The 40,522-nt window shown below is 38.4% G+C and carries 42 protein-coding genes and 1 other RNA gene; 8 read left to right on the forward strand and 35 right to left on the reverse strand.

Features of this window, described 5'->3' with window-relative positions; genetic code table 11:
• Positions 1 to 47: 47 nt before the first annotated feature.
• From coaE to TY15_RS15805, 19 genes are all read right to left on the reverse strand, one after another.
• On the reverse strand, positions 48 to 647 hold the full coding sequence (gene coaE, locus TY15_RS15725; RefSeq protein WP_040207691.1) for a dephospho-CoA kinase: 600 nt from the start codon (positions 645 to 647) through the stop codon (positions 48 to 50).
• 62 nt (positions 648 to 709) lie between these two features.
• Positions 710 to 1,345 carry a sporulation membrane protein YtaF gene (ytaF, locus tag TY15_RS15730; RefSeq protein ID WP_040207690.1) on the reverse strand — a complete coding sequence of 212 codons (636 nt, stop codon included), beginning with the start codon at positions 1,343 to 1,345 and terminating at the stop codon, positions 710 to 712.
• A 108-nt stretch (positions 1,346 to 1,453) separates the two neighbouring features.
• A complete protein-coding gene (gene mutM / locus TY15_RS15735) occupies positions 1,454 to 2,281 on the reverse strand; it encodes a DNA-formamidopyrimidine glycosylase (RefSeq protein WP_040207689.1) in 828 nt (275 codons plus the stop codon).
• Positions 2,282 to 2,296: 15 nt separating this feature from the next.
• Entirely contained in the window at positions 2,297 to 4,933 is a 2,637-nt protein-coding gene (gene polA / locus TY15_RS15740; RefSeq protein WP_040207687.1) for a DNA polymerase I, read from the reverse strand.
• Positions 4,915 to 6,366: a two-component system histidine kinase PnpS gene (pnpS, locus tag TY15_RS15745; protein ID WP_052353811.1), complete on the reverse strand. Its 1,452-nt coding sequence runs from the start codon at positions 6,364 to 6,366 to the stop codon at positions 4,915 to 4,917. Before pnpS ends, polA begins: the two co-directional genes overlap by 19 nt.
• Positions 6,363 to 7,079 carry a response regulator transcription factor gene (locus tag TY15_RS15750; RefSeq protein WP_040207686.1) on the reverse strand — a complete coding sequence of 239 codons (717 nt, stop codon included), beginning with the start codon at positions 7,077 to 7,079 and terminating at the stop codon, positions 6,363 to 6,365. The genes pnpS and TY15_RS15750 overlap by 4 nt, the downstream gene beginning before the upstream one ends.
• 186 nt (positions 7,080 to 7,265) lie before the next feature.
• Complete coding sequence (locus TY15_RS23260; RefSeq protein ID WP_455326435.1) at positions 7,266 to 7,823, reverse strand: ISL3 family transposase; 558 nt, start codon at positions 7,821 to 7,823, stop codon at positions 7,266 to 7,268.
• On the reverse strand, positions 7,793 to 8,020 hold the full coding sequence (locus tag TY15_RS25365) for a transposase (RefSeq protein ID WP_455326436.1): 228 nt from the start codon (positions 8,018 to 8,020) through the stop codon (positions 7,793 to 7,795). The genes TY15_RS23260 and TY15_RS25365 overlap by 31 nt, the downstream gene beginning before the upstream one ends.
• 272 nt (positions 8,021 to 8,292) lie before the next feature.
• Entirely contained in the window at positions 8,293 to 8,592 is a 300-nt protein-coding gene (locus tag TY15_RS24050; protein ID WP_052353813.1) for a transposase family protein, read from the reverse strand.
• A 125-nt stretch (positions 8,593 to 8,717) separates the two neighbouring features.
• Entirely contained in the window at positions 8,718 to 9,635 is a 918-nt protein-coding gene (locus tag TY15_RS15760; RefSeq protein ID WP_244440945.1) for an ABC transporter permease, read from the reverse strand.
• A 47-nt stretch (positions 9,636 to 9,682) separates the two neighbouring features.
• Positions 9,683 to 10,429, reverse strand: a complete 747-nt coding sequence (locus TY15_RS15765) for an ABC transporter permease (RefSeq protein ID WP_040207683.1) — start codon at positions 10,427 to 10,429, stop codon at positions 9,683 to 9,685.
• 10 nt (positions 10,430 to 10,439) lie between these two features.
• A complete protein-coding gene (locus TY15_RS15770; RefSeq protein ID WP_040207681.1) occupies positions 10,440 to 11,378 on the reverse strand; it encodes an ABC transporter ATP-binding protein in 939 nt (312 codons plus the stop codon).
• Positions 11,379 to 11,383: 5 nt separating this feature from the next.
• On the reverse strand, positions 11,384 to 11,695 hold the full coding sequence (locus TY15_RS15775) for a hypothetical protein (RefSeq protein WP_081799435.1): 312 nt from the start codon (positions 11,693 to 11,695) through the stop codon (positions 11,384 to 11,386).
• Positions 11,688 to 12,266 (reverse strand): MarR family winged helix-turn-helix transcriptional regulator, encoded by a 579-nt coding sequence (locus TY15_RS15780; RefSeq protein WP_040207679.1) that lies wholly within the window; start codon positions 12,264 to 12,266, stop codon positions 11,688 to 11,690. Before TY15_RS15780 ends, TY15_RS15775 begins: the two co-directional genes overlap by 8 nt.
• A gap of 486 nt (positions 12,267 to 12,752) precedes the next feature.
• Positions 12,753 to 13,229 (reverse strand): MaoC/PaaZ C-terminal domain-containing protein, encoded by a 477-nt coding sequence (locus TY15_RS15785; protein WP_040207678.1) that lies wholly within the window; start codon positions 13,227 to 13,229, stop codon positions 12,753 to 12,755.
• A gap of 86 nt (positions 13,230 to 13,315) precedes the next feature.
• Positions 13,316 to 14,254: a malate dehydrogenase gene (mdh, locus tag TY15_RS15790; RefSeq protein ID WP_040207677.1), complete on the reverse strand. Its 939-nt coding sequence runs from the start codon at positions 14,252 to 14,254 to the stop codon at positions 13,316 to 13,318.
• A gap of 91 nt (positions 14,255 to 14,345) precedes the next feature.
• Positions 14,346 to 15,614, reverse strand: a complete 1,269-nt coding sequence (gene icd, locus TY15_RS15795) for an NADP-dependent isocitrate dehydrogenase (protein WP_040207676.1) — start codon at positions 15,612 to 15,614, stop codon at positions 14,346 to 14,348.
• A gap of 142 nt (positions 15,615 to 15,756) precedes the next feature.
• Positions 15,757 to 16,875 carry a citrate synthase gene (gene citZ / locus TY15_RS15800; RefSeq protein WP_040207675.1) on the reverse strand — a complete coding sequence of 373 codons (1,119 nt, stop codon included), beginning with the start codon at positions 16,873 to 16,875 and terminating at the stop codon, positions 15,757 to 15,759.
• Between the two features lie 329 nt (positions 16,876 to 17,204).
• Positions 17,205 to 17,666: a DUF441 domain-containing protein gene (locus TY15_RS15805; RefSeq protein WP_040207673.1), complete on the reverse strand. Its 462-nt coding sequence runs from the start codon at positions 17,664 to 17,666 to the stop codon at positions 17,205 to 17,207.
• A 208-nt stretch (positions 17,667 to 17,874) separates the two neighbouring features.
• On the opposite strand from TY15_RS15805, the gene ytvI reads away from it, so the two are divergent.
• Positions 17,875 to 18,990 (forward strand): sporulation integral membrane protein YtvI, encoded by a 1,116-nt coding sequence (ytvI, locus tag TY15_RS15810; protein WP_040207672.1) that lies wholly within the window; start codon positions 17,875 to 17,877, stop codon positions 18,988 to 18,990.
• A gap of 117 nt (positions 18,991 to 19,107) precedes the next feature.
• Here the strand turns inward: ytvI and pyk are convergent, their stop codons facing one another.
• The 7 genes from pyk to dnaE form a co-directional block, all read right to left on the reverse strand.
• Complete coding sequence (pyk, locus tag TY15_RS15815) at positions 19,108 to 20,871, reverse strand: pyruvate kinase (RefSeq protein ID WP_040207671.1); 1,764 nt, start codon at positions 20,869 to 20,871, stop codon at positions 19,108 to 19,110.
• A gap of 41 nt (positions 20,872 to 20,912) precedes the next feature.
• The gene (gene pfkA / locus TY15_RS15820; protein ID WP_040207670.1) at positions 20,913 to 21,872 is read right to left on the reverse strand and encodes a 6-phosphofructokinase; all 960 of its coding nucleotides are present in this window, start codon (positions 21,870 to 21,872) and stop codon (positions 20,913 to 20,915) included.
• Positions 21,873 to 22,176: 304 nt separating this feature from the next.
• The gene (accA, locus tag TY15_RS15825; RefSeq protein ID WP_040207669.1) at positions 22,177 to 23,154 is read right to left on the reverse strand and encodes an acetyl-CoA carboxylase carboxyl transferase subunit alpha; all 978 of its coding nucleotides are present in this window, start codon (positions 23,152 to 23,154) and stop codon (positions 22,177 to 22,179) included.
• The gene (accD, locus tag TY15_RS15830; RefSeq protein WP_040207667.1) at positions 23,148 to 24,041 is read right to left on the reverse strand and encodes an acetyl-CoA carboxylase, carboxyltransferase subunit beta; all 894 of its coding nucleotides are present in this window, start codon (positions 24,039 to 24,041) and stop codon (positions 23,148 to 23,150) included. The genes accA and accD overlap by 7 nt, the downstream gene beginning before the upstream one ends.
• Before the next feature lie 181 nt (positions 24,042 to 24,222).
• Positions 24,223 to 24,849 (reverse strand): FadR/GntR family transcriptional regulator, encoded by a 627-nt coding sequence (locus TY15_RS15835; RefSeq protein WP_074432827.1) that lies wholly within the window; start codon positions 24,847 to 24,849, stop codon positions 24,223 to 24,225.
• Positions 24,850 to 24,857: 8 nt separating this feature from the next.
• Positions 24,858 to 26,096, reverse strand: a complete 1,239-nt coding sequence (ystJ, locus tag TY15_RS15840) for an NADP-dependent malic enzyme (protein ID WP_040207666.1) — start codon at positions 26,094 to 26,096, stop codon at positions 24,858 to 24,860.
• Between the two features lie 123 nt (positions 26,097 to 26,219).
• The gene (gene dnaE / locus TY15_RS15845; RefSeq protein ID WP_040207665.1) at positions 26,220 to 29,582 is read right to left on the reverse strand and encodes a DNA polymerase III subunit alpha; all 3,363 of its coding nucleotides are present in this window, start codon (positions 29,580 to 29,582) and stop codon (positions 26,220 to 26,222) included.
• A gap of 199 nt (positions 29,583 to 29,781) precedes the next feature.
• Between dnaE and ytrH the strand changes: the two genes are divergently transcribed.
• Together ytrH and ytrI are read left to right on the forward strand one after the other, a co-directional pair.
• The gene (ytrH, locus tag TY15_RS15850) at positions 29,782 to 30,120 is read left to right on the forward strand and encodes a sporulation membrane protein YtrH (protein ID WP_040208067.1); all 339 of its coding nucleotides are present in this window, start codon (positions 29,782 to 29,784) and stop codon (positions 30,118 to 30,120) included.
• Positions 30,117 to 30,617 (forward strand): sporulation membrane protein YtrI, encoded by a 501-nt coding sequence (gene ytrI / locus TY15_RS15855; protein ID WP_040207663.1) that lies wholly within the window; start codon positions 30,117 to 30,119, stop codon positions 30,615 to 30,617. The genes ytrH and ytrI overlap by 4 nt, the downstream gene beginning before the upstream one ends.
• A 34-nt stretch (positions 30,618 to 30,651) precedes the next feature.
• Here the strand turns inward: ytrI and TY15_RS15860 are convergent, their stop codons facing one another.
• Entirely contained in the window at positions 30,652 to 31,596 is a 945-nt protein-coding gene (locus tag TY15_RS15860) for a DHH family phosphoesterase (RefSeq protein ID WP_040207662.1), read from the reverse strand.
• A gap of 90 nt (positions 31,597 to 31,686) precedes the next feature.
• On the opposite strand from TY15_RS15860, the gene TY15_RS15865 reads away from it, so the two are divergent.
• Entirely contained in the window at positions 31,687 to 31,998 is a 312-nt protein-coding gene (locus TY15_RS15865) for a YtpI family protein (protein ID WP_040207661.1), read from the forward strand.
• Positions 31,999 to 32,111: 113 nt separating this feature from the next.
• On the opposite strand, the gene TY15_RS15870 is transcribed toward TY15_RS15865, so the two are convergent.
• From TY15_RS15870 to TY15_RS15880, 3 genes are all read right to left on the reverse strand, one after another.
• Positions 32,112 to 33,431, reverse strand: coding sequence for a CBS domain-containing protein (locus TY15_RS15870; RefSeq protein WP_040207660.1), 1,320 nt, complete (start codon positions 33,429 to 33,431; stop codon positions 32,112 to 32,114).
• Positions 33,432 to 33,588: 157 nt separating this feature from the next.
• Positions 33,589 to 33,825 (reverse strand): hypothetical protein, encoded by a 237-nt coding sequence (locus TY15_RS15875; protein ID WP_040207658.1) that lies wholly within the window; start codon positions 33,823 to 33,825, stop codon positions 33,589 to 33,591.
• An 86-nt stretch (positions 33,826 to 33,911) separates the two neighbouring features.
• Positions 33,912 to 34,592: a metal-dependent hydrolase gene (locus TY15_RS15880; protein WP_040207656.1), complete on the reverse strand. Its 681-nt coding sequence runs from the start codon at positions 34,590 to 34,592 to the stop codon at positions 33,912 to 33,914.
• 182 nt (positions 34,593 to 34,774) lie between these two features.
• On the opposite strand from TY15_RS15880, the gene TY15_RS15885 reads away from it, so the two are divergent.
• Both TY15_RS15885 and ssrS read left to right on the forward strand, forming a co-directional pair.
• Positions 34,775 to 35,872 carry a M24 family metallopeptidase gene (locus tag TY15_RS15885; RefSeq protein WP_040207655.1) on the forward strand — a complete coding sequence of 366 codons (1,098 nt, stop codon included), beginning with the start codon at positions 34,775 to 34,777 and terminating at the stop codon, positions 35,870 to 35,872.
• Between the two features lie 55 nt (positions 35,873 to 35,927).
• Positions 35,928 to 36,123, forward strand: a non-coding RNA gene (gene ssrS, locus TY15_RS23735) — 6S RNA.
• Between the two features lie 39 nt (positions 36,124 to 36,162).
• On the opposite strand, the gene ald is transcribed toward ssrS, so the two are convergent.
• The 3 genes from ald to TY15_RS24365 form a co-directional block, all read right to left on the reverse strand.
• A complete protein-coding gene (ald, locus tag TY15_RS15890) occupies positions 36,163 to 37,281 on the reverse strand; it encodes an alanine dehydrogenase (RefSeq protein WP_040207654.1) in 1,119 nt (372 codons plus the stop codon).
• 177 nt (positions 37,282 to 37,458) lie between these two features.
• Positions 37,459 to 37,722 (reverse strand): hypothetical protein, encoded by a 264-nt coding sequence (locus TY15_RS15895; RefSeq protein ID WP_392391429.1) that lies wholly within the window; start codon positions 37,720 to 37,722, stop codon positions 37,459 to 37,461.
• Positions 37,723 to 37,895: 173 nt separating this feature from the next.
• Positions 37,896 to 38,054, reverse strand: a complete 159-nt coding sequence (locus TY15_RS24365) for a hypothetical protein (RefSeq protein WP_157042267.1) — start codon at positions 38,052 to 38,054, stop codon at positions 37,896 to 37,898.
• 104 nt (positions 38,055 to 38,158) lie between these two features.
• Between TY15_RS24365 and TY15_RS15900 the strand changes: the two genes are divergently transcribed.
• Together TY15_RS15900 and TY15_RS15905 are read left to right on the forward strand one after the other, a co-directional pair.
• Positions 38,159 to 38,611, forward strand: a complete 453-nt coding sequence (locus tag TY15_RS15900) for a universal stress protein (RefSeq protein WP_040207653.1) — start codon at positions 38,159 to 38,161, stop codon at positions 38,609 to 38,611.
• 165 nt (positions 38,612 to 38,776) lie between these two features.
• Positions 38,777 to 39,094 (forward strand): hypothetical protein, encoded by a 318-nt coding sequence (locus tag TY15_RS15905; protein WP_040207652.1) that lies wholly within the window; start codon positions 38,777 to 38,779, stop codon positions 39,092 to 39,094.
• 23 nt (positions 39,095 to 39,117) lie between these two features.
• Here the strand turns inward: TY15_RS15905 and TY15_RS15910 are convergent, their stop codons facing one another.
• Both TY15_RS15910 and TY15_RS15915 read right to left on the reverse strand, forming a co-directional pair.
• Positions 39,118 to 39,630 carry a MogA/MoaB family molybdenum cofactor biosynthesis protein gene (locus tag TY15_RS15910; RefSeq protein WP_040207651.1) on the reverse strand — a complete coding sequence of 171 codons (513 nt, stop codon included), beginning with the start codon at positions 39,628 to 39,630 and terminating at the stop codon, positions 39,118 to 39,120.
• Positions 39,631 to 39,632: 2 nt separating this feature from the next.
• Entirely contained in the window at positions 39,633 to 40,469 is an 837-nt protein-coding gene (locus TY15_RS15915; protein ID WP_040207650.1) for an EcsC family protein, read from the reverse strand.
• Between the last annotated feature and the right edge of the window lie 53 nt (positions 40,470 to 40,522).

Here is a 40,522-nt window from a genome sequence, read left to right on the forward strand (position 1 = left end):
AAAGAAGAAGGCAGGACTCATCTCCTGCCTTCACATATGAACTATTTTTATCGTATCTTCCAGCTCGTTAACACACCTAGAAGCTGTTGTTCAGTCTCTTCAATTACTCCATTATTATCAATTACGGCATCTGCTAGCTTCCGCTTTTCTGATAGAGCCATTTGCGATCGAATTCTTGCTTCTGCCTCTTCAACAGATAAGCTATTTCTCGTGATTAATCTCTGCAATTGTGTATCATGGTCAACATAAACGAGAATGGTTTTATCAACCATATAAGTTAATTTCCCTTCAAATAACAATGGAATGTCAAGTACGACTACCTTTTCTTGGTTCATTTTCGCCTTTTCTACCTGATCCATCATGCGCTTCCTTACTTCAGGATGGACAATTTCATTTAGGAGCAGCCGTTTATCAGTCTGGTGAAAAATAAGTGAACCGAGTTTTTGACGATCGATTTCCCCATCCGCCAATAATATCTCCTTGCCAAATTCAGCAATAATACGAGAGTAAGCCACTTCACCTTTCATTACCGCTAGGCGCGCTTCTATATCTGCATCGATTACAGTGATGTTCATTTTTTTAAACATGTTTGAAACTGTGCTTTTTCCACTGGCAATTCCGCCTGTTAACCCAATAACTAATGTCATTTGCTTTCCTCTCTTTATTAACACTTTAACAGTTCATTTAACTACCACTTCAACTGAGTAAGTTATAATTTATAGATTCCAATGATAATTAATAAAATCCCTGGTAAAAACGTAAACTTTTGAATCCATTCAAATTTATGAAAAAAGGTTCCACTTTTTATACCAAATAGAACGAATAGTGAGCTCATGATCGCCACTGTCAAGGCTAGATAGATGGGGGAATAACCTAGCATTGCTGCGCCAATACCTGCTCCGAAGGCATCAAATGACAGGGCAAAGCCTAGCATAAAAGCTTCGATTCCAGTGATGGTTCCAGATTGGTCAAAATCAGCAGACATTGGTTTTTTTAATATATTTACTGCTAATCCTAATGACCGGATTTCAAAATTCACAATTGTTTTTTCATGTTTTACGAGTTCTTTTTCTTTCTCAGGCCGAAAAAATTGAAACAGTACCCAGGAACCAAGGACAATAAGAATGATACCTCCAAGACTTGCCGTAAAATTATGCGAGAGAACCTTCTCCAAGCCATGTCCAATCGACACAGCAATTATTAAAGAGACGGCTGAGCATGTTGCGATAATGAGAACTGACTTAATCGGCATAACCATTTTCCTTAATCCATAGGTGAACCCGACACTAAAACTGTCAAGGCTAAGTGCAAATGCTAATATGAGAAGTGAGAACAATTGAACCATAAATCTAGGGCTCCTTCCTCCAAAATCACTACGATAGTATATGGCAGGAGCCCATCCAATGTTAAAAGAAAAGCGAAAGCGCCTTGATTAGGGGCGACAAGGATTTATTTATTTTTTTTGGCAGTTCGGGCAAAAATGCGTTCCTCTTCCACCAACCGTTGTTTTCTCAAGAGGAGTTCCGCATCTTTTACAAGCTTCCCCTTTCCGTCCATAAGCATATAACTCGAGCTGGAACATACCAATTTCTCCTTGCGAGTTAATATATGAGCGGATTGTGCTGCCACCTTTTTTTACCGCCTCGCTTAAAGTAGCTACAATTTCACGGTGCAGAACAATGATTTCATCCTCACTCAAGGTACTAGCGAGCCTCTCTGGATGTATACCAGCACGGAAAAGCGCTTCATCGACATAGATATTACCAAGACCAACAAAAAGCTTCTGGTCTAATAGAGCTGTTTTTATTTTTCTATTTGTTCTCGCTAACCTCTCAGCTAAATATTCTTTTGTAAACTCCTCCGAGAATGGTTCTGGACCGAGTTCAATTAATGGTGGTTTAAGGAATTCTTCCCCTTTTTTATAAAGATGCATGGTTCCAAACTTTCGAACATCACGATACCTTAACTCTGTACCATCGGTAAAATGAAAAATGACATGTGTATGTTTATCAAAAGGCTCTTCCATCGGATATAATCCATACTTGCCTTCCATTCGTAAATGAGACACAAGGGCAAACTGATCGGTATAAAGAATTAAAAATTTCCCTCTTCTTCCGACATCTACAATCGTCTCACCTTTTAGGGCATCGATAAATTGTTCAACATCAACCGGAGCCTTAATAATTTTTGGCCAGAAGACCTTTGTATCTTGAATTTTCTTATTTAGCACTAAGTTTTTTAACGTTTTTCTAACCGTCTCTACCTCAGGAAGCTCAGGCAAACTAGATCCCCCTTACTATTTAGCATCAAACCAGGTTGGACCATAGGCATAGTCCACTTTCAACGGTACCTTTAATTCAAGCGCATTCTCCATCACGTTTGGGACTAACTTCTTCAGGATTTCAATCTCATCTTCAGGAGCTTCGAAGATCAATTCATCATGCACTTGAAGCAATAGGCGTGTTTTAAGACCTTTATCCTTTAGGGCCTCGTCCATATCAATCATAGCTTTCTTGATAATATCAGCGGCGCTGCCTTGGATTGGCGTGTTCATCGCTGTTCTTTCCGCAAAGCTTCTTATATTAAAATTACGAGCGGTGATTTCAGGTAGATAACGTCTTCTTTGCATTAGTGTTGTCACAAACCCTTTTTGTCGGGCTGAATGAATGATGTCATCCATATATTCCTTTACACCTGGATAGGTATCAAGGTAACGTTCAATAAACTGACCCGCTTCTTTTCGAGTGATACCCAACGATTGGGAAAGACCATAATCACTTATTCCGTAGACAATCCCGAAGTTAACAGCCTTGGCCTGGCGTCTCATATTGGAAGTTACCTCGTCTTTGTCAACATGAAATACCTCCATCGCTGTTTTCGTATGAATGTCCATATCATCTTTAAATGCCTGAATAAGTTTTTCATCTCCGGCAATATCAGCCAGAACACGGAGTTCAATTTGCGAATAGTCCGCCGCAAAAATGACCCAGCCCTCTTCTGATGGAACAAATGCTTGACGAATCTTGCGGCCTTCCTCCAGGCGAATGGGAATGTTTTGTAGGTTGGGATCAATCGAGCTTAATCTGCCGGTCGCCGTTAATGTTTGTTGATATCTCGTATGAACCTTGTCGGTTTTCGGATTAATCACTTTTAGCAGACCCTCAATATACGTGGATTGCAGCTTTCCTAATTGGCGATAAAGGAGAATATGCTCAATGATTTCATGGTCCTCCGCTAATTTTTCTAAAACATCAGCTGAAGTTGAATGACCTGTTTTCGTTTTCTTAAAAGAATGCAGACCCAACTTTTTAAACAAAATGACCCCTAGTTGCTTTGGAGAATTAATATTAAACTTCTCACCTGCAAGCTGACATATTTTCTCTTCGATTTGAACGAGTCGCTCATTCAGTTCCTTCCCCATCAACTGTAATCGTTCCTGTTCCACTTTTATTCCGCACGATTCCATATCTGCTAATATTAAAGATAACGGCATTTCAAGCTCTTTAAATAACTCATATTGTTCATTTTGAGCCAATTCATCCTCTAGCTTCTCTTTTAAGTCGAACATGGCAAGTCCCTTGCGAACGAGGTGCTGAGCAAGCTTAGCCACTTCAGGAACGCTTCGCTTCGCACCTTTTCCATAAAATGATTCATCCGATTGAATATTATGGATGTCGTATCGTTTGGCAATGGCCGCTAAATCCTCAATATTTTCAGAAGGATTGATAAGATAAGAAGCCATAAGAATATCAAAATTAACTCCTTTTAAATGAATATCATATCTTCGTAATGACACCTCAGTGCGCTTAGCATCATAAACAATTTTCTTCTTTCCTTCATCCTCGGCCCATCTTTTAAAAGCAGGAGATTTTAATACCTGATCTGTCGGCAAATAATAATTTCCATTCTTATTAACAAGCGAAAACCCAATGATCTCTGCATAGTGATAATTATCATCTAGCATTTCAACATAAAAATAATTGATCTCTGCAAAGAGTTCATCTGTTATTTCTTCTGGTATGACATACTTTATCTCCTCTAACTCCATCACTTCGATTTCAGTTGTATCTTCCCCCAACCTATCCAATAAGGAGTGGAAACCCAATTCTTTAAATAAACTAACCAGCTTCTCTCTAGTAAAGCCCTCATAATGAAGCGTATCTAACGCGACTTCAACAGGGGCTTTCCGTTCAATCGTAGCAAGCTCTTTGCTCATGATTGCTTGGTCTTTAAATTCAGCTAATTTTTCTTTTAGTTTATTCCCACTAACCTGATCAATTGAATCTAACAAATTTTCTAAAGTTGAAAACTCCTTTAGTAATTTGATTGCCGTTTTTTCCCCGACACCTGGAACTCCTGGGATATTATCAGAAGCATCACCCATTAACCCCTTCATATCGATAATTTGTTCTGGTGTCAGGCCATATTTTTCAGCCACATGTTTTGGGGTATACTCCTCGATATCGGTAATCCCTTTTCGAGTAATCCCGACAGTTGTGAAAGGAGAAGAAAGTTGTGTTAAATCCTTATCACCGGAGATGACTTTAACTTCGTAGCCGTCTGTTTCAGCTGTTAACGAAAGGGTACCGATAATATCATCGGCTTCATAGTTCTCAAGTTCATATCTAGGGATTCCGTATGCATCTAGTAGTTCGCGGATGAATGGAAATTGCTCGGATAATTCTGGTGGCGTTTTTTGTCTCCCACCTTTATATTCCCCAAATGTCTTATGACGAAAGGTTGTTTTCCCCGCATCAAATGCAACAAGCATATGTGTAGGTTTTTCATCTTCTAAAATTTTCATTAACATCATCGTAAAACCATATACCGCATTTGTATGTATACCTTTATCATTGTTCAGTAATGGTAAGGCAAAAAATGCCCTGTATGCAATACTGTTCCCGTCAATCAACACTAGCTTTTTCTTATCCATTTTTCTTCACCATCCAAAAAATTCTTCTTTTTCAGCTCGATAATAAATTCACTACCTTCACCCATTTTACTTCTAACACTGATGCTGCCATGATGGGCCTCTATTAAATGTTTGACAATGGCTAATCCAAGTCCTGTCCCACCAGAGTTCCGACTTCTAGCACGGTCAACTCGATAAAACCGTTCAAAAATCCGTGGAATGTCTTCCTTATTTATACCCACCCCCGTGTCCTTGACATGAATCCGAACATTTTCTTCATAGTCAAGAAGGATTATTTTAATATCACCCTCCGCTGGTGTATAGGTAATGGCATTCCCAATTAAGTTGATAAACACTTGTTTTAAACGATCGATATCCGCGTTTATTAGTACTTGTTTCTGTTTACTATAGAATTCAAGACGAAGATTCTTTGCCTTAGCCTTTCCCTCAAGCAGTTTGATAACTTCATTCAGCAATGGATATAAATCCACTTCCTGAATGTTCAATTGGAAGCCCTGCTGCTCAATTTTGGAAAGCTCTAAGAGTTCTTGGATAAGGGTTTGTAACCGATCGCTTTCCTTTAATATAATCGATAGAAACGCCTCCAACGAATCTTTATTATTCATCGCTCCGTCCAATAGGGTTTCAGCAAAGCCTTTGATCGACGTAACAGGTGTTTTTAACTCATGCGAAACATTAGCGACAAAGTCCTTTCGCATTTGCTCAAGTTTCTTTAATTCTGTTATATCGTGGAAAACGAGCAATACCCCTTTCCAAACATTGTTTGTTCCAATAATCGGAACCCCATAGACCACAAAATATCTTCTTTCAATTATTAATGGAATTAATAAGTGTTTACTGCACTTTTTCTCAGTCCGGAATACTTCTGCAACTAAGTGACAAATTTCCTCATTTTCAAGTACTTCATAATAAAGTTTATCTAAATAGTTTTTTGGATCTATATGAAATATGTCAATATAGCCTTTATTTATAAGGTTTATATAGCCACGGCTATCAATTAAAATTAAACCTGCTCCCATATTCTCAATCAACACACTTAATCGATCCTGTTGCATTTCTTGTGCTTTGCTGAGCCCTTGAAGGTTTTCAGCAAGCACATTAATAGATGATCCTAGTATCCCAGCATCATCAAAACGATCCACTTTTGTTCGGGCTCGATAGTTGCCGTGGGCAAGTTCTAAGGCAACTTCAGTAGCTTCCTTAATTGGTTTTGTATATCTTGATGAGATCCTTAGTCCAAGGATTATGATAATAATAACGGTAATCCCAAGACTGAAAGAAAAAATCCACCAAATTTCTATTTTGAGGTGTTCATTAAGAGCGTCCATCAGGTCATTTTTTAATAATTGACCGAGTAATATTCCTATTCCAACTAATACAGTACACATTAAGGTAATGAATACGGTGAAAAGCCACGTTCCTAATTTTGTCATTCGCCTTTTGGATCCTCCAATTTGTATCCTAGACCACGCATGGTTTTTATATAGATAGGTTTTTTCGTATCCTCTTCAATTTTCTCTCTTAAATGTGAAATATGTACATCTACAATCCTAGTATCGCCAGCAAAGTCATAATTCCAAACTGCACTGAGTAATTGATCACGGGTTAAAACACGGCCTTTATTTTGGGCAAGAAAAAGGAGCAATTCAAACTCCTTTAAAGTTAACTCCAAAAGGTCTCCTTTAAAGTAAGCTTCATATTTTTCTGGGTGAAGAGTTAATTTTCCAATTCCAATTTGTCCATCGGATTCATCCTTCTCCAATGCTGCTCCAATTTGAAACTGGGTCCTTCTTAAAATGGCCTTTACTCGAGCAATAACTTCTCGTGGACTGAATGGCTTGACCATGTAATCGTCCGCGCCCAATTCTAATCCTATAATTTTATCAAGCTGATCATCTTTTGCTGTTAACATTAATATAGGAATCATAATATTTTTTTGTCGCAACTGTTTGCATACTTCCATGCCATCCAATATCGGCAGCATAAGATCAAGGACAATAATATCCGGGGATTCTTTTTCCGCTAGCTGTTTCCCCTGTAGTCCATCCATAGCGGTTATGACCTCAAATCCCGCCTGTTCTAAATTATATTGAAGTAAGGTAACAATTGATTGTTCATCATCAACAACAAGTACTTTATTTTTCATAATTTCCCCCACCTATTTTGTTACCTTCATTATATATATAAGGATGAGAGATTATCTAGTTTTACGGGCTAATTTAATTATAAAAGAGGATTTTCAAGAAGAATCTTTTTTATAGGAAGTGAGGAATGCATTATTTTAATGGAATAAAGAAATTAGGGGTAATCGGAAAATAGTGTGGAAAGAGGGTTAAAAGTTACCCTCTTCCATAGCCTTGGTCAATGTGGAAAAATCAGCACCATAGATTTCCTCAAACACCCATTCATAGCCAGTATGTGCCCAATTTGGGAACTGATCAGGTAACATTTTCCCAAAAGTGACTTCGATTTCTTTGAATTTCTTTTTCTTTTTTACTTTACGATAGCCTTGTGTAAACAGGATTTTTGCTCTAAGGGCTTCAAAAGAGTATCCACGGCCAACATGGTTCATTGTCTTAATTAAACGATTCAAGGATTCTGTATAGGCGTTTGTAATAGGAGAATTGAAATAGTTGAATATCTCTTCTCCCCAATTATTCATTGCTTTAATCAGATCTTCAAAATAAGTCATTAAATCTTTAGGTATATTTGAAAACCAGTTTTGGTAAAGTTTATAGGCCTCATTGATTGATTCTGCCTCATAGATATCAAAGAATTGCTCTTTAAGCTCGTATGCTTTACCGAGTGACGGGAGCATATCAGTCCAAATTTGCAATTTTATTTGATCGTCGAAGTCGTTTAGTCTTTTCGTCTTGTTAGAAGCACATATAAGTCCCTCATAAGTTGCCTACGCTCTTCAGCTGACACATTTTTACGGTTAGCCTTTCGTATCTTTTCCAAGGCTTTATTGGCTAATTTAATAATATGAAACTTATCAATTACGATTTTAGCATGAGGTATCACTGTATTTACAGCACTTTTATAAGGGTTCCACAAATCCATTACTACAAGTTCGATTTTATCAATGTTCTGGAGCTTGAAAAGTAGCTTATAACCATATCCTTACTTCGTTTTCGTAAAATATCAATTACCAACCTGTTTTCAACATCTGTGATAACACAAAGATTTTTTTTAAGCAAATGAACTTCATCAATACCAAGCCAATTAGGAGTTCTAATATCAATTTGAGCTTCAAGTTCAATAACGTAGTCATTAAAAATGCTTCGTACAGTCCTTTCATCAACACCTATCCTATCTGCAACGCTGATAAACTTTCTTTCAAGACTTGCTTCTTGAATTCAATCTATTAGCCTATTAGTAACAGAACGATTGATATCCATATCCAGTAGATTTTCAAAAAATGTTTCATTACATTCCCTACATTTATATCGTTGGCGATCGACATAAATACCGACACGTTTTGCGTGCATTGGTAGATCAAAAAATAGCTGTTTTTTCTTACCATGTTTATATAAGTTTGCAACAGTACCACATTTTGGACAGTAAAACGGAGGTGATGACGCAGTTTCTACCAAGAACCGATAATCATCATCATTTTCTTTCATATCTAAAATCTCGAGATTTGGTAAATTGAGCATATTGTTTAACACCTTTATTCTATCCTTTTCCTAGATGATTAATTTAATATTGAATTAATTCCCCTCAATAAGAAAATACAAGAGCTGTTAATACGGCTTTTGATTCCAAAGGGAAAAATTTAATATTAATAGACACCTTTTTTAATCCTCCTATTTGTTACAACACTACCTACTAACCATAGAGCAAAGACCCATGTAACGGTATAGGTAAGTTGCCCTGCGAATTCTTGAAAAGCTCTACCGTTTTCAACAGCTTGAATCAAGATCATAAATGCTTTTTGTGGGAGGATATTGCAAAGCACATCTAACACCTTGATATTGCCTGTAAAATTGAAAAAGCACCCGGCTAGAATACAGGTAATAATGCTGATTCCACTTGTACCCAAACTAATATTTCTATCCATAATAGATGCCATAAATAATGAAAAAGCCGTTGCAAGGGAAGCTAGTATAACCAGTAATACTGCTAAATTACCCAAGCCGAAACCTATTTCAACCCCAAAACATATTTTGGTGATAGCAATGGCTATAAAAGTTGGAACGTATAGACAAATAAATGTGAATATGCCCTGTGCAGCTAAATATTGCCTGCTATTGACTGGCGAAGTAAGTATCCGTTTAAATGTTGAGTTGTTCCGATCTTCGGGATAGAATGTAGTTAAAGCAACCCCTTGCATTAAAGCGAGCATGAGGACAAAGCCGAGAATGTTTGTACCAATACCACGCTGTTCCGTTTTATTGTTCTCTGGAAGTTTTCCACCCTCAAAAAATGTTTGGATCGCTTTTTTATCTGATTCACCTTTTAATGTGGTGACTTTAAATTCGCCATCTTTATTGACCTCAACAAAAGCGTTATATTTCCCCATTGCTAGTGAAGATGTAGCTGGCCGTTCATTTATTTTGTCGATCTGGATGGACTTACTTTTTGGAAATGAGATGGCATGGTCTGAAATGAACGCAACTTTATAGACATTCGTAAAATGTCCTGAAAAAAATATTGCAGCACCGATGAATAAGGGCATCACAACAACTGCAATAATCATGATGTGCATCTTGTCAGGAATTCGCAAAAACCTGTTTCTTATTAGATTTAGCATGTGAAATCCTCCGGTTTAAATGTTAATTGACATACAATAACGCAAGCAATGGAAGCACCGAAAAGGGAAAAGGTTACTGGCAATAATAATGCAAAATCATTGTCATAAATAATACGAAACGCACATTCTAAAATCCACTTAACAGGGGATAGGTTTGATATGGCTGCCACAGTTTTACCAAGCCCATATACGCTAAAAAATATACCCCCAAAAGCACTAAAAAAAAGAACAGGAAGTTGCGAAATGGAACTTGCCTTTTCTTCATCTCCCATCACACAACACATCATTGTACCAAAACAGCTACCGAATAAAACAAGCATATTTACCAACAGCAAAATGTACGGGAGATTTCCGCCACCATAGTTGATGTGAAAAAGGTATTGCCCAATCATTAAGATGATACTAAATGATAGTGTACCTAATATATATGTTGACAGTATTTTAGATAAATAGATTTCGGCTTTTGGAATCGGGGCGTAAATCATCCGTATATTCGCTCGTTTCACTCGCTCTTCCATAAAAGCATTGGTAGCCGTCATAATAATCAGCAAGGCGGAGAGTGTGATCATGGATACACCATAGTAATCATAAGAACTCATATTGCCGGAGCCAAAAAATGATTGTGTTACAAAGCCCATTAACCCTATTAAAATCAAAGGCATTACGGTATTTGAAAAAAGTAAAGTTGGGTTTCTAAGAATATTCTCAAAGTCAAATTTAGCAATCCTTAAAAAACGCATATTATCCCCCCTAATCCCTAAGTCTTCTACCCGTCAAGTCTAAAAAGACGGTTTCCAGAGATGCTTCTTTGCTTGTCATCTTTTCAAATGAACAACCATTATCGAGTAATGTAGAAACAATGCCATTTAAGGTATCCTTGGATTTTTTACTTGTGATCGTTAAATCTTTTCCATATAATTGAACATTCGTAACACCGACAATCTGAGAAATTTGTCGTTCATCAAGTTGATTGGAGCTATCAATCTCAAACGTATATGTGATTTCATTTCTAATATTTTGAATTAATTCTTCCTTTTTGCCTACCGCAATGATCCTGCCTTCGTTCATAATCATAATTCGGTCAGAGATGGTTTCAACTTCCTCCATATAGTGAGTGGAGTAAATAATCGTAGCCCCCCTTTGACGCAGGACTTTTATAGATTCCAAAATATGATTTCTGGATTGAGGGTCAATTCCAACTGTAGGTTCATCCATAATGATTAACTTCGGTCTATGGGCAATCGCACATGCAATATTCAATCTACGTTTCATACCGCCTGAAAAGGTCTTTGGTTTATCATCCTTTTTATCGTATAGGCCTACTAGATCCAGAGCTTCCTGAACCAATTCATTCAGTTTACTCCCTTTAAATCCATACAGACCAACAAAAAAGCGGACATTTTGTTCTGCCGTTATTTCTTCAAATATGGCAATATCTTGCGGAACAATACCAATCCTCTTTTTGATAGATTTAGCTTCACGAATCAAGTCATATCCTAATATTTGCACCTCCCCATTATCAGGGGATAACACAGTAGCTAGAATATTAATGGTGGTGCTTTTTCCTGCACCGTTTGGCCCTAAAAGACCGAGAATTTCTCCTTTTTGAATGGAAAAACTAATGCCTGCCACGGCCTTTTTTGATTGATAACTTTTTTCGAGATTATTTACTGAGACAATTGTATCCATCGTATTTATTCCTTTCTTCCATTATTTTTTGATAAAGAAAAAATGAGCAATACGGCATTACTAAGAATGCTGACTATGCCTAACCAAAACAGCCAACTTGTTGCAGAAAACAAGGAAACAACAATGATAAATAGGGCAATGGCAATGGATATACAATTGTCAGCCCCGTTTCGTTTCTTATGGTGGTGAAGTCTATGGTTGGCCTGAAAAATAGATGTTTGGACTGTTTTCTTTACATAATAGGCTTTTTCTTTTATCTTATTCTCGGTGTCTTTTGATTTTTGACGAAGCATATGACCAAAATAGGATTCATTCACCATTAGCCCCCCCATATCGGCGTTTTGAAAACTTGGCCAAGACTTTTTCCTGATAACTATCTAAATCTGACTGAATCTGCTCATTAAATTCAAGATTTGCATCCTCTTCAAAACCATCTAGATCTTCGCCGTCAAAGCGATAGAGCTTTTGTAAAAGCCTCCAAAACGTTTCAATTTCGTCAGTTGTAAATTCATGAAACATATTTTCCAAAAAGAGGGTTGTCTTTTCAAAACTAGTAACTAACGCTTTTTTTCCTTCATTTGTAATCTCGACATTGATCGAACGTTTATCTGTTTTACTTGGCATTGTTCGAACGTACCCTTTTTTTACAAGGCTTGTAATCAATTTGTTAGCAGTTTGCTTTGTTGTATCTAACTTTTTGGCGATATTCATTAGTGTGGTACTTTCGGTTGGCAAATGGGCAATAGCAATAAGAGCCATATGTTGTCGGGACGTTAATATATCTAGGTTTTCATCCCCCCGAGTTTGAACTTTATTGACAACCGAAAACAATGTTGCGTAACTTTGCTGCATAAAATGCAGTTCTTTCATTAACAATTTGATATCCATATTTAACTCCCTTCTCAAATAGTCAACATGCTGACTATTACAATATACAACGAATATTAAAACAGGTCAACATGGTGACCAAATCTTTGTTAGACATTTTATTGGTTTGAATTCATGGCATAATATCGTAATTAGGACCCAAGAAATTTTGGACACGGGGGTATGATGAATTTTTCCAAAACCATAAAAAGAATCCATTTTGATATTTTTTCAAAATGGATTCTTTTTGATTGCTACCTTATAATCCTTAACAACGTTTTTTTATCGAACTTTGCTCAAGGCTACTAGAGACTTTGTATTGTATTGTTCCACACAATAATCCGATTTACGATATAAATTACCACTTATATATATTGCGACTTTTCCACACGATAATCCGATTACCCGAAATTAGTTGGGCCTTTGAAATACAATATCATTAACCCAACTAAATTGGCTCTTGTCATTCCGGTCAGTTCGACACACTCTTAACAAGCGATGACATCATCAAAAGTTATCCAATGCCTTTCCGTGAATATCTTCTAAGCGATGGGGAGGGCAAACCTTGATCTTTCCATGAATGACAGACTCATTTTTTTCATTCTTCCCTACAACCTTAATGACTATCACATGTTCCGCATTCAATACCTCGATCACTTCTAGTAGAAACTCGATATTTGCATAGTGATAGACTGGCTTTAAAAACTCCAGATCATGACTAATGACATGACTTCCTGGTCCTGGTAAATATTTAGAGATCGCAGAGGTAATCATGCCCGTTAACATAATACTTGGCACAATAGGCTTTTCAAATGGCGTTTGTGATGCATAGTCATGCTGAATATAGAGAGGGTTTGCATCATCCGTTAATCCTAAATATAAAAGAAGATCCTTATCTTCAATCTTTTCTGTCAATGATAATTTTTCACCCACTGTTATTTCTTCAATTCGTCGCCCTAACTTTCTTTTTTTACCTAATAGCATCCAATTCCACCTCATCTGTAAGCGTTTGCATTTATTTAGATAGAGAAATTCGGGGACAGCTTCTGACCCCGAATTTCAAAATTATTTTATGCTAATACTTGCATAACATTGCGAACGGATTCAACTGATTTATCTAAAGCAGCTTTTTCGTCAGCAGTTAGTTTAAGCTCGATTACTTTTTCAATACCATTTGCACCAAGGATAGTTGGTACGCCAAGGTAAATGCCTTCGTACCCAAATTCTCCTTCAAGATAGGCAATAGAAGGAAGAACACGTCGTTGGTCTTTCAGGATTGCTTCACACATTTCGACTAAAGAAGCAGCAGGAGCATAATAAGCACTACCATTACCTAAAAGGTTAACGATTTCACCGCCGCCTTTTCTTGTGCGTTCAACAATTGCTTCTAAACGGTCTTTAGGAATTAATGTTTCTAATGGAATTCCACCAGCATAGGAGTATCGTACAAGGGGAACCATGTCATCACCATGTCCACCCAACACAAAGCCTGTAATGTCTTTAACAGAAAGGTTTAATTCTTGAGCAACAAATGTGCGGAAACGTGCGGAATCAAGAACCCCTGATTGGCCGATTACACGGTTTTTCGGGAATCCTGATTCCTTAAAAACCGTGTAGGTCATTGCATCTACTGGGTTAGTTAAAACAATAATCGTACAGTTAGGAGAATACTTCACGATCTCTTGAGTTACACTTTTCATAACCTTTTGGTTTGTCTGAACTAAATCATCACGACTCATACCAGGCTTACGCGCAATACCAGCCGTGATGACGACGATATCTGAATCACGAGTTTCTTCATAGTTTGAAGTACCTGTTATAGTAGAATCAAAGCCTTGGACCGGACTGGCTTCAAGCATGTCTAATGCTTTACCTTTTGTTGGGTTTTCCATTTGTGGGATATCAACAAGAACTACATCTCCAAGTTCCTTTTGCGCAAGTAAAAATGCAGTAGTCGCTCCAGTAAATCCTCCGCCGATTACAGTTACCTTTTTACGCTTTAAAGACATTATGACTCTCCCCTTTGAACTTTTTTGTTTGACTTAAACCTTAAAATGCAGGAGGGGCTTTTGAAGTAACAGCCCGCATCTGCATCAACTTTTATTCCATGTTCTTAATAAGTTCGTCACCAAATTCAGAAGTCTTCACTTCAGTTGCTCCGTCCATCAAACGAGCAAAATCGTAAGTTACAACTTTTGATGCGATGGTCTTTTCAACTGATTTAATCACCATTGTTGCTGCTTCATTCCAGCCAAGGTGCTCAAGAAGTAATACTCCAGATAAAATAACAGACGATGGATTTACCTTGTCAAGTCCAGCATATTTAGGAGCTGTACCATGTGTCGCTTCAAAAATAGCATGTCCTGTTTCATAATTGATGTTTGCTCCTGGAGCAATTCCGATCCCACCAACTTGTGCTGCAAGTGCATCTGAAATGAAGTCACCGTTTAAGTTCATTGTCGCAACAACATCAAATTCGCGTGGACGTGTAAGAATTTGTTGTAAGAAAATATCAGCAATTGCATCTTTTACAATGATTTTCCCAGCAGCTTCTGCATCAGCTTGGGCTTTGTTTGCTGCATCTGTACCTTGTTCTGCCTTAATACGATCATATTGAGCCCAGGTAAACACTTTATCGCCGAATTCTTTTTCAGCTAGTTCATAACCCCAGTTTTTAAACGCGCCTTCAGTAAATTTCATGATATTTCCTTTGTGCACGAGTGTAACGGACTTACGGCCTTCTTTAATCGCATAATTAATGGCAGCACGTACTAGACGAGTAGTTCCTTCTTCAGAAACAGGTTTAATACCGATACCTGAAGTTTCAGGGAATCTGATTTTATTAACACCCATTTCGTTTTGTAGGAAGTCGATTACTTTTTTAACTGCCTCAGAACCTTTTTCGTATTCAATACCTGCATAAATATCTTCAGTATTTTCGCGGAAGATAACCATGTCCGTATCTTGTGGACGCTTAACCGGCGATGGAACGCCTTCAAACCATCTTACTGGACGTAAGCAGACGAACAAATCTAATTCTTGGCGTAGAGCAACGTTCAATGAACGGATACCGCCGCCAACTGGAGTTGTAAGTGGGCCTTTGATCGCAATCAAGTATTCATTGATGACATCAAGTGTTTCTTTTGGAAGCCATTCGCCAGTTGCGTTAAATGCCTTTTCGCCAGCTAATACTTCTTTCCATATTAGTTTGCGTTCCCCTTTGTAGGCTTTTTCAACAGCAGCATTTAGGACTCTTTCAGAAGCTGCCCAAATATCCGGTCCAATTCCGTCTCCTTCAATAAATGGGATAATTGGATTGTTTGGTACATTTAATACTCCGTTTGTAACTGTAATTTTTTCGCCTGACATTGTTGTTCCCCCTTCAGTTATGTAAAAAATTCTTCAACCATTGTTCGTTACTATTTCAATGACCGGATGAAAGGTTAGAGAGTGTTACCTCTAACCTTTCATCCAATACTATTGAATCAATTTTTTGAATAAAAGTAAAATATTAACCTCTTTGTTCAACTGGAATATATTTTTGCATTCCTGGGCCCGTATATTCTGCACGTGGACGGATTAAACGATTGTTTTCATATTGTTCTAAGATATGTGCTAGCCAACCAGACACACGGCTAACGGCAAAGATTGGTGTCATTAAATCATGGTCAATCCCAAGACTATGATAAACAGATGCTGAATAAAAATCCACGTTTGGCGGTAATTGTTTCTCACCTGTCACGATGCTTTCCATCTTAACTGACATATCGTACCAATGTGGTGCTCCAGTAAGTTCTGTTAATTTCTTTGACATTTCCTTTAAGTGCTTCGCTCGTGGATCGCCTTTACGATATACCCTGTGGCCAAAGCCCATAATTTTTTCTTTATTGGCAAGCTTTTCGCGAACATATGGCTCAACATTCTCAAGTGTGCCTATTTCAGTTAGCATTTTCATTACGGCTTCATTTGCACCACCATGCAGTGGCCCTTTTAGTGCTCCAATTGCTGAAGTTATACCAGAGTAAACATCCGATAGAGTTGCCACGCAAACACGTGCAGTAAAAGTTGAAGCATTTAATTCATGGTCTGCATGTAAAACAAGTGCTTTATTCATAGCTTCTACGGCAATTTTCTCAGGTTCCTTCCCCGTTAACATATAGAGGAAATTGGCAGCAAAGCTCAAATCCTGTCTTGGGGCAATTGGCTCAAGCCCTTTTCTAACACGTGCAAATGTTGTGACAATTGCAGGCATTTTTGCTTGAAGACGAACTGCTTTTCGATAATTAGCTGCCTCGTCCATTTGATCTGCTTCTTCATCATATAATCCTAATAGAGAAACGGCTGAACGAAGCGCTGCCATCGGATGTACCTTTTGAATCGGATACATTTTAAAGTGTTCGATCACTTCTTGTGGAAGAGCAGCATTTTCCGCTAATTGTTTTTTTAACTCCGTTAACTGTTGGATATTAGGTAATTTACGGTGCCATAATAAATAGATTACCTCTTCAAAGCTAGCATTCACAGCTAGATCATCAATGTCATAGCCAACATATGTTAGCGTGTCATCAATAATTGAGCTAATCGATGATGTTGTTGCCACTACCCCTTCAAGACCGCGTGTTACTGTCATAGTAAATCTCTCCTTTACATTCTAAATTTCCCCATTACTCCTTTTGCAAATAATGAAAACTCACAGACTATTATGTCCCGTTGGCGAAAACAAAGGTATATTTGTACTTACGCTCATCTCCATAAATTGACTGAGCGATTGCTCGGGATATTTGTAATAGTGTGTATGCCCTTTCATTCACTTCAAAAAATTATTTTTCAAGTAATTCAGCATATATATATGATTTATGTAAAAAAGGATACGCTTACAAGCCTATTATAAACAATTATCAGATTTTTGTGAACGAAAAGACGCTGAAAAATACAAAAAAATATTATTTTACAAAAAATCTAACTAAAAGAACCAAATATTCTCATTGCCGCATAGGCGATTCCGGCACCAATTAACGGTCCAACTGCCACGCCTTTAAATATGGCAACAGATAAAATCGTACCAAGAACCAATGCCGTTGTAATTTGCGGGTCATCGGCTAAAAGCTTCACTCCACCCTTTGCCAACAAGGCCACAAGGATACCTGAAATTAGCGCAGTCCATGCAATTGGAGTTTTAAATGCACCGCTTAAATCTTTAAATCCTATATCGCCACTGGCAATCGGGGCTAAGACAGCAATCGTAATCACTGTGACTCCCCAATTTATCCCCTTCGATTGTAAAAAAGAAAAAGATTTAGCATCCATTCCACCTGCTTTTAATAAAAGTAATACCGCAATAGCAATCATTAAAGAACTGTTTTTTGCGATTAAGCCGATTACCAATAAAAGTAATAAAAATAATACCGACTCACTAAACATCCAACTTCACCATCCCTTTTCACATTATCGTACCATAATATTTTAGAAACAAACCTCCGAACATAATTAGCGCTGATTTTATAGCTTAATGAAACTTTTTTTAGGTGTCCGTAATAAATTTGAGAAAGTGCCCCATGGAAAATTATGCGTAATCCATCATAAAATGGTAAACTAAGATTACTTATTTGCACATAAAGGAGGGCTGTTTTTGAATCCTAAGTACATATATCGAACAATACGATTTGTACTCGTTATCGGGGCAGTTGTTTTGGGACTTTTCTCGTTATATTTTTTGTCAAAGGTGACCTATCCGTTTTTGATTGGTCTAATTATCGCCTTTATGATTAATCCACTTGTCAACTTTCTTGAAATAAAGGCAAAAATGCCGCGTGTGCTCGCTGTTTTCATCGGATTAATTATTATTTTTGCGGTGTTTGCCGGATTAATTACTCTTTTGGTCGCGGAAATTGTCTCTGGTACCGCTTATTTGGCCAAAGTAGTTCCGGAGCATCTGGATACGCTCATTCGTTATATTGAGGATTATTTTACTGCACAAATCATTCCACTATACAATCAATTAACGAGTGTCTTTAATAAACTAGATGTCGGCCAACAAGATACGATCATCGGTAACATTCAAAATGTTGGAACAAGAATCGGAACAACGGTAGGAACATTCATTAAAACTCTATTTGGAAATATCCCAAATATCTTATCTTGGTTTCCAAATGCTGCAACTGTCCTTATTTTTTCATTACTTGCTACGTTTTTTATTAGTAAGGATTGGTATCGTTTATCCACTTTGGGGAGAAAGCTTTTACCCGAGAGGGCAAGAACAAGTGGCAAGACTGTTTTTGTTGATTTAAAAAAGGCGCTATTTGGGTTTATTAAGGCACAACTAACCCTTATTTCTATTACGACCGTAATTATTTTAATCGGGTTATTGATACTTAGAGTAGATTATGCAATAACGATTGCTTTAGCAACTGGAATTGTAGATGTAATACCCTATCTGGGCACCGGTGCAGTGTTCGTCCCATGGATTATTTATGCAGCCATTAGCGGAAATACTGGGCTGGCAATTGGCTTGGGGGTCCTCTATATTATTGTTCTCGTGCAGCGGCAAATTATGGAGCCAAAAATCCTTTCATCGAGCATTGGTCTAGATCCATTAGCCACACTCATTTCCCTATTTGTAGGGTTTAAATTAATTGGATTTTTAGGATTAATTGTTGGTCCGGTAACCCTCGTGATTATTAGTACCCTTTATCGAGCAAATGTTTTCCATGATGTCTGGGCATTTATTAAAGGCAAAGAAGCCTAAGAAACATGTAGTTTACTTGAACAGCGGTAGGAAATGTTTACGCAAAAATGTGATGATAATCGAAAACGCCAGCTTCCAAATGGAGGCTGACGTTTTTTAATGTTACCTGTCTTTTGATTAAAGGACGCTTGCGTGTCCGTTATAGATAATACCTCTTGATGCATCAACCGTGATTTCCTGACCATCTTTAAACAATTCTAGAGCACGGTCAACTCCAACAATAACAGGGATGCTTAAGTTCAGACCTACAACTGCCGCATGGCTTGTTAATCCACCCTCTTGCGTGATGAGCGCCGCACATTTTTCAATTGCAGGAACCATATCACGATCGGACCCTAATGTGACAAGGATAGAACCAGGTTTTACTTTTTCTAAAGCTTCCTTTGCATTATGTGCAATAACCACTTTCCCAAAAGCTGACCTGCGGCCAATCCCTTGTGCTCTTGTTAGAATATCGCCGACAACATGAATTTTCATCAAATTCGTTGTTCCTGCCTCACCAACTGGAACCCCTGCAGTAATTACAACTAAATCGCCATGTTTTACAATTCCGCTATTTAAGCTTTCCTCTACTGCAATATCAAGCATTTCGTCAGTAGTAGTAGCCATCCTTCCAAGTTGAGGATAGACTCCCCAAACTAATTGCAAGCGACGACATACATGTTCGTTTGCTGTCACAGCGACAATAGCTGCCTTTGGACGATATTTAGCTATCATTCTTGCTGTATGACCACTTTCAGTAGGGGTAATAATCGATTTCACATCTAGGTTTAAAGCTGTGTGAGCAACTGATTGACCAATTGCATCTGTAATATTGTGTTCAGTATTTTTACTTAGGCTTGATAAAATATCTTTATGATCCAATGCAGTTTCAGCTCTTGAAGCAATATTATTCATGGTTTGAACTGCCTCTACTGGATAAACACCTGCAGCCGTTTCCCCTGATAACATGATAGCGTCTGTACCATCAAAAATGGCGTTAGCCACATCACTTGCTTCTGCTCGAGTTGGACGTGGATTTCGTTGCATTGAATCCAGCATTTGTGTTGCTGTAATTACAGGCTTTCCAAGGGCATTACATTTCTTAATTAACATTTTTTGAACCAATGGTACCTCTTCCGCAGGAATTTCCACACCAAGGTCTCCACGAGCAACCATCAGGCCATCAGAGATCTCAAGGATTTCATCAATATTATCTACGCCTTCTTGGTTTTCGATTTTAGGAATAATATGAATATGTGTAGCATTGTTTTCTTCTAAAAGTTGACGGATTTCTAATACGTCTTTTGCACGACGAACAAAAGAGGCTGCGATAAAATCAATCCCCTGTTCAATTCCAAAAAGAATATCTTTAGTATCTTTTTCAGTAATTCCTGGCAAATTAACCGAAACTCCAGGAACGTTAACGCCCTTTTTATTTTTCAAAGTTCCGCTGTTCAAGATTTTCGTATAAATTTCATTTGCTGCTTTATTAACTTCTACCACTTCAAGTCCAATTAACCCATCATCTAAAAGAATTTTAGATCCAACGTGTACATCCTCAATCAAGCCAGGATATGTAACAGAAAATTTCTCTGTCGTACCTTCGACCTCTGTCATTGATACAATAATATTTTCGCCAGCAACTAGTTCAATGGCACCATTTTGCATATTGTTAGTACGGATTTCAGGACCTTTTGTATCTAATAAGATAGCAACTGTTTGACCCGTATTCTCTGCTGCTGTACGGATATTTTGAATCCGGGCACCATGTTCTTCAAAATCACCATGCGAAAAATTTAACCGGGCAACATTCATCCCCGCATTAATCAATTGGGTTAACTTTTCAACGCTTTCACTTGCTGGACCAATCGTACAAACGATTTTTGTTTTTCGTTGCATGCTTTTTTTCCTCCCATTTTTGAAAAAACGATCGCTATTTCTTAAATTGATAATTCCTTGGAAAGCTTGAATAAATCAAGGTCCAATGTATGTTTTTTCTGTAGTGCTTCGATAATATCGTAATCAACAAGCTGATTTTTTTCAATACCGACTGCACGGCCACCTTTGCCCTCAATCAAAAGTTCTACCGCTCTTGCTCCCAGTCTGCTTGCCAGAACTCGGTCTGCTGCCGTTGGAGAGCCACCACGTTGGATATGTCCTAAGACAGATACCCGTGTATCAAAATTAGTACTTTCTTGCAGTTGCTTAGCAAACTCAACTCCACTGCAAACACCTTCTGCCACGACAATAATACTATGCTTTTTGCCACGTTCTTTTCCTTTAAGAAGTCTAGCAGCAATATCATTCATGTCATAGTTTTCTTCAGGGATCAAAATCGTTTCTGCTCCACCAGCAAGACCAGCCCAAAGAGCGATATCTCCGGCATCTCGTCCCATCACTTCAATCACAAAGGTTCTTTCGTGTGATGTTGCAGTGTCACGGATTTTATCCAATGCATCAATAACTGTATTTAATGCTGTATCAAAACCGATGGTAAGTTCAGTACCGGGAATATCATTGTCAATAGTTCCTGGCACCCCCACGCAAGGATACCCGTGCTGCGTTAGAGCCCTAGCTCCCATGTATGAACCATCTCCACCAATGACAACAAGTCCCTCTATCCCATGTGCTTTTAATTGCTCGATCCCTTTTTGTTGGCCTTCAACCGTTTTAAATTCTGGACAACGGGCAGATTGAAGCATGGTTCCGCCACGATGGATAATATCACCAACAGAACCAAGCTCAAGCTTTTTAATATTACCAGAAATTAATCCTGTGTAGCCTCCATAAACACCGAAAACTTCTAAATTATGATATATTGCTTTTCTGACAACAGCACGAATGGCTGGATTCATTCCTGGAGAATCTCCTCCACTTGTAAGTACTCCTATTTTTTTCATGCCTTTCACCTCAATCATGGATTAAGAAAACGTATGTACACTTATACTAAGTACTAGTTAAAGAACTGATTTCTTCTTACCTCTTTTATTATGAACAGAAAACCTACGAATATTTATAAAATAACATGAAGAAACCCCTTTAACAACCGATTCATATTAGTAAATATAATAGACGGAATAATTCGTTAAATGAAAACGCTTTATTCAGACTTGAAATCGTTATCTTCAACTATTTTAGGGATTTTTCGTGATAAATTTGTGAACGAGTCCTAAAAAAATCGTGCTCAATTTGAGCACGATTTCTTTAATTTACTCCAATGTAATCTTTTAGTATAGTGTACTCCCCAATATCCCTGAATCGATTATAGCGATCCGCGATTAACTCATCTTCAGTGAGGTTTAGTAACTGCTGAAGTGACTCTTTAAGCACCTTTTCGATTTCTTCAGCTTGTCTTTTAATGTCCCTATGGGCACCACCTTTGATTTCAGGAATAATATCATCGATGACCCCTAATTCTTTCAAGTCCGGTGCAGTAATTTTCATTGTTTCAGCCGCATTTTTGGCAAGAGAAGCATCCTTCCATAAAATAGCTGCCGCACCTTCAGGAGATATAACGGAGTACGTCGAATTTTCCAGCATAAAAATGTGGTTCCCAACACCAAGTGCAAGGGCACCGCCACTTCCTCCCTCTCCAATGACAATACAAATAACTGGTACTCTAAGACCTGCCATCTCAAACAGGTTGCGAGCAATTGCTTCACTTTGTCCGCGCTCTTCCGCAGCTTTCCCTGGGTAAGCACCTTTTGTATCAATAAAGCAAATGATTGGTCGATTAAACTTATCTGCCTGCTTCATCAATCGGAGTGCTTTTCGGTACCCTTCAGGATGTGGCATCCCAAAGTTTCTGCGAATATTCTCTTTCGTATCCTTTCCCCGTTGGTGGCCAATTACTGTCACTGGTAGTCCATTAAATTTGGCTACCCCGCCAACGATCGCCTCATCATCGGCAAATGTTCGGTCCCCATGGCATTCAAAAAAGCCATCAAAAAGATACGAAATATAATCAAGCGTGGTCGGACGATTGGGAAGACGTGCTATTTGAACACGATCCCAAGGCTTAATATTTTCATATATATCCTGCTCTAGCTTTTCAAGGCGAGCCTCTAGTTTTTTTATTTCTGAGCTAAGATCGACATCTGCTGTTTCCGTGAACTCTTTTATTTCAGCGATTTTCCTTCTTAACTCCACAATTGGGCGTTCGAATTCTAATTCCCCTACCATTCGAGTTCACCTCCAGGTTGATGAATTTCTAACAGATTTGCGATTTTTTCGACTAACTCGGTTCTGGAAATGATCGCATCCAACTGACCATGTTTCAAAAGAAACTCTGCAGTCTGAAAATCTTCTGGCAATTCTTCACGAATAGATTGTTCGATGACCCTACGGCCAGCGAAGGCAATTAATGCTCCAGGTTCAGCAAAATTAAAATCTCCTAAGGAAGCGAAGCTAGCGGAGACTCCTCCAGTTGTCGGATGAGTCATGATGGAGATAAATAAGCCACCATTATTACTAAATCTTTTTAAGGCAACACTCGTTTTTGCCATTTGCATCAAGCTCAATGCTCCCTCTTGCATTCTCGCACCGCCGGACGCAGTGAAGATGATAAAAGGGATCGACAACTCATCTGCCTGTTCAATTGCCCGCGTTATTTTTTCACCGACGACCGACCCCATACTCCCCATTCGGAATGAAGCATCCATAATCGCCAAGACTACCTTATGACCATTAACAGTTCCCATTCCCGTCACTACTGCTTCATTTAACATACTTTTTTGACGGTCTTTTTCAAGTTTTTCAAGGTAATCTGGAAAATTCAATGGATTTCTTGAAGTCATAGCTTCGTTGATTTCTCCAAAACTTCCTTCGTCCAGAAAACTATCAATCCGTTCACTTGCATTCATTTGAAAATGAAATCCACAATGCAAACACACCTTAGCATTTTTTACCAATTCTTTTGTATACATTATTTTTTTACATGAAGGACACTTCGTCATAATCCCTTCAGGAACGTCAGTTTTCGCATTTTCTGTATGAATTGTTGCATACTTTTTCTTTTTCGGTTGATTTTTTGTAAAAAGATCCTTAAGCGCCAAATTAAAACCTCCCATGTGTAACGCAACCTGATACCGGCAAGATTCTTCATCCATATCTATTCAGAAGTCTTTCTATCTTGCTTCGAAATCATACCTCATCCACCAATAAGTGGTCAGACCACTAGTATTTGAAAGAAGACCCTTCGCTGAGGGCTTGTATAGCATCCACTATAAAATAAAAAAAGTTCAAAATCTGTTAGTATTTGTCGTTAAAAACAGACAAATTTCGAAGTTTACAATACGCAGTAAGTGTTTTTACTGTATCCTTTTCTGCTAATGCCTCCACTAACCCAAGATAGTCTTCTCGCTTATACTCTGAATGGTTTTCATTCAGTGAATAATAATATTCCTTTAATATTAACCACAATCTTAAGAATAGGTGATTGTCCGATATCGCGATAATCCGCTGAAAAAATTCATCATCAGCAAAAGAGTGTTCTTCCTTTACCCATTGCTGTAATTTTTCTATTTGTAGATGATCGGCCCTTTCCACTGCTAATCGCAGGCAATCCATTTCAATATAGTTTTTCGTTTCGAATACATCCCGTTTTGCTTTATTATCCTGCAAAATAAAGGTACTGAGAAGCTGAACAAGCTGATGACCACGAAAGTCTCTAATAAAGGTCCCTTCGCCCCTCCTTGTTTCAATTAAGCCAAGCAATTCCAATGCTCTTAACGCTTCGCGAACGGAAGAGCGCCCGAAATTCAGGCGCTCAGACAATTCTCGTTCTGAAGGAATCTTATCACCCGTTTCAAGTCCATCAACGGTAATCATTTCCCTTAATTGCTTAACAATCTCTAAATATACTTTAGAATTCGCCACTTACTTAATCACTCACTTTTACCAATTATAGCGAGCCTTTGAGTTTTTTCTTTCACATCTGCTGGGTCAACCTTAATCCGGGCTACCCCAGTTTCCATTGCCGCCTTTGCCACAGCCGCAGCTACATTTGGAGCTACCCTTGGATCAAAAGGTGCTGGAATGACATAGTCGGCATGTAGCTCATCCTCACTAATCAAGCTTGCGATGGCTTCTACTGCAGCCACTTTCATTTTTTCGTTTATATGTGTAGCACGAACATCTAGTGCACCACGGAAAATCCCTGGAAATGCAAGGACATTGTTTACTTGGTTGGGAAAATCAGACCGGCCTGTTCCAACGACTTTTGCCCCTGCAGCTTTCGCCTCTTCAGGCATAATTTCTGGATCTGGATTGGCCATTGCAAAAATAATCGAATCTGGGTTCATTGATGCAACCATTTCTTTAGTAAGGGCTCCTGCCACGGATACCCCAATAAATACATCGGCACCTTTGATGACATCAGCTAGACTACCCGAAAGATTGTCACGGTTCGTAAATTTCGCTACTTCTGCTTTGACAGCATTCATCCCTTGTGGACGTCCTTCGTAAATAGCCCCTTTTGTATCACACATAATAATGTCTCTAACCCCGTAATGATATAACAACTTAATAATAGCAATTCCCGCAGCACCTGCTCCGCTGGCAACTACTTTAATTTCAGTCATTTTCTTACCAATAATTTTAAGGGCATTGACAAGACCAGCCACGGTAACAATAGCCGTACCATGTTGGTCATCATGAAAGATTGGTATATTTGCTTCTTTTTTCAATCTTTCCTCAATAACAAAACAATTTGGGGCCGCAATATCTTCTAGATTTACGCCTCCAAAGGTTGGCTCAAGTAATTTAACCGTTTCAACAATTTTATCTACATCGGTTGTATTTAAACAAATAGGAAAAGCATCTACACCTGCAAAGCTTTTAAAGAGAACCGCTTTTCCTTCCATAACTGGAAGGGCTGCTTCAGGTCCAATGTTTCCAAGTCCTAAGACTGCCGTACCATCGGAAACAACCGCAACCATATTCCCTTTCATCGTATAATCGTAAACCGTTTCTGGTTTTTCATAAATGTCTTTACATGGCTCTGCTACTCCAGGTGAATATGCTAAACTTAAATCATGTGCATTTCGAACTGGAACTTTTGATTTTGACTCTAATTTCCCTTTATTAATTCGATGCATATGTAGTGCTTCTTCACGTAATGTCAAGACCTGTCACCCCCAAAGTTTTCAAAAAAAATAGGAAAATCAAATATAAAAACAGCTCAATACAGTGGTCAGACCACACTAGTCTCTTAATCACTATAACATATCTTCAATAGTTGTAAAGAATTAATCCTTCAGAACCACATTTTTCGAGCCCAACATATCTCTTAATTGCTGCTGTAATGCTAGAGTTGGATTTACATTATTTTCCACACTTAATTTAATTGTTTTTCGGGTTTCTTCATAATGTAAAACTACCCCGGTACCCCCGCTATTTTCTTTTAACAACTGATTTATTTTTTGCAATAATTTCTCATCCATGAGATTTGCAGGGATTTTTAAAAATAATACCGCTGCTTTTTTTGATTTGCTCTTTAACCATTCCTCTATTTCGACCACTTGTTGGATGATAAACTGCAACTTTCCATCACGCTCTTCTAATTTTCCTTCCAGAAGGACAAAATTCCCTTGCCTTAACAACGGTTGAACCCTTTTATACACAGTTGGAAATACAACTGCCTCTATTTCCCCACTTGCATCACTTACCGTTAAAAAGGCCATTGCATCCCCCTTTTTGGTACGAATAGATTTTAGTTCAGATATATACACTCCCGTAGAAACCCGTTTATGATTACTTCTAAGTTGATATAACATGTATGCACCGGACAGCATTAGATCTTTTTCATAAATGGTTATTGGATGATCTGAAAGATAAAAGCCGAGTGCCTCTTTTTCAAAGGCTAACTTTTGTTCAAGATTATTCGGGTCGACAGTCACATATTTTGGTTTTGGAATCATTTCATCTTCGAATAAATCAAATTGCTTGGAGTCATCTGGTTTGAAAATTTGCGCATGTTCAATGGCTACATCCAAGCTTGCAAGCAAAACGGCACGATCTTCTCCAAATTCATCGAAACTTCCTGAGTGAACGAGATTTTCAAGCGTTTTTCTGTTTATTGCTTTAGTCGAAACTCTGATACAAAAATCAAATAAGTCTTCAAATTTTTTCCGTTTCCTTGCTCGGAAAATTTCCTTCAAGGCAGCTGCTCCAACACTTTTAATCGCTGCAAGGCTATAGCGAATAGCACCTTTTTCAACTTGAAACGAGTAAGCACTATAATTAATCGATGGAGGAAGAACCTCGATTTTCCTTTGCCTTGTTTCAATAATATATTGGGCAATTTTTGTGTCATTTCCGATGGCATTGGTTAGCAATCCTGCCATAAAATGAACAGGGTAATTCGCTTTTAAATAGGCTAATTGATAGGCGATCATACTATAAGCAACTGCATGACTACGATTAAAGCCATAATTAGAGAATCTGACGATTAAATCATATATTTGATTGGCAAGTTCCTTTGTATATCCCTTTTCCAGTGTCCCTTTCACAAAGTGATTGCGCTCTTTATCTAGTACTTCTTTTTGCTTTTTCCCAACTGCTTTTCGTAAAAGATCGGCTTCACCAAGTGAGAAACCAGCCATTTTCGATGCAATCTGTATAATCTGTTCTTGGTAAACAATGACCCCATAAGTATTTTCAAGGATAGGCTCCAAGTCAGGGTGTGGATATTCGATTGCCTGTTTCCCATGTTTCCGATCAATATAAAGTGGGATATTTTCCATTGGACCTGGGCGATACAATGCATTTACGGCAACAATATCCTCAAATCGAGAAGGCCTTAATTTTGTTAATACTTTCCGCATTCCTTCCGATTCCAGCTGAAATATACCTGTTGTTTCACCGCTTGCTAATAAATCAAAGGTCATTGAGTCATCTAGCGGAACCGCCTTTATATCTACTTTTCTTCCATTGTGGCGATGAATCGAAGCTAGAATTGTTTCAATCAATGAAAGATTTCTAAGACCAAGGAAATCCATTTTCAGCAATCCAAGCTCTTCCAGATATTCCATTGAATATTGCGTTAAGTAAATATCATTAGATCCCTTTTGAATCGGGATCAATTCTATAAGTTGCTTCTCGCTGATGACCACTCCTGCAGCATGGGTAGAAGTATGCCTGGGTAGTCCTTCAAGCTTTAAAGCTGTATCATAAAGTCTACGGTTTAGCGCGTTTTCATTAATAAATCTTCTTAGTGACTCCGATTCTTTATAGGCAGCTTGCAAATTTATACCTAATCGTGAAGGAATCATCCTCGACAAATGCTCCAGTTCTTTTGAATTTAACCCGAATGCTCTTCCTACATCTCTTAGGGCGGCTTTGGCTGCTAATGTTCCAAAGGTTACTATTTGAGCAACATGGAGTTCACCGTATTTTTCTGTGACATATTTAATCACTTCATCTCGGCGATGGTCTGGAAAGTCAATATCAATATCGGGCATAGAGATCCGTTCTGGATTTAAAAACCGCTCAAATAATAGATTATGTGTGAGGGGATCAACATCGGTAATAAAAAGGACATACGCAACAAGTGAGCCCGCTGCTGAGCCCCGGCCTGGTCCAGTCAAAATTCCTTGTTCGCGCGCATATCTCATAAAATCCCAAACAATTAAAAAGTAATTGCTAAATTTCATTCGCTTGATTACAGATAATTCAAATGATAATCGCTCCATATAAGCTTGGGACGGTGCAGCAAAACGTTCTGTTAGCCCCTTTTCACATAACATCTCAAGAAATTCCTCTGCAGGCATTCCATTATCAGTCGGAAAAGTAGGTAAATAGGTTTTATTTAGTTCAATATTGACATTGCATCTATCTTTAATACGAATGGTATTTTCCAATGCTTCTGGAACTTCTGAAAAGCAATCGACCATTTCAGCTGCAGTTTTTAAATAAAATTGATCGCTGCCTAGCTGTTCCCGATGATCATCCTGGAGTTTATCCCCATTCTTGATTGCCAGCAAACATTCGTGCGCAAAAGTATCCTCTTTCTCCAAATAGTGGACTCGATTTGTTGCTACAAGGGGGATCTGTAACTCTTTTGATAACCTGATAATCTGAGTCCTGAGGACCGACTCTTGATCCAGTTGATGATTTTGTATCGCGAGAAAAAAGTGATCGTTGCCAAAAATAGCTTCCAGTTTTCTCGTTACATTTCTCGCATATTCCTCATTTCCATTCAATAGCGACTGTTCAATCTCACCTTCTGGTCCAGGCGTAATCGCAATAATTCCTTCTGAATAATGCTTCAGCCATTTTAGCGGCAGCCCATTATCGGCCTTTGTCTGAACAGCACTGGAAATTTTCAGGAGATTTCTAAACCCCTGCTCATTTTCCGCAAGTAAGACAAGTGGATAACATTCATTCAGCGTGCTCTCACTTTCTACATCCACCGTTAACCCAATAATTGGTTTTAGATTATGTTGCTTACAAAGCTTGTAAAATTCAATCGTTCCGTACATGACATTCCTATCGGTTAGAGCAAGAGCTGAGAAACCCTTCCTCTTGGCACTTGCGATTAATTCTGGGACTGAAGCCGTACTTGTCAACAAACTATAAGCACTATAAACATGAAGGTGAATAAAAGACATAGGGTAACACCGTTCCTTAAACTTAATATCTATTATTTATTATAGGGCTTACGGACAAAAAAAGAAAATATGTTCTTATTTGAAAAGCAAAAGCAAGTAGACAAAAACTAGTTCGTCACTCTAAAACATAATCTCGAGCCATTGTCCATATAAATGAATATAAGGTATTTGATTTTGTATGATGAGGGCGGTTGAAGGAATGAAAGAAATTGGTTTTTTTCCGGCATTTATTGAAAGCTATTTTATTGCCTTAGGAGTGGTGCTTGGCGGTTCCTTAATCGGAGGAATTGCATCCTTTTTAACTGGACAACCACCACTTACTACCGTCTACCGTTTGTCTTCCGCACTTCGAATTTGGGCAATCGTTGCTGCGATTGGTGGAACATTTGATGCGGTTTACACGTTCGAAAGAGGCTTATTTAACGCAGATACAAAGGATCTATTTAAACAATTACTAATCATTCTGTCTGCATTAGGCGGAGCCCAGACAGGAGCTCTTATCATTAATTGGCTAACACAGGAGCATATATCATCATGAGAATACCGCCATTATACCGCAGACCTGGATGGCAGCGATTTTTTTCGGGAATGGCAGTTGGCGGCGCCATCAGCTGGTGTATCTTTCTGTACATATACGGTGTTTGGCAGGAAGAGAATACAGAATTGATTCGCAAGCAGCAGGAGAAGATTGTTGATTTAAACAATGAGAAAAAGATCTGGCAAGAAGAATATAAAGAAATGAACAAGCGGAATATGGAACAGCTGACAGTTCAGAAGATACAAATAAAAATCACGAACTCCGAAAAATATAAATTGGACTCGTTAAGTGTATTAGAGACAGAAAACTCTGTCAGAGACGATATTAGTATGATGTTGGCAAAGGATTTAGAGACAGTATATAAATCGAAGGAATTGTATAAAAAAATCATTGAAAACAAACAAGTTAAAATGAATGAGAAAAGATATAAATTGAAGGTACAAGAAATGGTTATTTATACAACTGTAACGGTACAATTAGAAATACAATTTGAGTAAACGGCCCGTACCAGGACCGTTTACTTTTTGTTCCCTATTTTGAATCGTTTTCACAAACTTCAGCTAGTTCCTTTAAAACATGCTCTACTTCGTCCCAAGAATAAATGGAAGCACCTGACGCAAGCGGATGCCCGCCTCCGTTAAACTTCCTAGCAACCCCATTAATGATTGGTCCTTTCGAGCGCAGACGGACCCGTATTTGATCATCTTCTTCAATAAAAAAGACCCATGCTTTTATTCCTTTTACATCTCCTAATGTACTAACAAGCAAGGATGCTTCTGCAGGCCTTGCATCATATTCTTTTAGTAAATCCTTTGTAAGCATAACAGATGCAACACCATTTGACTGAAGCTCAAAATTTTGCAGAATATAGCCGTTTAGCTTAATGATTTTTGGATCTAATTCATACATCCTATCAAACAGTTCCGTTCGGTTAAAATTGTAATGTATCAATTCCCCGGCATAGGTGAACGTTTTTTCTGTTGAACTAGGAAACAGAAATCTCCCCGTATCACCAACAATACCAGCAAACAAAAGCCTTGCTGCATCATCGTTCATTTTCAGGCCTCTATCTTTTCCTTTTAAGTAAAATTCATAAATCATCTCACTACATGAACTGGCAGTTGTATCGACCCATAATAAATCACCATAGGGATCTTCATTTGGATGATGATCGATTTTTATTAATTTATCCCCCAGCGAGTAACGCCTGTCACAGATTCTTTCCTCATTAGCCGTATCACAAACAATCACTAATGCCCCTGTATAAACCACATCTTCAATCACATCAAGCCTACGCATATAATGAAGTGTCGGTTCCTCTTGACCAACGGCATATACCTTTTTTTCCGGATAGGATTCTTGTAAAATTGCCACCAATCCCCCTTGCGAACCATAAGCATCAGGGTCGGGACGGACATGACGATGAACAATGATGGTTTCATATTGTTCAATCGCAGTTAAAATTTGCTCATTCATAAACACTACTCCTTAAGAACCAATAATGGCTTTTTTTTAATATACACGATAAAATGGTAGAAGATTTTAGAAACATGGAGGAACAAAAGAATGTTTGTACTCGTAATATTAATTGTTGTTCTGTTTGCTTTCTATTTATTTTATAAAACAAAATACTTCAGAAGCAACCGTCAAGTAGAAAAGAAATGGCTTTCAGCAAAATCAAATATGGCGCTCGGTCTTTTTGTCTGCTTATTCGGCGTAAATCATCTGATATTCATTTCTGAATCGACGGTATCTTATCTTGTAGCTGCCCTATTTATTGTATACGGTGCCGTATTCAGTTTGATTGGTTACAAAAAGTATAAACACTATCTTCCCTTTGCCATAGAAGAGGCCAATATTGTTGAAGGCCAAAAATAAAGTTGAGCCGCTTCTCCATTCGGAAGCGGCTCTAAATATTTCTTTCACCTATGAAACGCTATATCCTTTAACCACATATTTAAGTTTTGCATTAAGTCCCGTGGGGCAATTCATTAATTCCGATCAATAAGCTGGCACATCATCATGGCTTTTCCAACCAAGATCCCTTCATTGAAAACTTCAACATCTACTTTTCCAAACTTCCGTCCAACTTCAAGAATTTTTGGAAAAACCTCTAATGTACTCTCCATTTGTACAGGCTTAATAAAGTAAATCGTCATATTTTCAACGACAAGGTCGCCTTTTTTGTAACTGCGCAAAACACGATTTGCTGCATCTGAAACAATGGTGGTAAATACGCCATAAGAAATCGTTCCAAGATGGTTGGTCATTTGCGGAGTCACATCGCAGGAATATACTTCTTCCCCTTTTGGTTTTCCTTGCATTAGAACCATTTGATTTGTCACGATATCATCAATTGTTTCCCCTACTTGGGGCTGGCGTTGGTTCATTTGCAGCGCCTTCAGGACATCCTGCCGGCTTATAATACCTTCTAATCGATTTGAATCATCAGAAACAGGGAGAACTTCAATCCCTTCCCAGACCATCGTATGGGCTGTAGAAGCAACACTTGTTTTTCCATTAACGGTCATCGGATTTTTTGTCATAATTTTATCGATAGAAGTTTCTAAAGCCTGGCCTAAAATGTCTTTACTTGTCACCATGCCTTGAATTTTCATGTTTAGATCCACGACAGGGTAACGGCTGTGGGTCGTTTTTTGATTAAACTCATGCCATCTTGCCACCTTATCAGTCGTTTTCAAATAAAACGTGTCTGCTAGGGGTGTTAAAATATCTTCTACTAAAATAATTTCTTTTTTTATTAATTGGTCGTATATAGCCCTATTAATCATCGTAGCCACGGTAAAGGTATCATAGCTTGTTGAAATAACTGGCATTTCTAATTTATCTGCCAGTTTCTTCACATGATCTTCAGCATCAAATCCCCCGGTTATTAATACTGCGGCACCTGCCTTTAAGGCGAGTTCATGTGCTTGGGTACGGTTCCCGACAATTAATAGATTTCCTGCTTCTGTATAGCGCATCATTGCTTCAAGTTTCATCGCACCGATGACAAATTTGTTCAGCGTTTTATGCAAGCCCGTTCTACCGCCCAATACCTGTCCATCAACGATATTTACAATTTCAGCAAATGTCAGCTTTTCAATATTTTCTTTCTTCTTCCGCTCAATCCTAATTGTACCGACTCTTTCAATTGTGCTAACATACCCTTTATTTTCTGCTTCCTTTATCGCTCGATAGGCTGTACCTTCACTTACGGTCATCGCCTTGGCGATTTGCCGCACTGATATTTTTTCCCCAATTGGAAGTCCATCAATGTATTGCAAAATTTGTTCATGCTTTGTAGCCAAGACCTTCACCCTTTTTGTGTTTAAATTCCATGCTATCCAATCTTGATTGAACTGGATTATGTCTAAATTCCATTATAGAGTGTTGAAAGCCTTGATTCAATGCGGTTTCTCACAAATATCATGCTCGTTGAAATCAACGGTTGAATTATTCATCGCCCTAATGAAAAGAACGGGACTTTTTCTTCAAACGGCCGGTCTCGAATTTTTGTCCCTGTTTCTTCGGACTATAGAGCAGTCCGGTAAGATTTCCAGCCATGACAATCAAGGCAAATATAAGCCACACTGCGGAAAATATCCCTTGAGCTCCATCGAGATTAACCGTCAATCTTGGTACCGCGAAATAAAGCATGAAGCCACTGAGCAATAAACATAATAAATATCTGTTCTTTTTCATATATTTCCCCTCCACTTTTTAAAAGACTACTTCATCTATCTTTATGCACAATAGTGGAAAAAAAGTATGTGAATGCTATATGACTACTAAATTTCTATTACATCACCTGGTGTTAGAACCTTCCCGTTTTTATGATCGAGCATAGAAATAAAACGATTGGGGTCTTGTTTAATTGGCGGGAAGGTATTAAAGTGGATTGGTACAACCACTTTCGCTTTTAGCAGATTAGCCGCATAGGCAGCATCTTCAGGTCCCATCGTAAAATTATCTCCAATTGGTAGGAAAGCAAGATCAATCGGGTGCCGTTCTCCAATTAATTTCATATCGGAAAATAGTGCCGTGTCGCCAGCATGGTAAACGGTCTTCCCTTCACTCATAAACAGAATTCCGGCTGGCATTCCGCAATAAATAAGTTCATTTTTTTCGGTTCGATAGCTTGAACCATGAAAAGCTTGTGTCAGCTTAACCTTTCCAAACTCAAATTGGTAGGATCCGCCAATATGCATTCCATGCGTGCGAACACCTTGCCAACTTAAAAAAGTAGCGAGTTCATCCGTTGCGATTACAAGGGCATTATTCTTTTTTGCTAACTCCACAGTGTCCCCTACATGATCATTATGGCCATGTGATAGGATTATCACGTCTGGCTTAACATTCTCAACTTGTAAATCGGTTAATCCGTTTCCGTTTATAAAGGGATCGATGATGATTATTTTGCCCTTCGTTTTGATTTGGACAACTGAATGTCCGTGATAAGAAATTTTCATTCTTTTATATCCCTCTCAAAAGTTATATTATGTACTTCCATAAAAATGATGGAATTCCTTCTTCATTTATTCCCATAACTCTATTGTTTTAAAGCAAGTTAAGCTGTCATGGTTTACATTTACTATTAATATTGATACTCTCAATTTGGATTAGATTTTAATATAAGGGGGCCCCCTAGATCATGAATCAACGATTAGGAAAACTGCAAACATGGATGAAAGAAAATGATATCGACGTTAGTTTTCTTACTTCTTCCGAAAATGTATTTTATTTAAGTGGCTATTATACCGACCCACACGAAAGATTGCTGGCACTTGTCATTTTTCAAGATGAGGAGCCATTCCTTGTATGCCCAGGAATGGAAGTGCACGATGCTAAACGGTCCGGTTGGGAACATGAAATTATTGGGTATAGCGACATCGATCATCCATGGGAGATGATTCGTCATTCCATCAACAAAAGGATCAATAGAGTTGCTAAGGTTGCGATTGAAAAAGAACATATGAACGTTGAACGTTACGAACAGATTTCAGGGTTATTTTCAACAGCAACCTTTGTATCCGCCGAGGAAAAACTACGAATGCTTCGGATGATTAAAGATGCTAAAGAATTGAAAGTCATTGAAGAAGCTTGTGCCCTTGCCGACTATGCTGTTGAATTCGGTGTAAGTGAAATAAAGGAAGGGAAAACAGAGCTTGAAGTCCTAAATGCCTTGGAGTATGCCCTGAAGCAAAAAGGGGTTACCGAAATGTCATTTTCAACAATGGTTCTAACTGGAGCAAACGCAGCATCCCCACATGGCAACCCAGGAGAAACGAAAATTCAAAAAGGGGATCTTGTCTTATTCGATTTGGGTGTTGTTATCGACAGGTATTGCTCGGATATCACACGAACCGTTGCATATGGGGATATTAACGACAAGCAAAAAGAAATTTACGATACAGTTTTAAAAGCACAACTTGCTGCGATTGAGGCAAGCAAACCTGGGGTTAGCGCTGCTGAAGTAGATCTTACTGCACGTCACATTATCTCTGATGCTGGCTACGGTGAATACTTTCCGCATCGGTTAGGTCACGGTCTTGGAATTAGCGTCCATGAGTACCCTTCATTAACAGAGACGAATCAGTTAATCATTGAAGAAGGTATGGTTTACACTATTGAGCCTGGTATTTATGTACCAAATGTTGCAGGAGTGCGGATCGAAGATGACATATATATCACTGCCAATGGAGCGAAAGTATTAACAAAGTATCCAAAAGAACTTCAAGTCATTAAATAAGAAATTTGGATTTTATTTACATTGAAATCTACTCAGATTTGATGTATTATTCAAATACAAGCTGCGTTGTACGTAATCATAATAAAGTTTTAACCTTTAAGCTGTAATAGGGAGTTTAACCATAGAAACTGGAATGACAAGCCTCTGTCTACAAGACATGGAGGACATGCAGAAAGGTTTCTGAGAACACCCACTTTGAGGAGTGGTGGTTTAAAACTTTCTTATATCTCTACGGCAAATGCGGCTACATATTTATCACTTAAACCAGCTTCTTAAGAAGCTGGTTTTCTTTATTTTTCCAATAGAGCTTTGGCAAGAGAAAATCCCAGTCCATGGGCTTCAGCGACAGCTTTATAGGTTACATAACCTTCAAGCGTATTGATTCCTTTTAATAGTGCTTCATTTTCTAAGCAGGCTTTCCGGTAGCCTTTATTCGCGATTTCAACAGCAAATGGAACCGTCACATTCGTCAAGGCCATTGTAGATGTTCTTGGTACTGCACCAGGCATATTTGCAACGGCATAATGAATGACACCGTGCTTTTCATATGTTGGATTATCATGGGTCGTGATCCTATCGGTCGTTTCAAAAATTCCTCCCTGGTCAATGGCGATATCAACGACGACACTCCCTGGATTCATCGATTGAATCATTTCCTCTGTCACCAGCTTCGGTGCCTTCGCACCGGGAATTAAAACAGCCCCGATGACTAAGTCTGATTCCTTAACTGCTCCAGCTATATTGTATGGGTTTGACATCAAGGTCGTAACATCTGAGCCGAAAATATCATCTAATTGACGTAGACGATCAGGATTTACATCGATAATGGTTACCCTTGCCCCCAATCCAATCGCCATTTTGGCAGCATTTGTTCCAGCGACTCCACCACCAATAATCGTTACTATTCCCCTGTGAACACCAGGTACACCTGATAGCAGTATCCCTTTTCCACCATGGACTTTTTCTAAAAATTGTGCCCCAATTTGTACAGACATTCTGCCAGCAACCTCACTCATTGGTGTCAACAGTGGCAAGCTATTATTTGCTAATTGGACGGTTTCATAAGCGATTCCGATTACTTTATGAGCAATTAAAGCCTTTGTTAATTCCGGTTCGGGCGCCAGGTGTAAATATGTAAATAAAATCAACCCTTCACGGAAATATTGAAATTCACTTAGCAGGGGTTCTTTCACTTTCATGACCAGATCCATGGACCATGCTTCATTTGCCGTATTCACTATTCTTGCACCTTTAGTACGATAATCTTCATCTAAAAACCCAGAGCCAAGTCCTGCTCCTTGTTCAATAAATACCTCATGACCAAACTTAACAAGGTTCACGACCCCAGATGGTGTCATGGCTACACGGTTTTCATTATTTTTTATCTCATTAGGTACCCCAATCCGCAATGTGCTTACCTCCCTATATATTTCATAATAAAGAAGCTCTATACTACTATATCCCTTTTAAATGGAAACTGTTACATTTTAACAAATACTAACTAGTAAACCGAGCATTTTTATATCGTACTTTTGTTGACATTGAAAGAGCTTTACCCTTAAGGGCAAAGCTCTTCTCAGGATTGTTTAATAAAAGAATGGGTATGGATATGGGTATCCAAATCCATACGGACCCGATAATAAAGCACCTGCTGCTAATCCACCCAAAAATGGTACACCAAAGCCAAAGCCAAAGGGACGGCCAAACCCAAAACCAAAAGGACGACCGAAGCCCCCGAATCCAAACGGACGACCAAAACCTCCAAAATGACCGAATCCAGGGCGAATTCTTTGATCAGCAAAATTGACTCCATACTGCATATCCAAATTAGTAGGCACAAATGTATTCATATTTATCCTCCTCATTTTTATTACGACACTCACTAAAGAATATGCAGAATGAACCATGAATTCTTGGGTAAACGCCCGATATAATCGATTTTCCCAAGATAGTAGACTAGCTTAAGAAAAGAAGCTGTCCAATGTGATGGACAACTTCTTTTTTATCGCCTGTATTTTCCGTTCTACTCCTCTGCGGCCGCGAAATCATGGCTGTCAGCTAGTGCAGTCCCTTCACCAATAAAACCACTATTATAGGAATTCATAATTTGTTCGCTTACCTCTTTTGTACCTTGTTCATCAAAATCAAATGTAAATTTGTTTGTTGGATTCCTCTTTATCATCAAAATCATCCCCTTTCGTTAGAAGCTACTTGATTATTGTTCGAAAAATTGCAACAACTATACCTTGTTAAATATTGTATAATCAAGGTAAGGAGATGATGATCATGGGACTTAAATATCAAAATATTTTAGTCGCTATTGATGGGTCGAAAGAAGCTGAGTGGGCGTTTCAAAAGGGCATTGAAATCGCTAAACGAAATAATGCTAGGATGTTATTAGTCCATGTGATAGACACAAGATCATTTGCATTAATTGAGGCTTACGACACAGTCGTCGGAGATCGTGCAGAAAAACTGGCCAAGGATATGCTGGAAAATTATTTAAAGCAAGCCAATGATGCTGGAATAACAGATATTCATTTCGAAATTGAATTTGGCTCTCCTAAAATACGAATTCCAAGAGATTTGGCTAAAAAACACAAGATAGATTTAATCCTTTGTGGCGCTACGGGCATGAATGTTGTGGAAAGATTTTTTATCGGCAGTGTTTCAGAACATATCACGCGGTATGCGCCCTGTGATGTCCTAATCGTCCGAACAGATAAAGAGTCCGAATAATAGGAAAGGTCTCTCACTGAGGTCTAAGTTCCGTCCCTGCATTCCTATTTCTAAAGCACGAGCTATTTGCCTCGTGCTTTTTCTTGGAACTATATTGAGGATTGGTGTGAAGGGATAAGAAATCTATAGTAGAATAAATATAAGTAAACTCCATGGAGGCATTTTATGAACGAACATTTTTCTTTTGATAAACGGTTAGGTATTCAGGTCCCCGATTTGACATTTGATTGGGATCAATACAGTAAAGAAGCACAACAACATATTTTGTACCATTGGGAACAAATCCGTGGTTCTATCCCTGACAGAATTGCAGACCTCGAGCAGGAAATTAATCATAAACAAGCACTACTATCAAACGAAAGTAACTTTCCACGTTCATGTCGATTAAATTCAGAGATCGCTGACCTTGCCTCGATCATCAATGATCTTTGGCTATGGTATCGTGCAGATCAAACACTATCGACGGCAAAAATCCATCAATAAAAAACTCCCCGCAGGGAGTTTTTTTATAGATCTTTTTTAATTTCTCTTACCACATGCCCAATCTCAGGGATAATTAATCTATTCATCGCTAGCTTGACCGCACCAGTAGAACCCGGCGTTGAAAAAATCGCTTTATTTTTGACTACCCCTGCAATGGCGCGGGAAAGGATCGCAGCAGACCCGATATCCTCTTGATAGCTCAACATTCTGAACAATTCTCCAAAGCCCACAATTTCTTTTTCCAACAGACTTTGGACAGTTTCGATCGTAACATCGCGCTTAGCAATCCCAGTTCCGCCGTTTGTTAAGATGACCTCAATATCTTCACAATTACATCCTTTTATGATTTCATTTTGAATCGGCTCTGATTCATCTTTAACGATCACATAATCTACAATTTTATGACCGGCTTGTTCAAGTAACTCTATCATTAGCTTACCGCTTTTGTCTGAATCCTTATTTCTAGTATCACTGACTGTAATGACCTTACAATGAACCGTTTTCGGTGCTTCCTTTTTGTGTTCTTGTGTGCTCAATTTTACGATTCCCCTTTTTCTTTCAGATAGCGCAGTTGATAATATTTATGAGCAAAATCGGTCACTTTTCGTGTTAATTGATAATTAGCACTTGCCCCGATCACCATGCTAACAAGGGGAATTCCCTGTACAAGCTTCTTGCGAAAAACGAATATAACCACAGCTTTTACTAGTTGCTGGACAGGCTGCTCCAACCAGTTGATATCAGTAATTTCGTCCTTTCCCTCATAAAAGTAGACTTCCTCGTTTTCCTCTAAATCCATCATCAAAGATGTCCAGCCCTCTTTCTGAAGTCTTGCCGGCAATGTGGCAGTATGAAATACCTTTAAAGAGGTCATCATTTCAAAAGGAGTATTTACCTCAACACCATAAGTCATGGCAATCAATTGAATGACTCTTAAATTAATCACGGCCATCGCGGGAATGTCTGCCCCCAACAGGAGGATCCCCCCCGTACCCGAGAGACCACCTTGCGTTAAAGAATACAGACGGTGCCTGGCAATTTGTTGCTCTGCTATGTATTGTAATTGGTGGATCTCCAATTGCTTCAAATCAGCGATTTTTTTTAAATCATCACGAAAAATTCGTCCTGAAGCAAGAATTCTTTCTTTTGCATCCATTTGGAGCTGCGATCCTTGAATGATACTATGTAAATGAAAGAGCCAGCTGTCAATTACCGAAAAAAATTGTTGTTGAACCTTTTGTGGTAATAACGAGAAACTACGTTCCAAATATTTTTCATATGTTAAATAAAAATCATTTGCTGCAATCTCTAGCAAATTTTTTTCCCACAAGCGAATTCCATTTAAAACATTTTCTTCTCGGTCTGTCAATGACATCTTTACCCCTCCTGCATCGAGCCTCATTCCAGTATATCACAAAGAATTGAAAT

It is taken from the genome of Neobacillus jeddahensis, from assembly GCF_000612625.1.
Classification (GTDB): Bacteria; Bacillota; Bacilli; order Bacillales; family Cytobacillaceae; genus Neobacillus; species Neobacillus jeddahensis.

What these genes read in the sequence shown, in the direction of transcription:
- TY15_RS15765 (WP_040207683.1), bottom strand. Translation starts at nt 10,429, where the DNA reads ATGCGTTTTTTAAGGATTGCTAAATTTGACTTTGAGAATATTCTTAGA.
- accD (WP_040207667.1), bottom strand. Translation starts at nt 24,041, where the DNA reads ATGGGAGGTTTTAATTTGGCGCTTAAGGATCTTTTTACAAAAAATCAA.
- citZ (WP_040207675.1), bottom strand. Translation starts at nt 16,875, where the DNA reads ATGACAGTAACACGCGGTCTTGAAGGGGTAGTGGCAACAACATCATCG.
- accA (WP_040207669.1), bottom strand. Translation starts at nt 23,154, where the DNA reads ATGGTAGGGGAATTAGAATTCGAACGCCCAATTGTGGAGTTAAGAAGG.
- TY15_RS15895 (WP_392391429.1), bottom strand. Translation starts at nt 37,722, where the DNA reads ATGAATACATTTGTGCCTACTAATTTGGATATGCAGTATGGAGTCAAT.
- mdh (WP_040207677.1), bottom strand. Translation starts at nt 14,254, where the DNA reads ATGTCTTTAAAGCGTAAAAAGGTAACTGTAATCGGCGGAGGATTTACT.
- TY15_RS15785 (WP_040207678.1), bottom strand. Translation starts at nt 13,229, where the DNA reads ATGCTATTAGGTAAAAAAAGAAAGTTAGGGCGACGAATTGAAGAAATA.
- TY15_RS15805 (WP_040207673.1), bottom strand. Translation starts at nt 17,666, where the DNA reads ATGTTTAGTGAGTCGGTATTATTTTTATTACTTTTATTGGTAATCGGC.
- pfkA (WP_040207670.1), bottom strand. Translation starts at nt 21,872, where the DNA reads ATGAAAAAAATAGGAGTACTTACAAGTGGAGGAGATTCTCCAGGAATG.
- TY15_RS15875 (WP_040207658.1), bottom strand. Translation starts at nt 33,825, where the DNA reads ATGAAAAAGAACAGATATTTATTATGTTTATTGCTCAGTGGCTTCATG.
- TY15_RS24365 (WP_157042267.1), bottom strand. Translation starts at nt 38,054, where the DNA reads ATGATAAAGAGGAATCCAACAAACAAATTTACATTTGATTTTGATGAA.
- TY15_RS24050 (WP_052353813.1), bottom strand. Translation starts at nt 8,592, where the DNA reads ATGCTCAATTTACCAAATCTCGAGATTTTAGATATGAAAGAAAATGAT.
- TY15_RS15880 (WP_040207656.1), bottom strand. Translation starts at nt 34,592, where the DNA reads ATGAAAATTTCTTATCACGGACATTCAGTTGTCCAAATCAAAACGAAG.
- TY15_RS15905 (WP_040207652.1), top strand. Translation starts at nt 38,777, where the DNA reads ATGAACGAACATTTTTCTTTTGATAAACGGTTAGGTATTCAGGTCCCC.
- TY15_RS15885 (WP_040207655.1), top strand. Translation starts at nt 34,775, where the DNA reads ATGAATCAACGATTAGGAAAACTGCAAACATGGATGAAAGAAAATGAT.
- TY15_RS15860 (WP_040207662.1), bottom strand. Translation starts at nt 31,596, where the DNA reads ATGAATGAGCAAATTTTAACTGCGATTGAACAATATGAAACCATCATT.
- ytrI (WP_040207663.1), top strand. Translation starts at nt 30,117, where the DNA reads ATGAGAATACCGCCATTATACCGCAGACCTGGATGGCAGCGATTTTTT.
- coaE (WP_040207691.1), bottom strand. Translation starts at nt 647, where the DNA reads ATGACATTAGTTATTGGGTTAACAGGCGGAATTGCCAGTGGAAAAAGC.
- pyk (WP_040207671.1), bottom strand. Translation starts at nt 20,871, where the DNA reads ATGCAACGAAAAACAAAAATCGTTTGTACGATTGGTCCAGCAAGTGAA.
- pnpS (WP_052353811.1), bottom strand. Translation starts at nt 6,366, where the DNA reads ATGACAAAATTAGGAACGTGGCTTTTCACCGTATTCATTACCTTAATG.
- TY15_RS15760 (WP_244440945.1), bottom strand. Translation starts at nt 9,635, where the DNA reads ATGATTATTGCAGTTGTTGTGATGCCCTTATTCATCGGTGCTGCAATA.
- TY15_RS15865 (WP_040207661.1), top strand. Translation starts at nt 31,687, where the DNA reads ATGTTTGTACTCGTAATATTAATTGTTGTTCTGTTTGCTTTCTATTTA.
- TY15_RS15900 (WP_040207653.1), top strand. Translation starts at nt 38,159, where the DNA reads ATGGGACTTAAATATCAAAATATTTTAGTCGCTATTGATGGGTCGAAA.
- TY15_RS15780 (WP_040207679.1), bottom strand. Translation starts at nt 12,266, where the DNA reads ATGGATATCAAATTGTTAATGAAAGAACTGCATTTTATGCAGCAAAGT.
- dnaE (WP_040207665.1), bottom strand. Translation starts at nt 29,582, where the DNA reads ATGTCTTTTATTCACCTTCATGTTTATAGTGCTTATAGTTTGTTGACA.
- TY15_RS15750 (WP_040207686.1), bottom strand. Translation starts at nt 7,079, where the DNA reads ATGAAAAATAAAGTACTTGTTGTTGATGATGAACAATCAATTGTTACC.
- polA (WP_040207687.1), bottom strand. Translation starts at nt 4,933, where the DNA reads ATGGATAAGAAAAAGCTAGTGTTGATTGACGGGAACAGTATTGCATAC.
- ytaF (WP_040207690.1), bottom strand. Translation starts at nt 1,345, where the DNA reads ATGGTTCAATTGTTCTCACTTCTCATATTAGCATTTGCACTTAGCCTT.
- icd (WP_040207676.1), bottom strand. Translation starts at nt 15,614, where the DNA reads ATGTCAGGCGAAAAAATTACAGTTACAAACGGAGTATTAAATGTACCA.
- TY15_RS15915 (WP_040207650.1), bottom strand. Translation starts at nt 40,469, where the DNA reads ATGTCATTGACAGACCGAGAAGAAAATGTTTTAAATGGAATTCGCTTG.
- TY15_RS15770 (WP_040207681.1), bottom strand. Translation starts at nt 11,378, where the DNA reads ATGGATACAATTGTCTCAGTAAATAATCTCGAAAAAAGTTATCAATCA.
- ytrH (WP_040208067.1), top strand. Translation starts at nt 29,782, where the DNA reads ATGAAAGAAATTGGTTTTTTTCCGGCATTTATTGAAAGCTATTTTATT.